The sequence below is a fragment of the Azospirillum agricola genome (genome assembly GCF_017876095.1).
In the GTDB taxonomy this organism is placed as follows: Bacteria; Pseudomonadota; Alphaproteobacteria; order Azospirillales; family Azospirillaceae; genus Azospirillum; species Azospirillum agricola.
In genome coordinates, this window is record NZ_JAGINM010000033.1 from 1 (window position 1) to 57222 (window position 57222).

Below are 57222 nucleotides of genomic sequence, written 5' to 3' on the forward strand. Positions count from 1 at the left end.
AAACCCAGGGTGGTAGTCTGCCAGATCAGAGGTGGCTGGTTATTGGACGCCGATCACCCCTGAAACTGGCCCAGTGTTGCAAGCCGATGCACACCGGTGCACCGCGTATCTCGTTCCAGCCTGCGTGACGACTGCCTGCGCAACGCCAGAGGCGAGATGCTAAAAGGCAAGCGTTCCACCATTCCGGCCTTCACCAAGGGTTCTGACGGAAGAGCGGCTCCGCTGACCCGCCAATGCACCATGGACTACAAGATTGAACCGATCCGCCAGAAGGTTCGGGAACTGCTGGGCGTGAAGCCTCGGGGGCGCGTCCCCGCTGGCGCCCATGTTGAGCAGTGGATCGGCATCAGCACCGACGAAGCGGCCCGGATGAAGCCCAGCCGGGACGCATGGTGTGAACACCGCTGGCCGCTGATTGAAATGCGGATGTCCAGGTGGGACTGCATCAGTTGGTTCGAGAAGCGCTACCCCGGACGTGTCCTGGCGAAAAGCGCCTGCATCGGCTGCCCGTACCACAGCAACGCTGCATGGCGCGAGATGCGAGACAACGACCCAGCGAGTTGGGCGGATGCCGTCGCGTTCGATGAGGCGATCCGGGCCGGGTTCGCTGGCAACCGCGGCAGCATCTACCTGCACCGCTCTTTGCGCCCGCTTCCCGAGGTGGACCTGCGCACGGCCGAAGACCTCGGCCAGATCAACATGTTCATCAACGAATGCGAAGGGATGTGCGGAGTATGACCACCACCCCGGCGCAGGCCGACACCCCGGAGAGCGTCGCCGCTGACTTGGCCACGCTGGAGGAATTTGCGTCCGAAGGCCTGGTATCCCCTTGGCTGTCAGGCACCCTACGACGGGTCGCGCGGGCCGGTCGGGCGCAGGCGGCGGAGATCGCGCGCCTCCACAAAGCCAAGGAAGACGCGAACCTCGCCGCGACCGGCCTGCGGATCAAGGCGACGCAAGACCGGGCGAAAATCGATGAGTTGCGGGACATGTTGCAGACCACGGAACAGGGCTTCCGAGCTTGTGATGCCCGCGCGACCCAGGCCGAAGCCGCCCTTGCCGCCTCCGAGAAGGACCGGCAGGCCATGCGGGAGGCGCTGGAGAAGAGCGCCGCCGGTTTCGCGGCCCTGACGAGCCTCTTGACCGGCGGACAGCTCTACGAGGGCGGGAAGCGGGTCGGGATGGCGGCATTGGCAGCCCACAGTCGGGCTGGTGAAGCACACGTCCGCGCCGCCCTCTCCACGGGCGCCACGGCGGACAGCGAGGGAGGCGGGCGTGGGTGAGCGCGTCCAGATCGGCCCTTGCCTCCTGATCCATGCCGATTGTCGGTCAGTGATGGACGCTTTTGCCGACGCCGATCTGCTGATGTCCGATCCGCCATACGGTGTGGACAGCAATACCGAGGGTCGTGGACGCGGCGGTCAATCGCTCAAGGGCATCGTGACCAAGGGGCGCGGCTTTCGGAAGATCGACGGCGACAAGGAGCCGTTCGACCCGTCGCCGTGGCTGAGCTACCCGAAGGTCGTCCTCTGGGGTGGCAACCACTTCTGCAGCCGCCTGCCCGACGCTGCCGGCTGGATCGTCTGGGACAAGCGCTGCGGCGTGGCGCCTGACGACAACGCCGATTGTGAGATGGCCTGGACCAACCTGCCCGGCGTCGCCCGCATCCACCGCCAGCTCTGGAAGGGGCTCATCAGGGCCGGCGAAGAGAACATCGCCCGAAGCGGCGGGAAGCTCCACCCGCACCAGAAGCCGGTAGCCCTGCATGAGTTCGTCATCCGTCGCGCCAAACTGCAGCCGGGGAGCCTGATAGCGGATCCGTTCATGGGATCGGCCTCCATCGGCAAGGCCGCCATCAGGCTCGGCATGCGGTACGTCGGCTGCGAGACCGACCGAGAACACTTCGAGACCGCCGTCCGATCGATCCGCGCGGAGTGGGAGGCGCACGTCGCGTCGCCGAGCCTTTTCGCTGAGCCCACAGCCAAGGCCAAAGCCCCCGACCTTTTCGGAGACAGCCATGCAGCAGCCTGAGACGCACCCAACGCCCGAGGAGCGGGCGGCCCGCATCATCCGCTCGTTCATCCTGCTGACGGCAGCCAGAAAGGCGCAGCAGCTTTGCCAAGACGCCATCGCCGCCGCGATCCGCTCCGCCTCCGACGCGGCCAGGGCGGACGAGCGGGAGGCGTGCGCCAAGGTGGCGGATGACGCCTACGACCAAGCGACGACGGCCATCAAGAACGCTCCGCTGGCCCGCATTCCAGCGCTTGCGGTCAAGTTCTGCCAGGGGCGCCAGCAGGAGGCCAAGGACATCGCCGACGCCATCAGGGCGCGCAGCACGGAGACCGGCCATGGCTGACCCCGCGCGCGTGCAGCCGGCAAGGGCGTGGCCGGTCGGGCACTTCATCCGCAGCGAACTTGAGGCGCGCGGATGGTCCGTCCAGGAGTTCGTCATCCGCATGCACCCAATCCAGTCGGTTCGTCAGCGCTCCATCGACATGCTCGCCGTGGACTTCCTACTGACGGTGGATGATCCCGGCCTGCGCATGGGCGAGATGGCCGCTCCGATGGCAAAGGCGCTCGGCGTGTCGGTCGAGTTCCTGACCAATCTGGAAGATGCCTACGTGGCGTGGGCCATGCGGCAGGGAGGATCACATGGGTGAGCCCGCGCGCGGCTACTACCCGGCAGCCTGCACCGCCTGCGGCTGGACCGGATCATCCGAAGACGCTGGCGGCCTACCGGCACCGTGGGAGGACGATCAACTGCACTGCCCGAAATGCGGGATGCCGGCCGAAGAGGTTGGCGCTCCGGCGGCGGCGGCGAAGGGGGAGGGGTGAATGGGCTTGATGCTGCTCGAACTTGATGAGCGAATCGCCACCTTGACGCAGGCTATCCAGAGCAAACTGCGCGAGTTGGATGGTCTCCACGCCGACCTGCGCGAAGCCCGCGCCATCCGCGACGTCATGCTGGACAAACTGGAGGCCGAGGTCATGGGGCACACCAAGCCACGGCTGGCCGCCGCCCTGGCGGAAGGGTGGGGGCGCAGGAGAGGGAAGGGGAGGGCGAATGGCTGAAGACCTCCTGACCATCCCCGAGGCCGCCAGGGCGATCCACCCAACCGCCGTCAAGCCCGCCACCGTCCGCGCCGCGATCGAACGCGGTGACTTGCCCGCAAAGCGATTCGGCCGCACGCTCATGGTCACCCGAACCGACCTGGAGCTGTACATGACAAAGGGTGATCCATGGCAAAAGCCAACACCGGGCCGAAGCTCGTTCTCTTCGGCCCCGACAACCGATATGGCGCAACCCCGAAGCGGGGATTCGCCGAATACCTCTACTACATCCGCTGGTACGAAGCCGGCTCTAAGCGCGAGCGCTCAACGGGTACTGGCAATGTGCGAGACGCCCAGCAAGCCCTCGCGGCCTTCATCGGCGAGCGCAACCGACCAGCCGCCGCCGAAGAGTCGCAGCGCTGCGGTCCTGCCGCTCCGCACGAACTCACCGTGACGGACATGCTCGGGTTCTACCTGCAACACCACGCCCCGCATGCGGCGGCGCCGGAGAGGATTCGGTATGCGATCCGCAACCTCATTCCGTGGTGGGATGGCGTGATGGTGGACGGCGTCACGGCTGGGGCTTGCCGGCGCTACGCGCTGGAAAGCGGCCGGGCGCCGGCAACGATTCGACGCGAGCTGGGCACTCTGGCCGCAGCGATGACGTGGTGCGTCACCGAGGGTCGGCTGACCCAGGGAGGCATCGTCGTTCTGCCCCCGGTCCCAAAGGACGAGCAGCCGTTCCTCAACCGCGCCCAGGCCGCAAAGCTGCTGCTGACGGCATGGCGTCGCCGGCAGCGGTGGAAGGACGGGGAGGGGAGGTTGAGTTACAACCTGCATCTGCCGCTGTTCATCTTGATCGGGCTGTACCAGGGCGCGCGCAAGGAGGCGATCCTCGGCCTGCAATGGCAACCCAACACCGAGGGCGGGTATGTGGACCTCGATCGCGGGTTCATCGACTTCAACCCGATCGGCCGGGCGCAGACCAAGAAGCGCCGGGCGCGCGTCCCGATTGCGGCGCGGCTGCTGCCGTGGCTCAAGGTCGCCCGGAAGGCCACCCGGCAATTCGTGATCGAATGCGACGGGCAGCCGATTCGGGATGTGAAGATCAGCTTCCGGAACGCCGCCATCGCCGCCGGCATGCAGGAGGTCCATCCGCACACCCTGCGTCACACCTGCGTGACGTGGCTTCTACAAGATGGGCTCGACGTCTGGCAGGTTGGCGGATTCGTCGGCATGTCGCCCCAGACCGTTCAGCAGGTCTACGGGCACCACGCTCCCGAGTTCATGGCCGAGGCGGCAACATCCCGGAGAGGAAAGGGTGATGCGGGGATGAAGGCGGGGATGAAAACGATAAGGGCCTAGCTGCGGCAACAGCTAAGCCCTTGAATATCATAAGCAAGCGATGGCGGACCCGACGAGATTCGAACTCATGACCTCTGCCTTCGGAGGGCAGCGCTCTATCCAGCTGAGCTACGGGTCCGTTGCTTGCGGAGGCGGACCTTAGCGCAAGCCAACCAGTAACGCAACAGCCCTTCTTACCGATTTTGCAAGCCGCCCCAACTCCTCGGCGATCGCTGTGACCGGAACCTGTGCATCCCACAATCCTGGATCCGTCGACGCTCCGCAAAACTGATCTGTGGATAGCCCTGGCCCATGACCGCTCATCAAGCCTTAACAGCCTGTTCTAAAACAAGAGTTGCACTTCAGGATAGAATCCACCCCCGCTCACAATTAAAGGCACATAAGATATATTATGGAAAATAAAGACTTATACCCGTCTTTGCGCCAGCCCAGCGCGCGTGCGGCCAGCAGGATCGCCAGGGCCCCACCGAGGTCAGCAGCGACAGGCGCAGGGCGAACAGAGTCTCAGCGGAGGACAGGGCCGCCGCCAGTTCCCCCAGCGCAGACGCAGGACCAGCGCGCCCAGCACGCCGGCAACCGTCACGGCGACGATCGCCAGTGGCAGCACGGCCAACCGCTCGAACCGGGACAGACCGGAACAGGACGGGCCGGAACAGGACGGGCCGGATGGCGGCCCGCCGCCGGCCGATCCACACACCCGCGCTAAGAACGATTCGCATTGCGCGGAAATTGCCGCTATATCGGTCGGCCGGGACCTCGGCGCCCATCCGCCCCCGGTCCCGCTTCTTGCCTCATCAGTCTGTTCCCGCCCCATTCCCCGCAACCGTCCGACCGTCCCGTGACCGACGCCCCTTCCCCTGCCGCCTTCAGCCCCGGCCCCTGTCCGTGACAAGCTGGGCGCACAAGATCGCCGGGCTGTTCACCAGCCACCGCACGCATGTGGAGCGGGTCATCGCGCGCCGCACCGGCGATCCCCAGGTGGCGGGCGATCTGGCGCAGGACGCCTTCCTCCGTCTGGCCCGGATGCCCGACGGCGAGGCGGTCGAGAACCCGGCCGGGCTGCTGTTCACGGTCGCCGACCGCATCGCGCTGGATCATTGCCGGGTCCTGCGGCGGCGGCGGCGGCGCGACGGCGGCGCGCCCGGCGAAGACATCCCCTCCCCCGCCCCCGGCGCCGACGCGGTCGTCGAACGCAACGAAACCATGGCCCGCCTGCGCGGCGCCGTCGACGGGCTGTCGCCCAAGACCCGCGCCGTCTTCCTGCTCTACCACGCGGAGGGGCTGTCCTACCGGGCGATCGCCGAGCGGCTGGAGATCTCGCCGCGCACCGTGGAGTATCACCTGCGCCAAGCGCTGGAGCAGTGCCGGAGCCACATGAAGGGGCGCCCTCCCCGGCCCCGGTAGCCCCCGGCCCGGAAGACCGGCTTTCCGGAGGTGGAATTATCTCAGGGATTTTCCTGTCCCGATCGTCTTGATAAGGAAAGAAACCGGAAGGGGCGCGGACACGCGCTTGCGCGGAACAGGCGATGAGCGACACGGACAGACAGCGGCAGGATCGGGACCAGGATCAGGACGAGGACGCGCTGTTCGCCGAGGCGAACGCATGGTTCTTCCGTCTCCAGGCCGACGACCTCACGGCGGCGGAGCGCACCGCCTTCACCGCATGGCTGGAGCGCGGCCCGGCGCAGGCCCGCGCCTGGGCCGAGGTGCGCGACCTGCTGGACGCGCTGAAGGTCCCTGCGAGCGCCGCCCATCGCGCCGCGCACGGCATCCCGGCGCCCGCCGGGGCGCGACCGCCCTTCGGGTTCCGACCCTTCCGGACCCGCCGTTTCGCCCCGGCGGCGCTGGCGCTGCTGCTCGCCGTCGGCGGCTGGGGCCTGTGGCGCGGACCGGAGACCTACCAGAATCTCGTCGCCGACCACGCCACGGCGGTCGGCGAGCATCGCGCGGTCCGGCTCCCCGACGGCTCCACCGCCGACCTGAACACCGACAGCGCCATCGCGCTGGACTTCCAGGGCGGCGAGCGGCGGGTGCGGCTGCTGCGCGGCGAGGCGTGGTTCCAGGTCACGCGCGACCCGGAACACCCCTTCGTCGTCGATGCCGGAACCGGCGCCGCCCGCGTGCTCGGCACCCAGTTCAGCGTCCGCCGCGACGGCGGGCGCGTCACCGTCACCGTCGGCGAGGGGCTGGTCGAGGTCGCGGCGCTGGGCGGCGACGGCGGCTTCAGCTGGGAGGACACCGTCCGCGTCCACCCCGGCCAGAGCGTCGAAACCGGGGCCGGCGGGCTGTCGGCGCCGGTCGTCGCCGACCCCGGCGTCGCCTTCGCGTGGCGCAACGGGCAGGTGGTGTTCCGGCAGCAGCCGCTCGCCTCGGTCATCGACGCCCTGAACCGGCAATGGCCCGGCCGGGTCGTGCTGCTGAACGACGAGGCCGCCGACCGCGTCGTGTCGGGCGTCTTCTCCCTCGACCGCCCGGCGGCGGTGTTCGACGCGCTGGAGCGTGGCATCGGCGTCCGCGCCACCCGCATCACCCCCTACCTGACCCTGCTTCGCTGAGGCTTCCGCCCCCCTTCCAACCGCTCATCCAGAAAGAATCGGCCCACCGCAAAAAACTTCCCGGGGTTTTCGCCGCGACCGTCGTCTTGTTGGAAAAAGGGCAAATGAGACGCAGTCGCGATCGGCCGCGTCGGCCCTGTGTTCCTTTCGGCAGAGGCGAGCGATGGCGGCAGTTGGCGCGGGTGCGGGTGTGCGTGTTTCGAAGACGGGCCGGCGGGCTCCCTGGCTGGGCCGGCTGCTGGCCAGTTCGGTGCTGATCGCGCCGGGCCTCCTGGTCCAGGGCGTTCCGGCCGCCATGGCGCAGGCACAGGCCCAGACGGGAACCGTCGCCTTCGCCATCGCCCCGCAATCGGTGGACGGCGCGCTCGCCGCCTTCTCGGCCGCGACCCGCATCCAGGTCCTCACCCCCGGCGAGGTGACGCGCGGCGTCTCCTCCCCCGGCGTCAGCGGCCGGCTCTCGGCGCGCGACGGGCTGAACCGGCTGCTGTCGGGCACCGGGCTCGTCGCCCGCTTCCTGAACGACGAGACGGTGACGGTCGAGCGCGTCGCGGCGCAGGGCGCCGTCCAGCTCGATCCCGTCCAGGTCGCCGGGGCGGCCACCGCCACCGGCCCCAGCGTGCTGCCCCAGGCCTACGCCGGCGGGCAGGTGGCGCGCGGCGGGCGGCTCGGCGCGCTCGGCAACCGCGACGTGATGGACGTGCCCTTCAGCGTCACCGCCTACACCGCCGAGACCGTCCGCAACCAGCAGGCCGAGACCGTCGCCGAGGTGCTCGCCAACGACCCGGCGGTACGCGCCAGCCTCGGCTACGGCAATTTCTCCGAAGCCTTCGTCATCCGCGGCTTCCCGCTCTACGGCGAGGACATCGCCGTCGACGGGCTCTACGGCATCGCCCCGCGCCAGGTCTCCGCCGCCGACATGTACGAACGGGTGGAGCTGCTGAAGGGCGCCAACGCGTTCCTGAACGGCGCCGCCCCCAGCGGGACCGGCATCGGCGGCGGCATCAACCTGGTGCCCAAGCGGGCCGACGACGAGCCGCTGACCCGGCTGACCGCCAACTACGCGATGGACAGCCGCTTCGGCGGCGCGGTGGATGTCGGCCGCCGCTTCGGTGACGGCGGGATGTTCGGCGCGCGCGCCAATCTGGTGGCCCGCGACGGCGAGACCGCCGTGGACGGCGAGAAGCGCTCGCTGCTGCTCGGCACGCTGGCGCTGGACTATCGCGGCGAACGGGCGCGGGTGACGCTCGACCTCGCCTCGCAGCGCCAGCGGGTCGAAAACGGCCGCCCGGTGGTCCATCTCAACAGCAGCGCCGTGCCCGCGGCGCCCTCGGCCTCGCGGAACTACGCGCAGCCCTGGACCTATTCGGACATGCGCGACACCTTCGGCCAGCTCCGCGCCGAATACGACATCCTGCCCAACGTCACCGTCCATGGCGCGCTCGGCCTGCGCCACACGCGGGAGGACGGCGACTACGCCTCGCCCACCGTCACCAGCGCGAACGGCAACGGCACGTCGAACCGCCTGACCGTGCCGCGCCAGGATTTCGCGTCGAGCGGCCAGATCGGCCTGCGCGCCGAGCAGAGCACCGGCCCGGTTCTGCACCGCCTCGACGTCGGCGCCTCTCTGATGCGCACCGCCAACCACAACGGCTTCGAGTTCGGCGCCAGCGCCCCGACGAACCTGTACACCCCGATCATCGTCGCCCGGCCGCGCACGACCTCGGCCGCCGGCATGACCGGCGAGCCGCCGAAGGTCAGCGAGACCGACCTGAAGAGCTTCTACGCCTCGGACACGCTGTCGATCCTCGACGACCGGGTGTCGCTGACCGTCGGCCTGCGCCAGCAGAACCTGCACGTCAAGGGCTACAACCGCGCCAGCGGCCTGCGGACCACCAACTACGACGAATCCGCCCTGACCCCGGTGGTCGGGCTGGTGGTGAAGCCGCTGAAGGAGCTGTCGCTCTACGCCAACCGCATCGAGGGGCTGGCCCAGGGCCCGACCGCGCCGACCACCTCCGTCAATTCGGGCGAGATCTTCGAGCCCTACAAGTCGGTGCAGTACGAGGTCGGCGGCAAGCTCGACTTCGGCCGCTTCAGCGCCTCGCTGGCCCTGTTCCAGACCTCGCAGCCGAGCGGCGTCACCGACCCGGTCACCCGCATCTACGGCGTGTCCGGCAAGCAGAAGAACCGCGGCGTCGAGCTGATGCTGTACGGCGAGCCGGTGGACGGCCTGCGCCTGATCGGCGGCGCCACATTCATCGATCCGGAACTGACCAACACCGGGAACGCCGCGACCGAGGGCAACGACGCGGTCGGCGCGCCGCGCCAACAGTTCAACGCCAACGTCGAATGGGACCTGCCCTTCCTGCCGGCCTCGCTGCCGAAGGTGACGCTGACCGGCCGGATGATCCACACCGGGGCGCAGTATGTGAACGTCGCCAACACCTTGAAGATCCCGAGCTGGACCCGCTTCGACCTGGGCGCGCGGATGACCACGGACATCCAGAACCGGCCGGTGACCTTCCGCGCGGCGGTGGAGAACGTCGCCGACAAGGCCTATTGGGCGTCCGCCAACGGCGGCTACCTGACCCAGGGCAACCCGCTGACCGCCAAGCTGTCGATGTCGGTCGATTTCTGACCGGCGGCACCCGGCGCCAGCCTCCAGCCAGCATGAAGGGCCTGCCATGACCAACCGGACCATCAAGGCGTGGTACCTCGTCCACAAATGGACGAGCCTGATCTGCACGCTCTTCATGCTGCTGCTGTGCCTGACCGGACTGCCGCTGATCTTCCATGACGAGATCGACCAGCTCACCGAGGACAATTCGCTTCCGCCGGTGCCGCCCGGCACGGGGCTGAGGACGCTGGACGACGCGGTGGCGGCGGCGCTGGCCGCCTATCCCGGCGAGCGCGGCCTGTTCCTCAGCTTCGACGAGGACCGGCCGGTGGTGAACGTCACCACCGGGCCGTCCGCCGGCGCGTCGCGCAAGGAGATGCACATCTCCGCCATCGACCTGCGCACGACGCGCATCGTCGGCGAGCTGAACGACGAAAGCGGCTTCATGCACATCATGCTGCGCCTGCACGTCGACCTGTTCGCCGGGCTGCCGGGCGAGCTGTTCCTGGGTTTCATGGGCTTCCTGCTGTTCGTCGCCACCCTGTCGGGGGTGGTGGTCTACGCCCCCTTCATGCGCAAGCTGCGCTTCGGCACGGTGCGGACGACGCGCAGCGCCCGGCTGAAATGGCTCGACCTGCACAATCTGCTGGGGATCGTCACCCTGATGTGGGTGTCGGTCGTCGGGCTGACCGGCGTCATCAACACGCTGTCGGTGCCGCTGGTCGCCTATTGGCGGTCCGACCAGCTCGCCGCGATGGTCGCGCCCTACAAGGACAAGCCGGTGCCCGAGCGCTTCGTCTCGCTCGACGCGGCGGTGCGCACGGCGATGGAGGCGGCGCCCGGCACCCGGCCGCAGTTCGTCGCCTTTCCCGGCGTGCGCTTCTCCAGCAACCACCATTACGCGGTGTGGCTGAAGGGGGCGACCCCGGCGACCAACCGCATCCTCACCCCCGCCCTGGTCGACGCCGAGACCGGAGCCCTCACCGCCATGCGCTCCATGCCCTGGTACATGCTGGCGCTGCGGCTGTCGCAGCCGCTGCATTTCGGCGATTACGGCGGGCTGCCGCTGAAGATCCTGTGGGCGGCGCTGGACGTCGCGGCCATCGTGATCCTGGGCAGCGGGCTCTATCTGTGGGTCGTTCGGCGGCGGACCTCCGTCGAGGCGCGGCTGCGCGAGGTCGGCGGCGACCGCGTTCCGGCGCCGGGAGCGGCCGAATGAAGCGCGCCGCTCCCCCGCCCGCCCCGCTGCCCCCGCGCGCCATCTTCGGGGTTCCCCTCCTCATCGCGCTCGCCACCATCGTCGGTCTGGTCGCGGCGCTGCTCGACGACGGGCTGTACGACGCCGTGTCCTGGGCCGCCCTGCTGGTGCCGCTGCTGGTGATCGGCTGGGCGCTGCGCTGCCGGCGGAGTTGAGGGCCGCCGCGCCTCACGCTTCGGTGCGGGCCGAAGCACCCGGCGGGCGCGCCGACCGGCGGTTGGCGATAATATTTGAATTTCTCGGCCCTTATCGTATCCTTCGGCGCCCCCGGATGTCGGCGCTCGGCGGCGAGCCCGCGTTTCCGAACCATTGTCCACCCGGCCGGTGTCCACCCGGCCGGTGGATGGATGGATGGGGTCGGGGCCTTGCCGTTCGGAACGTGAAACGCCGCGCCAGTCTTAACCGCCAAACAAAATCGAGCGCATGGGAATGAGTGGGACACTTGCTGACAAGTACGACTTCAAGGTTGCCGAGGCGGACTGCCAGGAATCCTGGAAGCGCCTGAACACGTACGCCTGGGACGCCACCGCGCCCAAGAGCGAGTCGTACATCATCGACACCCCGCCGCCCACCGTGTCCGGCTATCTGCACATGGGGCACATCTACAGCTACACGCAGACCGACCTCACCGCCCGCTACATGCGGATGGCCGGCCGCAACGTGTTCTACCCCATCGGCTTCGACGACAACGGCCTGCCGACCGAGCGTCTGGTCGAGGCGACCCGCAAGATCCGCGCCACCGACATGTCGCGCGAGGAATTCGTCGCCATCTGCCACGAGGTGGTGCAGCAGTCCGAGGAGGACTTCCGCAAGCTGTTCCGCTCCATCGGCCTCAGCGTCGACTGGGCGCAGGAATACCAGACCATCAGCCCGACCAGCATGAAGCTGTCGCAGATGTCGGCGCTGGACCTGTTCAAGAAGGGCCACCTGTACCGCACTTGGCAGCCGACCCTGTGGGACCCCGTGGACCGCACCGCCCTGGCCCAGGCCGAGGTGGTCGACAAGGAGGTCGCCAGCTCGATGTGGGAGCTGGCCTTCGGGCTGGAGGGCGGCGGCGAGGTGGTGATCGCCACCACCCGTCCGGAGCTGCTCGGCGCCTGCTGCGCCCTGTTCATCCATCCCGACCACCCGAAGGCGGCCGGGCTGCTGGGCCGCAACGCGATCTCGCCGCTGTTCCAGGTTCCGGTGCCGATCCTCGCCGACGAGCGCGCCGACCCGGAAAAGGGCACCGGCATCGTCATGTGCTGCACCTTCGGCGACACCACCGACATCGAGTGGTGGCGCGAGCACAAGCTGCCGACCCGCGTCATCCTCGACAAGAACGGCCGCCTCACCGGGCTGGAGCGCATCGGCGCCAGCGCCGACTGGCCGTCGCTGGACCAGGATTCCGCCCAGGCGGCGGCCGCCGAGCTGACCGGCCTCAAGGTCAACGCGGCCCGCGCCAAGACCATCGAGCTGCTGACCGCCCGCGATCTGGTGCGCGGCAGCACGGCGGTCAACCGCATGGTGCCGTCGGCCGAGCGCTCCGGCGCGCCGCTGGAAATCCTGGTGACGCCGCAGTGGTTCGTGCGCGTGCTGGACAAGAAGGACGACCTGCTCAAGATCGGCAGCGAGATCGCCTGGTACCCGCCCTACATGCAGGTGCGCTACGACCGCTGGGTCGAGAACCTGAAGTGGGACTGGTGCATCTCGCGCCAGCGCTACTTCGGCGTGCCCTTCCCCTTCTGGTACTCCAAGCGGCCGGGCGAGGAGGGCAAGGTGCTGTTCGCCGACGTGGCGGACCTGCCGGTCAATCCGCTGACCGACCTGCCGCGCGGCTACACCGCCGACGAGGTCGAGCCCGATCCCGACGTGATGGACACCTGGGCCACCAGCTCGGTGTCGCCCCAGCTCAACAGCCGCGCGGTGGCCCCCGGCTTCGAGGTCGACAGCGAGCGGCACGACAAGCTGTTCCCGGCGACCATGCGCCCGCAGGCCCATGAGATCATCCGCACCTGGGCCTTCTACACCATCGTCAAATCGTACCTGCACGAGGGCAAGGCGCCCTGGAAGGACATCACCATCAGCGGCTGGTGCCTCGCCCAGGACCGCTCGAAGATGTCCAAGTCCAAGGGCAACGTCGTCACCCCCGACAGCCTGCTGGAGCGCTACGGCGCCGACGTGGTGCGCTACTGGACGGCGACCTCGCGCCTCGGCCTCGACACCGCCCTGTCGGAGGACGTGCTGAAGGTCGGCAAGCGGCTGACCACCAAGCTGTGGAACGCCACCCGCTTCGTCTCGATGCAGCTGAAGGACTTCGACGGCGCCCCGTCCACCCCCAAGGAGGACGTGGCCAAGGGCATCATCGTCTGCCCGGTCGACCAATGGATCCTGACCAAGCTGTCCGAAGTCGTCCGGGGGGCGGGCGAGCTGTTCGAGAAGTACGAATACGCCGATGCCCTGCATCTGATCGAGCGCTTCTTCTGGAACGACTTCTGCGACAACTACCTGGAACTGTCGAAGGGCCGCGCCTATTCCGACGTGGGCAACGAGGCCGAGCACCGCTCGGCCCAGTACACGCTGTGGCATTGCCTGGAGACGATGCTGCGGCTGTTCGCGCCGACCCTGCCCTACATGACCGAGACGCTCTACCAGGGCCTGTTCCCCGGCCGGTCGCCGTCGATCCACAACCGGGGCAACTGGCCGAAGGCGGACGACCAGTTCGCCTCGGCGTCGGCCGAACTGGCCGGCGAGGCCTGCGTCGGCATCCTGGCCGCCGTCCGCAAGGCCAAGAGCGACCGTCAGGTGTCGCTGAAGACTCCGCTGGCCTGGCTGCGCGTCGCTCCCGGCGCCACCCCGCCGGACGGCGCGCGGGAGCTGGTCGCCTCGATCACCGGCGATCTGGCCGCCACCGTCGGCGCCAGCCTGGTGGAATGGGCGGATTCCCTGGAGGGCGAGACGGTGCCCACCCAGGATTCGGCCTTCGCGCTTCAGCTCGAATTCGCCGCTCCCGCCCAGGAGTAGGCGTTCGGCAGGCGTTTCGCTACCGGGGCCGTCCAGCATGGACGGCCCCACGCCCACCCGTCATCCCAGCGTGAAGACCTCGCGCACGGCCGGCCGCACGGAACCGCCGCCGTCCGCGCCGGAAAGCATCCCGCGATCCATTGCGGCCTCCCCATTTTCGCGGATCGTCGAGACCGGAACGGGAGGCCGGGGCGCAAGACGGCTGGGTGCTAGACCATCGAATCCAGCTCGCGGCGGCGCGCGTCCGACAGGCCGAGGCGGGAGGCCAGATAGGCGAGATACTGGCGATCGACCTCGCTGCCGCCGCGCACCGCCAGTTCGGAGGCGAGATAGATCTGCTCGGCCGTCTCCGGATCGCGGGCCTCGCGGACGATGTCGTCCATCGGCCGCGGCGCGCGCAGTTCGGCCTCGACGATCCGGCGGTCCTCCGGTTCGGCCTGGGCCGCGTCGAGGCTGTCGAGGATGCGCCGCTGCTCGTCGGGCGAGATGCGGCCGTCGGCGTTCGCCGCCGCGATCATGGCGCGGATCAGCAGAAGCGCCTTGGCGTCGCCGAGGTCGGGCTCGGGCTCGGGCGTGCCGCCGCGCAGCACCCCGGCCAGACGGTCGCCCAAGCCACCGGCAAGACCACCCACGGACGATCCGCCCGAAGCACCACCCGAGGCACCACCAAGCGCGCCGCCCAGGATGCCGCCCAGGCCGAAGCGGTCGAGGATGCCTCCCAGCGGCCCGCCGACCGTCGAACCGGAAGGCGTCCCGAAGGCTCCCGGTGCCGGGCCGGGCGCCGGGCCGGGCGCCGACGGGTAGGAACCGGGGGCTCCAGGCTGCTTCTGGCCGTCCTGATAGGCCCGGTAGGCGAGATAGGCCAGCGAGGCGAGCCCCGCCTTCTGGAACAGCCCCATGCCGCCGGCGGCGGCCGGAAGACCGTGGCCGTAATGGCCCTTCTTGAACGCCTTCCTGCCCTTCTTGCCGAGAAGCAGGGGCATCGCGGCGGCAAAGGCCGGTCCCCGGCCGGTGCGGCCGGCCATCCCGTTGGCCAGGATGACGCCGAGGACTTTGCTCAGGTTGCTCATCGCTCTCTCTCCCGCTGGGTCTGGCCTGCTGGTCCTGGAGCGGTCGCCCTCCCGCTACAGGACCGGGAGCAGAAGAGATGGGGACGTTTCGGGCGGTTGAAACCCGGCTTCCCCCTCAAGAGTCCTGGAGCGGATCGGCAGCGGGCTCGATCCGGTAGGCACAGCGCCGCTCGCCGGCCAGGATGTGCTCCATGCGCCGCACGCGGGCGCCCTGCCCGATCACCGTCTGGAAGACCGACAGCTCGGCGCGGCAGAAATCCTGGCAGGCGGCGGCGGCGGCGCAGATCGGGCAGTGGTTCTCGACGAGGAACAGCGCGCCATCCGCCTCCTCCCCCCATTCCGCCATGTAGCCTTCGCGGTCGCGGATCGCGGCCAGCCCCGCGACGCGGTCGCCCAGCCCAGCCAGCCCGGCCAGTTCGGCCTCGTAGGCGGCCGTGGCGTCGGCCTCCCGCGCCGCGATCAGCGCATCGAGCGCCGGCGGCCCGAACTTCGCCTGGACGGCCTGGAGCAGTTGCACGGCCAGCTCCGCGTGGGCGTTCGGAAAGCGGTCATGCCCGGCCTCCGTCAGTTGCCAGAGCTGGGCGGGCCGCCCGACCCCGCGCGGCTGGGTCCGCGCCTCCGCCAACCCCTCCGCCGCGAGCTTGCCAAGCTGCTGGCGCGCGTTTTCCGGCGTCGTCCCGAGCGCGCGGCCGAGGTCGGCCGTGGTCTGCGGGCCACGGGTCTTCAGGAGGGTCAGCAGCCGGTCGGCCACCGGACGCGGCGACCAGCCCCCATTTTCCAAGTCAGAACTTGACATATTCTCCCGCAGCCAATAAACCAAGAATGCACTTGGAAATCTAGCCATTCGGCCCGCCCGAGTCCATGGGGCATGGTTCGCGGACCGCTCATGGGTCGGTCCATGGCCGGACGGCTTCACGGTAAGGAGGAAACGATGACCGCTGCGTTCGTTCTGCCCGACCTGCCCTACGCCCCGGACGCGCTCGGGCCGGCGATGTCGCTGGAAACCATGACGCTGCATCACGGCAAGCACCACGCCGCCTACGTCGCCAAGCTCAACGAGCTGGTGCCCGGTTCGGCCTTCGCCGGGCTGCCGCTCGACGCGCTCGTCCAGAAATCCTTCGCCGACAAGGCGTCGCCGGCCATCTTCAACAACGCCGGCCAGCATTGGAACCACATCCATTTCTGGAGCTGGATGAAGCCGAACGGCGGCGGATCGGTGCCCGGTGCGCTGGAGACGCGCCTGATCGACAGCTTCGGCTCGGTCGCCGCCTTCAAGGACGGCTTCGTGAAGGAGGGGGTCGCCCAGTTCGGCTCCGGCTGGGTCTGGCTCACCGAGGAGGCGGACGGGCGGCTGGCCCTGATGCGCACGCCGAACGGCGAGAATCCGCTGGCGCACGGCCGGCACGCGCTGCTCGGCTGCGACGTCTGGGAGCACGCCTATTACGTCGACTACCGCAACCGGCGCCCCGACTATCTCGCCGCCTTCCTGGACCAGCTCGTCGACTGGGAGGCGGTGGCCTCGCGCCTGGAAGGGAAACCGGCCGCCTGAAACCGGCGCCCCGTCCGGCCGGGAACCCCGAAGCCGGACGGTGTGTCGCACCCTGCGGCCATGGAAAGCCCGGCCGGGCTGTGCCACCCTCGCGCCGCCGCTCCACCGCCAGCCACGGCGGGGCGGCGGCGCGGATCGGCGGCTTCCGCTCGCCGAGGAAAGCGCGCGGGGATTCTGCGAAGGGGTGCGCCATGGACTATGATGTGATCGTCGTCGGCGGCGGTCCGACGGGTTTGGCCTTCGCGCGGTCGCTCGCCGGCAGCGGCCTGCGGCTGGCGGTCGTCGAGCGGCAGGCGCTGGACGCGCTGGCCGATCCCGCGCCCGACGGGCGGGAGATCGCGCTGACCCATCGCTCGGTCGGCATCCTCGGCGACCTCGGCGCCTGGGCGCGGCTCGACCCCGCCGACATCGCGCCGCTGCGCGAGGCGCGGGTGCTCAACGGATCGTCGCGCTTCGCCCTGACCTTCGGCGGGACGGGGAGCGGCGGGGACAGGCTGGGGCAGCTCGTCTCCAACCACCGCATCCGCCGCGCGCTGTTCCAGGCGGCCGAGGGGCAGAACGGCCTGACGCTGCTCGCCGGCCAGACCGTGACGGACGTCCGCACCGACCGGGACCGTGCCGTGGTCCGCCTGTCGGACGGGCGGAGCCTGACGGCGCGGCTGCTCGTCGCGTCGGATTCGCGCCTCTCGGAGGTCCGCGACCGGCTCGGAATCGGGGCGTCGATCAACCGGCTCGGCCAGTCGATGATGGTCTGCCGCGTCGCCCATGACGGCGAGCATGGCGGCGTCGCGACCGAATGGTTCGAGCATGGGCACACCATCGCCATGCTGCCGCTCAACGGCCGGATGTCCTCGGCGGTGCTGACGCTGCCGTCCGCCGCCATGCGGCAGATCGCCGGCCTCGATCCCGAGGCGCTCGGCGCCGAGATCACCCGGCGCTATCGCGGCCGGCTGGGAGCGATGCGCCCGGTAGAGGAGCCGCGCGTCTATCCGCTCGTCACCACTTACGCCAACCATTTCGCCGCCACCCGCGCGGCCCTGATCGGCGACACCGCGGTGGGGATGCATCCCGTCACCGCGCACGGCTTCAATTTCGGCCTCCAGGGGCAGGCGACGCTCGCCCGCCTCGTCCGCGAGGCGGCGGCGAAGGGACGGGACATCGCGGCGCCCCTGCTGCTCCGCCGCTACGAGATGACCCACCGGCTGGCGACGCGGCCGCTCTACACCGCCACCGCCCTCCTCGTCGGTCTCTACACCAACGACCGCCCGCCCATGGCCCTCGCCCGCCACGCGGCCCTGCGCGCCGCCGCGCACCTGCCGCTGGTGCGCAGCACGGTGACCCGGATGCTGATGCAGCACTGACGGCGAGGCTTCGCCCTCCGCGTCACTCCGGAACGAGGGCGGCGGCCTCGCGGTCGCGCGCGTCGGCGCTTTGGGAAAGCCCCGCCCTCACGGCCGCCCGGTCCTCGGCGCCGCGGTTCTGGCTCATCTTCCACTTGGCCTCGATCCGGGCGATCGGCATCCGCACCCCGACGATCCCGCGCAGTTGCGCGGCGATGAAGTCGGGCGGCGCGTCGCCGACCGCCCAGGGCTGCGGCCGCGCGCCCTCGTGGCGGTCGGTCAGCCGCGTGACGACGGCGAGCAGCCGGTCGGCGTCCTCGAAGAACTCGACCGGGCCGTGGGCGTGGACCGTCACGTAGTTCCAGGTCGGAACCACCTTGCCGTCCCGGCTCTTGCCCGCGTACCAGGACGGCGTGACGTAGGCGTCCGGCCCCATGAAGATCGCCAGCCCGTCACCGGCCGGCGGCTCCCTCCATTGCGGATTGGCCTTCGCCAGATGCCCGTAGAGCGTGCCCCACTCCCCCTCGCCCGCGTCGAGGAACAGGGGCAGCGGCGTGCACATCAATCCCCCGGCCGTGGCCGTGACCAGATTGGCGAGCCGGGCGGCGCGCATCGTCTCGTGGATGGCGGACCGGTCGGTCTCGCGAAACGCCGGGGGCGTGTGCATTCGGGCCTCCTTGACGGGTTGGAGTATCCCTGAAAACCGGCCCGCCCGAAACAGCCGGATCGGCACGCCGCGAGAGAAGGATGCGCCGGCAATCGCAGCCCGGCCGCTCCCGATCGGCAAACGGTGCGGATCAAGCTGGGCCGGTTACATCAAGCTGTCACGCAAACGCTCTACCATCGGTGCCCGACACGGGGGGTTGGCCGCCCCTCCGCCATCCCGACATGGCCGGCATCCGTCGCGGACGGCGCCGTGCCCGAACCGCTGGAAAGCCAGAATGTCCGATCTGTCCAATCCCTCCCGCCGGAAGGCCCTGCAACTGCTGGCCGGCGTTCCGATGCTGCCGCTCGCCGCCTCCCCGCTGCTGGCCGGGTTCGGCAGCGCCGCCGCCGTCGCCGCCACCCCGGCGGCGGGCGCGCGCTTCGCCTCCGCCTCCTTCACCGGCATGGCCGCCCCGACGCTGAGCAACCCCGCCGCCATGGCGACCACCACCGTGGGTTCCAGCCTCTCCGTGAGCTTGAGCGACGGCAGCACGCAGACCTTCAAGCTGGCCTACGAACCCTTCTTCATCACCGGCGACATGGTGTCCGACGGCAAGGGCGGCACCATCCTGGCCGGCGGCTACGTCGACATCGACGGCAAGCCGATCATCGACCGGTCGGTGCCCGGCAAGGAGCGTCAGGTCTTCTCCGATTCGCCGGACGGCACCTCCCTGCTGGCGCTGCCCGACGCGACGGTTCCCGGCATCAAGGGCAAGGCGGTCTTCGCCGTCGTGCAGTTCGAATACACCACCAGCAACCAGGCCGGCGCCGACACCTACGGCACCCTGCCCTCGCCGATCGCCGTGCTGACGCTCGACCAGGACCAGACCACCGGCAAGCTGACGCTGGTCCAGTACCACAACGTCGACACCTCGAAGGTCCATGGGCTGTGGATCACCTGCGGCGCCAGCCTGTCGCCGTGGAACACCCACCTGTCCAGCGAGGAGTACGAGCCGGACGCCGCCTTCATCGAGTCGAACAAGCAGTTCAAGGCCTACAGCGCCAACCTCTACGGCGACGAGACCAAGGCCAACCCCTACCATTACGGCCACCTGCCCGAGGTGACGGTCAACCCGGACGGCACCGGCTCGGTGAAGAAGCACTTCTGCATGGGCCGCATCTCGCACGAGCTGATCCAGGTGATGCCGGACAACCGCACGGCGCTGATGGGCGACGACGCGACGAACAGCGGCCTGTTCCTGTTCGTCGCCGACCGTGAGAAGGACCTGTCGTCGGGCACGCTCTACGTCGCCAGGATCGGCGAGGGCTTCTCGATCGACCCGGCCGCCGCCGGCGCCGCGCTGTCCTGGATCAAGCTCGGCCACGCCACCAGCGCCGAGATCGAGGAGATGGCGGGCAAGCTGAAGCCCGCCGACATCATGACCGTGCTGAAGGAGGATCCCAAGGACGACTCCTTCACCAAGATCTTCTCCAACGGCGCGGCCAACTGGGTGAAGCTGAAGCCCGGCATGGAGAAGGCGGCCGCCTTCCTGGAAACCCACCGCTACGCCTACCTGATGGGCGGCAGCATGGGCTTCACGAAGATGGAAGGCACCACCGTCAACATCAAGGACAAGGTCGCCTACTCCGCCCTCCAGAACATCGTCGATTCGATGGTCAAGGGCGGCAAGGGCTGGAACGCCGCCAGCGGCATCGCGCTGGAGAAGCCGCTGGTCGCCGGCGGCATCATGGCCCACGATCTGGCCGGCGGCCAGAAGGACCAGACCGGCGCGGCCATCGACAGCGAGTGGGTGCCGGTGCGCACCAAGGCCCTGCTGGTGGGCGAGGACATCCCGGCCGACGCGCTGGGCAACCTGGCCAACCCGGACATGATCGGCAACCCGGACAACCTGAAATTCTCGGAAAAGCTGCGCACGCTGTTCATCGGCGAGGACAGCGGCAGCCACGTCAACAACTTCCTGTGGGCCTACAACGTCGACACCAAGGCGCTGTCGCGCCTGATGTCGATCCCGGCCGGCGGCGAGTCGACCGGCCTGCACGCGGTCGACGAGCTGAACGGCTGGACCTACATCATGAGCAACTTCCAGCACGCCGGCGATTGGGGCAAGACGCTGCACAGCAAGGTGCAGGCGACGCTCGATCCGCTGGTCCGGGCGAACTACAAGGACCGCTTCGGCGCCGCCGTCGGCTACCTGACCGCCGAGACCACCAGCGTGCAGCTGTCGAAGGCCTGACCCTTGGCGACTCCCCTCTCCCCTGGGAGAGGGGAGTCGCCTTGCCTCCATCAGCGCCCTACCGCCGGATCGCCACGCCCACCGCGCGGCCGACCGCCGACGGGATGACCGAGCCATGGGTTTCCCCGGCGAAGGACACGAACTCCACGGCCGGGCCGCGCGGCGCCAGGGCGGCCAGCCGCCCGGCCAGCTCGCGGGCGTTCTCGACCATGCGGGCCGCCCGGCGCCGCTCCTCGACGGCCGGATCGGCGGCCGGATCGGCGGCCGGGCCGGAGGGCGAAACCAGCTCCTGCTCGCCGACCGTCACCAGCAGGCTGCGCGTCGCGGCGTCGGCCGGCAGGGCGGCGATGAAGCGGCGCTCCGACTCCAGCACGGCCCGGCCGTGCCACCAGATCGACGGGCTGGCGGCGACGTAGCGCTGGAAGCCGCCGGAGCGCGTGAACAGCGCGTGCAGCACGCACAACCCGCCATAGGAATGGCCGAACAGCGTCTGGCGGGCGCGGTCGATGCGGAAGCGCCGCTCGATCTCCGGCTTCAGCTCGTTCTCGATGAAGGCAAGGAAGGCGTCGGCGCCCCCGGTCCCCTCCGGCGCCCCGGCGGCCGGCGGCGTGTAGTCCCGCGCCCGCCGCGCCAGATCGAACGGCTTGTCGGTCGGGTAGCCGATGGCGACCACCACGGCGGGGGTCGGCGCCATCGCGGCACCGCGCGCCCCGGTCACCCGCATCGCCTCCACGGCGGTGCCGAAGACGCTGTTGCCGTCGAGCAGATACAACACCGGGAAGCCCTCGGGCGGCGCTTCCACCTCCGGCCAGGCCACGAAGACGCGGTAGGGCCGCGCCGGATCGCCGCCGGCCAGCCGGTCCCACTGGGCCGTGCGGGACAGCGTCACCGCCGGCTCCGTCGCCGGCTCCATTCCCGTTTCCGGGGCGGCGCGGGCCGGAATCCCCGCCAGGGACAGGCCCGCCGCCGTGGCCGCCATCATCCGGCGCCGCGTCGGCGCGGGATCACTCGTCATTTTCAACGCACTCCTGCCAGCACCATCAGCGCTTGCCCAAAATAGCAAGCGGCGGGGCCGGAGCAACGCGCGACCGTCGTGTCCGGCGATCTTCTCAGATTTTTCCCGGATCGGCCGCCGCCGCGTCTCCGGCGCGGGCGAGGATGCGGCGTGCCTTGCGGGCCATCGCCTCGTCGATCATCCGGCCATCGACCACCCCGACGCCCTTGGCGCTCTCGACCAGGATTCGACGGGCCTGGGCGACGGCCTCCGCGGTCGGGGTCAGCGCGGCGTTGATCGCCGCGACCTGACCCGGATGGATCGCCGCCTTGGCGCCGAAGCCGAGCGCCAGCGCGGCCTGCGTCTCGCGCGCCAGCCCCTCGGCGTCGTTCAGGGCGAAGAAGGGGGAATCCACCGCCTCGATCCCCGCCAGCGCGGCGGCGTTGACCAGCCGGGAGCGCGCCGCCAACAGCGGCTCCCAGGCCGTGGCACAGCCGAGGTCGGCCGACAGATCGGCGGCGCCGAAGAACAGCGCGGTCAGGCGCGGCGAGGCCTGGGCGATGGCCTCCACCGCCGCGACGCCACGCGCGGATTCGATCAGCGCGACCAGCGGCAGCGGACAGCCGGCACCGCTCAGCAGCGCGTCGATCCAGCGGACCGTCTCGGCGGATTCGGTCTTCGGCAGGATCAGAAGGTCCGGCCGGGCCGGTGAACGCGCCAGCGCCAGCAGATCCTCCAGCCCGTCCAGCGTCACCGGGGCGTTGACGCGCAGCGCCCGCTGGATCGGCCGGGCCGGGGCCGTCGCCAGCGCCTCCAGGGCCAGCCGGCGCGCCGCCGCCTTGTCGGCCGGGGCGACGGCGTCCTCCAGGTCGATGATCAGCACGTCGGCCCCGGATTCCGCCGCGCGGGCGAAACGCTCCGGCCGGGTGGCCGGGGTGAACAGCCAGCTGCGGCGCGGCACCGGGGCCGTGACGACCGCGCTCATGGCGCCACCAGGATTTCGGCGGTCATGGCGACCTGACCGTCGGGATCGAGCGCCCAGGCCTCCACCATCTCCTCCCCGTCGCCGGCCCGGCGGGCGGCGTGCAGGGTGAAGGGCCTGGTGTCGAACAGCGGCCGGCGGGCGCGGAAGCGGAAGCCGGCCGGACGCCGCCCCCCGGCGTTGCGCAGGAACAGATCCATCAGCAGGGTCGCGGTCAGCGGCCCGTGCACGATCAGCCCCGGATAGCCCTCGACCTCGCGGCAGTAGGGGCGGTCGTAATGGATGCGGTGTCCGTTGAAGGTCAGCGCCGAATAGCGGAACAGCAGCACCGGGTCGGGGGTGACGGTGCGGCTCCAGTCGGGCGCCGGCATCGCCTCGGCGGCGGCGGGCGGCGGGACCGCCTCGCCCGGCTTGGCGGCCTCGCGGTAGACGATGTCGTGGCGCTCGCGCACCGCGACGCCGGCCTCGGTGGCGATCTCGTGCAGAACCTTGACGAACACCATGTCGCCGGAGCGGCCGGCCTTGTGCTCCACCGATTCGATGGTCGAAGTGCGGCGCAGGCTCGCCCCCACCGGGATCGGGGCGAGGAAGCGCAGGTCGCCGCCGGCCCACATGCGGCGCGGCAGCGGCACCGGCGGCAGGAAACCGCCCTTGTGCGGGTGCCCGTCCTCAGCGATGGCGTGCTGCGGCGCGCGCGGCAGGAAATACAGCCAGTGTCCGAGCGGCGGCACCTCCCCCGCCGGCCAGGGCGGGGTGTCATGGTCCAGCGTCGCCGCCAGACCGGCCAGCGGGGCCGCCGTGGCGCTGTCGGCCTGCTGCTCGACACCGCCGACCCAGTCCTTCAGATGGTCGAGGCTCATCGTCCGCCCTCACGCAGAATCTTGCCGGGATTCATGATGTTGTGCGGATCGAAGGCGCGCTTCAAGGCCGCCATCATGTCCAGCTCGACCGGCGACTTGTAGCGCGGCATCTCGTCGATGCGCAGGCGGCCGATGCCGTGCTCGGCCGAGATCGAGCCGCCGAGATCGACGACGATGTCGTGGACGATGGCATTGACCGCCCCCAGCCGCGCCCGCCATTCCGCCGGATCGCCGTCCTCGGCCTGGATCGGGTTGTAGTGGATGTTGCCGTCGCCGAGATGCCCGAAGGAGAAGGGACGGATGCCGGGAAACTCGCGCTCCAGCGCCGCGTCGGTGCGGGCGAGGAAGCGCGCCACCTTGGAGATCGGCACCGAGACGTCGTGCTTGTAGGAGACGCCCTCGCGCTTCTGCCCCTCGGGGATGCCCTCGCGGATGCGCCACAGGCCGTCGGCCTGCGCCTTGGAGGCGGCGACGACGCCGTCCAGCACCTCGCCGGCCTCCAGCGCGGCCTCCAGGATGCCCTCCAGCATGCCGGCCAGCCGGTCTCCCGAATCCTGGTCGGCGAGTTCGACCAGCACGTACCAGGGGTAGCGGTCGCCCAAGGGATCCGGCACGTCCGGCACATGGCGGCGGGCGACGTCGATGCACAGGCGCTGGATCAGCTCGAAGGTGACGATGCGGTCGCCGACCATGCCCTTGGCGCGCGACAGCAGATCGACCGCGTCGCTCGGCGCCGACACCGCGACCAGCGCCGTGGCGGTGGCGCGCGGCAGCGGCGACAGCTTCAGCACCGCCGCCGTGACGATGCCCAGCGTGCCCTCCGACCCGATGAAGATCTGCTTCATGTCGTAGCCGGCGTTGTCCTTGCGCAACCCGCGCAGCCCGTCCCAGATCCGCCCGTCGGGCAGCACCACCTCCAGCCCGGCGACGAGGTTGCGCATGTTGCCGTAGCGCACCACCTGCACGCCGCCGGCGTTGGTCGCGATGTTGCCGCCGATCTGGCAGCTCCCCTCGGCCGCGAGGCTCATCGGGAACAGCCGGCCGACGTCGCGCGCGGCGGTCTGGATGTTGGCGAGGATGCAGCCGGCCTCGACCGTCATCGTGTCGTTGTCGATGTCGATCTCGCGGATGCGGTTCAGCCGGTTGGTCGAGATGACGATCTCCGACCCGTCGGCGTGCGGCTGGCTGGCCCCGGTCAGGCCGGTGTTGCCGCCCTGCGGCACGATCGGCGTGCGGGTCCCGGCGCAGATCCGCACCACCGCCGCCAGCGCCTCGGTGCTGTCGGGCAGCACGACCAGCGGCGAGCGGCCGACCCAGCCGTCGCGCCAGGATTCCATGAAGGGCTGCATGGCGGCGGGGTCGGTGATGATGCCGCGCGCGCCGACGACGGCGCGGATCGGGTCGAGCACGCGCGCCGCGAAGGCGGCCGGGTCGGCGGCGAGACTGTCCTTGGGCATGAGGCCCGTCCTCCCTGGTCTTGCGGCGTTCGTCACAGCGCGCGGTAGGCCGTCTTGATGATGGTGTAGAACTCGATGGCGGAGCGCCCCTGCTCGCGCGGGCCGTAGCTCGACATCTTCCGGCCGCCGAACGGCACATGGTAGTCGACCCCGGCGGTCGGCAGGTTCAGCATGGTCATGCCCGACTGCACGTTGGCCTGGAAATGCCGCGCGTGCTTCATCGAGTTGGTGATGATGCCCGACGACAGGCCGTAGTCGGTGTCGTTGGCGACGGCCAGCGCCTCCTCGTAGTCCTTCACCCGGATCACGCTGGCGACCGGGCCGAAGACCTCCTCGCGGTTGATGGTCATGGCGTTGCTGGTGCTGGTGAACAGGGTCGGCGCCAGGAACCAGCCGCGCGTCGGTCGGTCGAGCCGGGCGCCGCCGGCCGCGACCTCCGCCCCCTCGCGCAGGCCGCTCTCGATGTAGCCGAGATTCTTGGTGAGCTGGAACTCGTCGATCACCGGGCCGATCTGGGTGTCGGGCAGCAGCGAATGGCCGACGCGCAGCGCCGCCATCCGCTCGGTCATCGCCGCGACGAAGGCGTCGTGGATCCCATCCTCGACCACCAGCCGGCCGGTCGCGGTGCAGCGCTGGCCGGCATGGAAATAGGCGCTGTTGACCGCGATGTCGGCGGCGCGCTCCGGGTCGGCGTCGGCCAGCACGACCAGCGGATTCTGGCCGCCGAGTTCGAGCTGGACGCGGACCATCCGCTCGGCGCAGCGCACGGCGATGCGGCGCCCGGTGCCGACCGAGCCGGTGAAGGACACCGCGTCCACCGCGTCGACCACGGCGGCGCCGACCTGCGGCCCGGCGCCGACCACCATGTTGAACAGGGCGGTGGGCATGCCGTGCTCGGCCAGCGCCTGGGCGACGATGCGGGTGACGGCGACGGAAATGCCGGGGGTCTTCTCCGACGGCTTCCAGACGATGGCGTTGCCGAAGGCCAGCGCCGGGGCGATCTTCCACATCGGCGTGGCGACTGGGAAGTTCCAGGGCGTCACCAGCCCGATGACGCCGACCGGCTCGCGGGTGACGTCGACCTCGACGCCCGGCCGCACCGAGCCCAGCGTCTCGCCGGGCGCCCGCAGCGCCTCGGCGGCGAAAAAGCGGGCGAGGTGGCCGGCGCGGGTGATCTCGCCCAGCGCGTCGGGGATGGTCTTGCCGCCCTCGGTCGCCGCGATGCGGGCCAGCTCGTCCTTCCGGTCGAACAGCGCGCGCGAGATGCTGTCGAGCACCAGCGAGCGCTGCTCGACCGTCGCCGCGCGCCAGACCGGCTGGGCGGCGCGGGCGGCGGCCACGGCGTCGCGCACGTCGTCGGCGGTCGCCAGCGTGTAGGAGCCGGCCAGCTCGTCGAGGTCGGACGGGTTGCGGATGTCGAGCCGGTCGGCGCCGCGGCGCCAGGAGCCGGCGACGAAATGGGTGTCGAGGGACATGTCGGTGCTCACTCCGGAAAATCGGTTCTTTTGGCTGGCGGGAGGTGGGGATAGGGGGCAACCACGACCCCTACCCCCGCGCCACCCGCTCCTTGAGCGCGGTCAGCGCCCACAGCGTCTCTATGGTCGGCACGGGCACGCCGCGCCGTTGGGCGAGGTCGATGACGGCGGTGACGATCGGGTCGATCTCCATCGTCCGCCCGGCCTCGTAATCCTGAAGCATGGAGGGTTTATGGCCGGGAACCCCGCTGCCCCGCCGCAGCCGCTCGTCGATGTCGTCCTCCAGCGCCACGCCCCAGGCGCGGGCGACCTCCAGGCATTCGCGCATCAGCCGGCCCTGGACCACGGCCATGCCGGGGGCCTCCTCCATGGCGCCCATGGTGGCGCCGGTCAGCACGCTGGTCGGCCCGACCGCCATGTTCAGCATCAGCTTGCGCCACAGCGGCACCCGGATGTCGGTCGGCAGGCTGACCGTCACCCCGGCTTCCGCGAAGGCGGCGGCCAACGCCTCCAGCGCCGCCGCGTGATCGCCGGGGCGCGGGGCGCCGAAGGCCAGAACCGGCACCGCCGTGTGGGCGACGACACCCGGCTCGACGATGCGGGCGGGCAGCACCTCGATGACGCAGGCGGCAACCCGCCGCGGCCCGATGGCCGACCACGCCGCCCCGCCAGGATCGACCACCTCCAGCGGCCCGGCCGGGACGTCGGTACCGGCACCGAACAGGTACCACCAGGGGATGCCGTTCTGCGCCGCCACCACCAGCGTGTCCGGCCCGCACAGCGCCGGCAGCGAGGGGGCGAGCGCCGACAGCCCGTGCCCCTTCACGGTGACGATCACCACGTCCTGCACCCCGAGAGCGGCGGCATCGTCGCTCGCCAGCGGCCGGCAGAAGCGCTCGCCCTGCGGCGACTGCACGGTCAGCCCGCGCTCGCGGATCGCCGCCAGATGGGCGCCGCGCGCCAGCAGCGACAGGTCGTGCCGCCCGGTCGCGGCGAGATGCCCGGCCAGCGCGCCACCCACGGCGCCGGCCCCCACGATGGCGATGCGCATGCCCATATTCCCTCTCCCCGTCACTTGAAGTCCAGCGGCAGGGGCGCGTCGTCGAGATCGCTGCCCAGTCCCTTGAACTGCTCCTCGACCTGCGTCTGGTCCAGCTTCACCGCCGCCGCCTTGTAGTGCATCACCATCTGCGGGAAGGCGATGACCAGCGCGACCATGATCAGCTGGATGACGACGAACGGCACGGCGCCCCAGTAGATCTGGCTGGTCAGCACCGGCTCCGTCCGCTTCTTCGTCACCCGGTCGATGTAGGGCAGCTTGGGCGCCACCGACCGCAGGAAGAACAGCGAGAAGCCGAAGGGCGGGTGCATGAAGCTGGTCTGCATGTTCACCGCCAGGATGACGCCGAACCACACCAGATCGATGCCCAGCCGGTCGGCCGCCGGGGCCAGCAGCGGGATGACGATGAAGGCCAGCTCGAAGAAGTCGAGGAAGAAGGCCAGCAGGAAGATCATCACGCTGACCGCGACCAGGAAGCCGGTCTGGCCGCCGGGCAGCGACACCATCAGTTCCTCGACCCAGACATGGCCGTTGACGCCGTAGAAGGTCAACGAGAAGACCCGCGCGCCGATCAGGATGAACAGCACGAAGGAGGCGAGCTTCGCCGTCGAGTGGGTCGCCTGCCGCACGAGATCGAGCGTCAGCCGCTTCTTCATGGCGGCGAGCGCCATCGCGCCGACCGCCCCCATGGCGCCGCCCTCGGTCGGGGTGGCGAGGCCGATGAAGATGGTGCCGAGCACCAGGAAGATCAGCGCCAGCGGCGGCACCATGACGAAGGTGACCTGCTCGGCCATGCGCGAGATCAGGCGCAGGCCGGTGGCGCGCTCGATCAGCGCGGCGATCAGGGCGTAGAGCGCGCCGGCCGCCACCGCGTCGCCCAGCAGGGCCGCCGTGGTCCAGCCGTTCACGCTCAGCCACACCGCCCCGCCGGCCAGCGCCGCCGCGACGACCAGCATGGCGGCCAGCCGGCGGGCGCCGAGGAAACGGTTGAACACCGCCGACAGGAAGGCGACCGTCACCGCGACCGACAGCATCAGCACGACGAAGTCGGCGCCGGCCTTCACCTCGGTGCGGCCCATCACCCAATAGGCGACGGCGCCGGAGAAGACGGCGAGCACGCCGAGGTTCCAGATGCCGCGCGCGCCGCTCGGCTCGCGGTAGGCGATGGCCTCCAGCGGCAGGCCGGGGGCGGCCTTGGGCCAGATCATCGAGACGAGGAAGACGTAGCCGGCGTAGAGGCTGGACAGCAGCAGGCCGGGCAGGAAGGCGCCCTCGTACATGTCGCCGACCGAGCGGCCGAGCTGGTCGGCCATGACGATCAGCACCAGCGAGGGCGGGATGATCTGGGCCAGCGTGCCCGAGGCGGCGATGATGCCGGACGCCAGCCGGCGGTCGTAGCCGTAGCGCAGCATGATCGGCAGCGAGATCAGCCCCATCGAGATGACCGAGGCCGCCACCACGCCGGTGGTCGCCGCCAGCAGCGCGCCGACGAAGATGACCGCGTAGGCGAGGCCGCCACGGATGGTGCCGAAGAGCTGGCCGATGGTCTCCAGCAGATCCTCGGCCATGCCGGAGCGCTCCAGCACCAGCCCCATGAAGGTGAAGAAGGGAACGGCCAGCAGCACGTCGTTGTTCATGGTGCCGTAGACGCGTTCCGGAAGGGCCTGGAACAGGTCGGGGCGGAACAGGCCCAGCTCGATGCCGATCAGGCCGAAGATCAGGCCGTTGGCGGCCAGCGCGAAGGCGACCGGGTAGCCCAGCAGCAGCAGGACCACCAGGGTCGCGAACATGATCGGCGCCATGTTGTGGCCGACCCAGCCGCGCCAGCCCTCATGCTCGGCCAGGGCGCCGGCGCCCGGCACCGGCAGGACGTAGAGCGCCACCGCCACGGCGATCAGCAGAAGCGCCGAGACGACCGACAGCCGGACCGTCTTCGGCGACAGGGAGGGGGAGGTCGAGGTCATGGCGGCGCTCAGTTCTTATGAGGTGCGGCGTGGGCGGCGTCTTGCGGCCCCACGTTCGGGGCGACGGCAAGCAGGCGTTCGGCCTCCGCCTCGGCGGCGGCCTGATGACCGCCGGCCCGCGCGTTGGGATCCTCCAGCCGGCCGCTCATGATGGCGACCCGCTTGACCAGCTCCGACAACCCCTGGATGAACAGCACGGTGAAGCCCAGCGGAATCAGCAGCTTGGCCGGCCATTGCGGCAGGCCGCCGGCGTTCATCGACTGCTCCTCGATGGCGTAGGAGGCGAAGAAGAAGGGCCAGGAGGTGACCATCATCACCAGACTGAAGGGCAGCAGGAAGGCCAGATGCCCCAGCACGTCGATGCCGTCGCGCGCCCGCTTGGACAGGGCCGCGTTGACGATGTCGATGCGGATGTGCTCGTCGTCCTTCAGGGTCCAGGGCGAGCAGAGCAGGAACACCGCCGCGAACAGCACCCATTGCAGCTCCAGCCAGGAGTTGGAGCTGGTGTCGAACAGCTTGCGGACGACGGCGTTGACGGCCGACACCAGGATCGCCAGCAGGATCAGCCAGGAGATCCCCTTGCCGATGCGGGCGTTGACCGCGTCGACGACGCGGCTGACGGAAATCAGGAACGACAAGGGGCGAGCCCTCCCAACAGAGACCCGGTCGCTGGGAAAGCGGGTCCGGCGCGCCAAGGCGCCGGCCCCGCGTCCACCCGGCGACGTCCGTTCAGCGGCGCGACAGACGCAGCACGGCGTTGTCGTAGGCGTAGTCCGACGCCTGTAGCCACAGGTTGGAATCGTTCTGGAACTTGCGATAGCTCTCGTAGAACTTCTTGAAGCCGGCGTTCTTGTCCGACAGCTCGTCGTACAGATCGAGCGCCGCCTTGTGGCTGGCCTGCATGACGTCCTGCGGGAAGGCGCGCAGCTTGGCGCCCTTCTCCACCACCCGCTTCAGCGCCGCCGGATTGAGCACGTCGTAGCGCGCCACGCTGTCGACGTTGGCCAGCGCCGCCGCCGAGGTCAGCGCCGCCTGGTAATGCTTGGGCAGCCCCTCCCAGCGCTTGGTGTTGATGAAGAAATGCTGGAGCGAGGTGCCGTCCCACCAGCCGGGATAGTAGTAATTCGGCGCGATCTTGTAGAGGCCGAGCTTCTCGTCGTCGTAGGGGCCGTTGAACTCGGCCGCGTCGATGGTGCCGCGTTCCAGCGCCGGATAGATGTCGCCGCCGCTGACCTGCTGGGCGATGACGCCGAGCTTGGAGAGGATCTGGCCGCCCAGCCCGGAGATGCGGAACTTCAGGCCCTTCATGTCCTCGATGGACTTGATCTCCTTGCGGAACCAGCCGCCCATCTGCGAACCGGTGTTGCCGCCGGCCAGCGCCTTCAGGTTGTAGCCGGCGTAGAACTCCTCCAGCAGCTTGCCGCCCTCGCCGTGGTAGAACCAGGCGTTCTGCTGGCGGGTGTTGAGGCCGAAGGGCAGGCAGCAGCCGAACGCGAAGGCCGGGTCCTTGCCGACATAGTAGTAGGACGCGGTGTGGCACATCTCCACCGTGTCGTTGCTGGCGGCGTCGAGCGCCTGGAGCGCCGGGACGACCTCCCCGGCGGCGAAGACCTGGATCTGGAACTTGCCGTCGGTGGCCTCGGCGACGTTCTTCGCCATGACCTCGGCGCTGCCGTACAGCACCTCGATGTTCTTCGGGAAGCTCGACACGCAGCGCCAGCGGATGGTCGGCTCCGACTGCGCGATGGCCGGGGCGGCCAGGGTCGAGGCGCCGGCGGCGACGGCGGCACCCTTGAAGAATTGACGACGCTTCATGGTTGTATCCTCCCGGAAATCTTGTTGTGCGGAGGCGGCACCGGGCTTTCTACCCGTCCAGCCCCGAGATCGAAAAGATATGGCGCGCCGGACCCGAGACCGGGTGACGCTCTGTTCCTGACCGTTCCCTGACGGGTGCCACGCCTCCATTCCGCAGAGCGGGATTCCGGTTCCGTATCTCTGCGGATGTCCGGGGTTTTGTCTGGGTTTCCGCCCGGAGGCGATGCCGTGACCCTGACAGTGAAGCAGCGCGCTGCCCAGCGGAATGGCTTTCGGGCGCATACCAGCCATAAGCGCCACAAGCGATCAGGAGCACGGATTGTTTTTGAAAACCCCTTACGGCCGGCGGCCCGCACGAACCGTTTGCTATGCCCACAATGAATATCTGTTACAGGCACGCCACGCGATCCGCCGCGCCGACCCCGACGCTACTCTGACACCGCCTGGGCACACCTCCTGCCCTGCCGAATCCCTTTCCTCACACGCGACGGACGTTCATTCGCATGACCGGTGTGCGCCATGTCTAGGCTGTCTTCCCCGCTCAACGCCGCCGGGGCCGCCTATCTCGAAGCGCTGCACGAGCGCTTCCGCGACGACCCCGCCTCCGTCGACGTCAGTTGGCGCGCCGTCTTCCAGGTGCTGGAGGAGCTGGGCGCCGCCCCGTCCGGCGGCGATCCCGCCGCGCCGGCGCGCGAGGAGATCCGGCAGCGCGGCCACCTCTCCGCCGATCTCGACCCGCTCGGCCGGGCACCCCGTTCCGACGCCCCGGCGGGCGGGGATGCGGAGACCGCCCGGCTGCGCCGCCTCTACCAGGGCACGCTGACGCTGGAGACCGCCCACATCGACGACCCGGCCCTGCGCGGCTGGCTGCGCGACGCCTACGAGCGGCCGGACGCGGCCCCGCCTCCTGCGGCCCGGCAGCGCGCCCTCGCCCTGCTGACGGCGGCCGAGGAGTTCGAGCGGCTGCTCGGCGTGCGCTACCCGACCAAGAAGCGCTTCGGGGCGGAGGGGATGGAGACGCTGATCCCCCTGCTCGACCGCGTGCTGGCCGCCGCCGCCGCCGCCGGGGTGGACGAGGTGCAGGTCGGCACCATGCACCGCGGCCGGCTCAGCCTGATGGCCAACGCGCTCGGCAAGCCGCTGGTCGAGCTGTTCGCCGGCATCAAGGGGATGCACCCCTTCCAGTCCGACCCGCCGGTGCCGGCCGACGTGCCCTACCACATGGGGGTGGAGAGCCAGCTCGCCTTCGGCGACCGCTCGCTGGCGCTGATCCTGTCGCCCAACCCGTCGCATCTGGAGGCGATCAACCCGGTCACGCTGGGCCGCGCGCGGGCGCGCCAGGATCTGGCGGGCGACCCCAGGCGGGTGCTCTGCGTGCTGCTGCACACCGACGCCAGCGTGATCGGCCAGGGCAGCGTCGCCGAGGCGCTGCAACTGTCCGGCGTCGCCGGCTTCAGCGTCGCCGGCACCATCCACGTCATCGTCAACAACCAGATCGGCTTCACCACCGACCCGGACGAGGCGCGCAGCTCGCGCCATTGCACCGGCCCGTGGAAGGCGGTGGACAGCCCGATCCTGCACGTCAACGCCGACGACCCCGACGCCGCCCTGCGCGCCGCCGACCTCGCCGTCGCCTTCCGGCAGGCGCATGGCCGCGACGCGGTGATCGACCTCGTCGGCTACCGCCGCAACGGCCACAACGAGATCGACGAGCCGCGCTTCACCCAGCCGGTGGAGTACCGGGCGATCGACGCCCATCCGCCGGTTCGCGCGCTCTACGCCAAGCGGCTGGCCGAGGCCGGTCTGGTGACGCCGGAGGCGGCCGAGGCGCTGGCGGCGGAGCACAGGGCCCGCTTCCAGGAGGCGCTGGCCGCCGCCGCCGACCACCGGCCGAACCATGACGGCTTCCCCGGCGGGCGCTGGGCGCCCTTCGCGCCCACGGGTGCCGCGCCGGCCGAGCCCGACACCGGGGTCGCCGCCGACCGGCTGCGCGCCCTGCTCGGCGCGCTCGCCCACATCCCCGACGGGCTGGCCATCGACCGCAAGGTCGAGCGCGTCGTCCGCCAGCGCGCCGAGGAGCCGGTGGTCTGGGCGACCGGCGAGGCGCTGGCCTTCGCCACCCTGCTGGCCGAGGGCACGCCGGTGCGGCTGACCGGGCAGGACGTGGTGCGCGGCGCCTTCTCCCACCGGCACTTCGCGCTGACCGACACGGGCACCGGCCGGCGCCACGTCAGCCTGAACCATCTTGGAGTCGAACAGGCCCGCTTCGACGTGGTGAACAGCCCGCTGTCGGAGTACGCCGTGCTCGGCTTCGAATACGGCTACAGCCTGGAGCGGCCCGACGCGCTGGTGGTCTGGGAGGCACAGTTCGGCGACTTCGCCAACGGCGCCCAGATCATGATCGACCAGTTCATCGCCAGCGCCGAGGACAAGTGGCGCCAGCCCTCCGGCCTCGTCCTGCTGCTGCCGCACGGGCTGGAAGGCCAGGGGCCGGAGCATTCCTCCGCCCGGCCGGAGCGCTTCCTGCAACTGGCGGCGCGCGACAATCTGCGGATCGCCCACCCCTCGACCCCGGCCAATTATTTCCACCTGCTGCGCCGGCAGATGCACCGGCGCGACCGCAAGCCGCTGGTGGTGCTCAGCCCGAAGACGCTGCTGCGCCTGCCCGCCGCCGTTTCGGCGCTCGACGCGTTCGCCCCCGGCACCGGCTTCCGCCCGGTCATCGCGACGGCCGGCGAGCAGGCCAGCCGCATCCTGCTGTGCAGCGGCAAGCTGGCCTACGAGCTGGAGCGCGAACGCGAGGCGCTGGGCGCCGAGGATGTCGCCGTCGTCCGGCTGGAAATGCTGTACCCTCTGCCGGAGGCCGAGCTGTCCGCCCTGTTCCGCCGCTGGCCGGAAGCGTCCTGCGTCTGGGTGCAGGAGGAGCCGCGCAACCTCGGCGCCTGGAGCTGGCTCGACCGCCGGCTGGAGGCGTTGCGCGCGGCGGCCGGAGCGGCCGACCCGACCGTCGCCTGCGTGGCGCGGCCGGAGGCGGCCTCCCCCGCCGGCAGCTTCCACGGCGACCATGACGCCGACCAGCGCCGGCTGGTCGAGCGGGCCTTCGCCAGGGTGACGGCGGCCGCCGCGAAGGTGGCGGCGGCGGAGTGAGGACCGGCCCCAGTCCAGCGATGACGAGGCCAGCGATGACGAGGCCGGCGATGACGACCCAACGAGGAAACGAAGGCAAAGCCATGAGCACGAGCGTGACCGACACCCCGTCCCTGCTGCTTCCCGACCTGCTGGCCGCGACCGCCTCGGCGCTCGACGCGGTGGCCCGGCTGCGCGAGGCGGCCGAGCGGGGGGTCGCCGCCCTGGTGGCGCCCGACGGCGCGCCCGACGCGGCGCTGCTCGACCGCCACCAGATGGCGGCGCACGGCTTCGCCTGGGTCGCCACCTACGCCGAGGCGCTGCGCCAGATGCGGGGCTGGGCCGAACGGCTCGACCGCGCCGACCGGCTCGGCGAACTGGAGTCCGCCATCCTCCAGGCCGCCTTCGGCGAGTATCTGGCCCAGCTCGACGGCGGCCTCGCCATGAGCCAGGGCGAGATCGTCCGCCCGGCCGATTTCGGCCTGACCGACGAGGACCGCGCCGCCTTCCGCAGCGACGCCGTGCGCCGGCTGATCGCGGCCGGCAACGCGTCGGCCCTGCGGCTCAGCATCGCCGAGGGGCTGGCCGACGCGCTGCACGGCGGCGGCTTCGGCGAGCTGGCGCTGGAGGACGAGGCGCTGGGCATGGTGCGCGACCAGTTCCGCCGCTTCGTCGCCGACGCGGTCGAGCCGCACGCCCACGAGTGGCACCTGAAGGACGAACTGATCCCGCTGGACGTCGTCGGCCGGATGGCGGAGATGGGCGTCTTCGGCCTGACCATCCCGGAGGAGGATGGCGGGCTCGGCATGGGCAAGCTCGCCATGTGCGTGGTGACGGAGGAGCTGTCGCGCGGCTACATCGGCGTCGGCTCACTCGGCACCCGCGCGGAGATCGCCGCCGAGCTGATCCGGCTGGGCGGCACCCCGGCGCAGAAGCAGCGGTGGCTGCCGCGCATCGCGTCCGGCGAGATCCTGCCGACCGCCGTCTTCACCGAGCCCAACACCGGCTCCGACCTCGGCTCGCTGCGCACCCGCGCGGTGCTGGACGGCGAGGTCTACCGCGTCACCGGCAACAAGACCTGGATCACCCACGGCAGCCGGTCCGACCTGATGACGCTGATGGTCCGCACCGACCCCAACGCCCCCGGATATCGCGGCCTGTCCATGCTGCTGGCCGAGAAGCCGCGCGGCACCGACGAGAATCCCTTCCCGGCCGAGGGCATGACCGGCGGCGAAATCCCGGTGCTGGGCTATCGCGGGATGAAGGAGTACGAGATCGGCTTCGACGGTTTCGCCGTTCCCGCCGCCAACCTGCTGGGCGGGGTCGAGGGCCAGGGCTTCAAGCAGCTGATGGCGACCTTCGAATCCGCCCGCGTGCAGACCGCCGCCCGCGCCGTCGGCGTCGCCCAGAACGCCCTGGAGCTTGCCCTCCGCTACGCCCAGGAGCGCGTCCAGTTCGGCAAGCCGCTGACCGCCTTCCCGCGCGTCGCCGGCAAGCTGGCCTGGATGGCGGTGGAAACGATGATCGCCCGCCAGCTCACCTACTTCGCCGCGCGCGAGAAGGACAGCGACCGCCGCTGCGACATCGAGGCCGGCATGGCCAAGCTGCTCGCCGCCCGCGTCGCCTGGTCGAACGCCGACAACGCCGTGCAGATCCATGGCGGCAACGGCTATGCGGTGGAATACCCGGTCAGCCGCGTGCTGTGCGACGCCCGCATCCTGAACATCTTCGAGGGCGCCGCCGAAATCCAGGCGCAGGTCGTGGCGCGCGGTCTTCTGTCCCGGCGGAACTGATCCCGGGGGGCAACGGACCTCCCGGCGCGGCCGGCCCGCCGGGACATCGCTTGTCACATATCCGCGTATTCGCTATCCGGAAGGGAAAGGCGATGGCGAGGGCGGATTCCCATGGAACTTCTGGAACTGCGGTATTTCGTGCAGGTTGCCGACCTCGGCAGCTTCTCCAAGGCGTCGGTCAAGCTGGGCATCACCCAGCCGGCGCTGAGCCGTCAGGTCCAGAAGCTGGAGCATGAGCTGCGCACCAGCCTGTTCTACCGCCATGGGCGCGGCGTCTCGCTGACCCAGCCGGGGCGCAAGCTCTACGATGTCGTCCGCCATCTGCTGGGCGCGCTCGCCGAGATCAAGGAGGAGATCCAGGACCAGTCCGAACGCCTGACCGGCAGCGTGACCCTGGGCCTCCCCCCGTCGATCTGCGCCACGCTCGGCGCCCCACTCGCCCGGCGCTTCCACGAGAGCTATCCCGACGCGACGCTGCGCATCCACGAGGTGTTCAGCGGCACCCTGCTGGAATGGGTGGAGGGCGGCCGGCTCGACCTCGCCGTGCTCTACGACGCCCGGCGCGGGCGCAGCATGCTGTCCTCGCCGCTGCTGGTCGAGAATCTGATGCTGATCCAGTCCGCGAAGGATGCGGGCGAGGCGGCCACCGACGACGGGCCGGTGCCGGTCGCCATGCTGGGCGACCTGCGGCTGGTTCTGCCGGGGCTTGAGAACGGGCTGCGCCGGGTCGTCGACGCCGCCGTCCGCCGCGCCGAGATCGACCTCCAGGTCGACATGGAGATCAACTCCGTCACCGCCATCAAGCAGCTGGTCGAAGAAGGGATCGGATCGACCATCCTGCCCTTCGGCGCCGTCCACCGCGAGGTGCGGCAGGGCCGGCTGATCGCCCGCGAGATCGGCTCCAAGGACATGCACGCCATGCTCGTCACCGCGACGCCGCTGCACCAGCCGGTGTCCAAGGCGACGCGCGCGCTGCTGCGCCTGATTCACGCCGAGGTGGCGAAATGCGTGGCGAACGGCGTGCTGAAGGGCAAGGTCGTCGCCCATGGCGGTGCGCCGGAACCCGCCTCCTGACGCCGGTGCGGGGGATTCCGGCGCGGGGATTTGCTGATAGCAGCTATGACGGATGGTCCATAGCACGAGCGAATGCGGGCCGATAGCCTCCCCCCATCACAGATAATCCTTTGGGGAGGAACGAGAATGACCAAGCGCCTGGACGGCAAGGTCGCCCTGATCACCGGCGCCGCGCAGGGGCTCGGGCTCGCGATGGCCGAGACCTTCGTGCGCGAGGGCGCCCGCGTCGCCGTCGTCGACATCAACGGCGACGCCGCCCGCTCGGTCGCCGAAAGCCTGGGCGGGAACGCCGTCGGCATCGCCGCCAACGTGACCCGCGCCGCCGACGTCGAGATGACCGTCGCGGCGACGGTGGAGAAGTTCGGCCGGCTCGACATCCTGGTGAACAACGCCGGCTCGACCCACGCCAACGGCCCCTTCGAGGATGTGACCGAGGAGGAGTTCGACCGGGTCTTCGCGCTGAACGTCAAGTCGATCTACCTCTATTCCAAGGCGGTCGTCGCGCAGATGCGGGCCCAGCAGTCGGGCGTGATCCTCAACCTCGGCTCCACCGCCGGCCTGCGGCCGCGTCCGGGCCTGGTCTGGTACAACGCCACCAAGGGGGCGGTGCACAACATCACCAAGTCGCTGGCGCTGGAGCTGGCGCCCGACCGCATCCGCGTCTGCGCGCTGGCCCCGGTCGCCACCGAGACACCGCTGCTCGCCACCTTCATGGGCGGCGACACGCCGGAGAAGCGCGCCCGGATGCTCGGCATCGTGCCGCTCGGCCGCCTCGGCAAGCCGAGCGACGTCGCCAACGCGGCGCTCTACCTCGCCTCCGACGAGGCGGAGTTCCTGACCGGCGTGGTGCTGGAGATCGACGGCGGGCGGTGCGTGTGAGCGGCGTCGGAGTCATCCCATAAACACGGACAAGGCCCTCTTCCCCGAGGAAGAGGCGCCTTGTCGGCGCCCATGGCCCCCAACCAGCCCCCTCACGGACCGCCCCCATGCCCCAGATTCTGTCCGACCTGCGCGTCGTCGAGATCTCCGCCTTCGTCGCGGCGCCGCTCGGCGGCATGACGCTGGCCCAGCTCGGGGCCGACGTGATCCGCATCGATCCCATCGGCGGCAACATCGATTACCGCCGCTGGCCGGTCTCCCCCGCCGGAACCAGCCTCTACTGGACCGCCCTGAACAAGGCCAAGCGGTCGGTGACGCTGGCGCTCGACAAGCCGGAGGGGCGCGAGATCGCCCAGGCGATCATCACGGCGCCGGGCGAGGACGCCGGCATCCTGCTGACCAACCTGCCGGCCAGCGGCTGGATGAGCCACGCGGCGCTGTCCACCGCGCGCGAGGATCTGATCATGCTGCGGCTGACCGGCAACCCGGACGGCTCGGCGGCGATCGACTACACGATCAACTGCGCCGGCGGCTTCCCGATGGCGACCGGGCGCGGCGGCGAGCCGGTCAACCATGTGCTGCCGGCCTGGGACGTCGCCGCCGGTCTCTACCTGACCACCGGCCTGCTCGCCGCCGAACGCCACCGCCGCCGCACCGGGCAAGGGCAGGAGGTGACGGTGGCGCTGGCCGACGTGATGCTGGCGACCATCGGCAACCTCGGCTACCTCGCCGACGTGCGGGTGAACAGCGCCGTCCGTCCGCCGATCGGCAACGACCTGTACGGCGCCTTCGGCCGCGACTTCCCGACCTCGGACGGCCGCCGGGCGATGATCGTCGCCATCTCCAACCGCCAGTGGCGGGCGATCGGCAAGGCGACCGGGTTGGCCGACAGGCTGGCGATGATCGGCCCGCTGATGGGCGTGGACATGGAGGACGAGGGCGGACGCTTCCTGGCGCGCGACGCCATCTCCGCCGTGCTCGCCCCCTGGTTCGCCGCCCGGACCCTGGCGGAGGTCGAGGCCGCCTTCGCCGGATCGGGCGTGCTGTGGGGACCCTACCGCGACTTCGGCCAGCTCGTCGCCGAGGATCCGCGCTGCTCCACCGCCAACCCGCTGTTCCGCGAGATCGAACAGCCGGAGGTCGGACGGCTGATGGTGCCCGGATCGCCGCTGAGCTTCCCGGCACTGGGCGAGCGAACCGACCACCGCCCGGCGCCCCGGCTGGGCCAGGACACCGACGCGGTGCTGGGCGACCTGCTCGGGCTGTCCGCCGCCGAGATCGGGCGCCTGCACGATTCCGGCGTGGTGGCCTGAAGCGTCACCGGCCGCGCCGCAGGCCGGGGACGAGCGGCATGGGATAGGACTCCTCCCCCGCCAGCGCCTCGGCCGCCGTGCGGACCGGCGAGACGCAGGTGTCGCCGCCGAAGGCGGTCATCCAGTCCGCCGCCGTCCGGGTGAGCAGCCGTTCGGCCACCGCCCGGCGGGTCGCGGCGGGGTCGCGGGAATCGTCGCGCAGCGCCTCCGGCAGCCCGATGATCCGGCAGACATTGTCCCAGAATTTCGGCTCCAGCGCCGCCACCGCCAGCCGGCGCCCGTCGGCCGTCGGGTAGACCGCGTAGCGGGCGGAACCGCCGGTCAGCCCGCCCATGCCGGCCGGGGTGAGCGCGCCGAAGGCGTCCAGCGTCGGCCGGTGCGGGAAGGCGAAGGCCCGCACCATCGTCGCCATGGCGATGTCGAGGTGACGGCCGCGCCCGGTCCTCTGCCGGTCCCACAGCGCCAGCAGGATGTTGACGAGCGCCGGCAGGGTCCCGCCGCCGATGTCGGCGGCCAGGACCGGCGGCGGTTCCGCCACGGCGTCGGCCGGCGTTCCCGGCGGCGGCTCGGCCAGCAGCCCGGCGGCCGCCACATAGTTGAGATCGTGCCCGGCGTCGCCGGCCGCCGGCCCCTCCTGCCCGTAGCCGGTGATCGAGCAATAGACGAGGCGCGGATTCCAGCCCGACACGGTGGCGAAGTCGAAGCCGAGCCGGGCCATCACCCCCGGCCGGAACTGCTCGATCAGCACGTCGGCGCCCTCCAGCGCGCGGCGCAGCTCGGCCCGCCCCTCCCCGCTCTTGAGGTCGAGCCGCACCACCCGCTTGCCCCGGTTGAGCAGGGCGTGCGCCGCCCCGCCCCAGACCGGGCCGGCCGGCAGGCCGAAGACGCCGTCGCCGCCGGGCGGCTCGATCTTCAGCACCTCGGCCCCGGCCTCCGCCAGGGTCTCGGCGGCGAGCGGGCCGGGCAGCAGGCTGCTGAGATCCACCACCCGGATGCCGGCCAGCGGGCCGGCGCCCGGCTGGCCCGCAAGGGCGGGGTCGGCGAGGGAATCGTCGGTCATGGCGGCTCCTAGAGGCCGGAGGCCAGCGCCGCGCGCGCCTCGCGATACTCGCGGATCAGCCGCTCGCAGAGTTGCGCGGCGGGCAGGATGTCGTTGATCGACCCGACCCCCTGCCCGGCCGACCAGACGTCCTTCCAGACCTTGGCCTCGCTGCCCATGTCGAGCTTGGCGTGGCCTTTCAGATTGTCGGGGTCGAGGCCGGCGCGCACGATGCTGGGCGTCAGGAAATTGGCGTTCACCCCGCTGATCGCCGCCGTGTAGAGGATGTCCTTGGCGGTCGATTCCAGGATCATCCGCTTGTGCTCCTCGTTCACCATGGCCTCCTCGGTGGCGAGGAAGCGGGTGCCGAGATAGGCGAGGTCGGCGCCGAGCGCCCGCGCCGCCGCGATGTGGGCGCCGGTCGAGATGGCGCCGGCCAGCACGATGGTGCCGTCGAAGACCGCGCGGATTTCCGGCACCAGCGCGAAGGGGCTCAGCGTCCCGGCATGGCCGCCGGCGCCCGCGCACACCGCGATGATGCCATCGACCCCGGCCTCCGCCGCCTTCTCGGCGTGGCGGCGGCCGATGACGTCGTGGAAGACGACGCCGCCGTAGGAATGCACCGCGTCCACCACCTCGCGCACCGCGCCCAGGGAGGTGATGACCAGCGGCACCTTGTGCTTGACGGTCATCGCCAGATCGTCGTTCAGACGCGCGTTGGACTTGTGGACGATCAGGTTCACGCCGAAGGGGGCCGCCGAGTCCTGCGCACCCAACCGTTCCCGGATCTCGAACAGCCAGTCCTCGTAGCCGGCGGTGCTGCGCTGGTTCAGCGTCGGGAAGGTCCCGATCAGGCCCGACCGGCAGGTCTCGACGACGAGGTCGGGGCCGGAGGACAGGAACATCGGCGAGACGATCGCGGGCAGCTTCAGTCCCGTCGACAGTTGGGCAGGCACCGGCATGGACGCTCCTTCGGACAGGGTTGGCCCGTGTCAGCGTCACGGGCGTCGTCGTTGGCGTCCACAATTGTCGAGGGAGCGAACCGATGCAAGCCGCTTTCGCGGGCGCGCGGCCCGTCACCGTGGGACCTGCCGGAGAAGCCAGAAAAATGCCGGCGCGCGCGAGGCGGCCGGCGGACCGGATGTCATGTCTGAAACAGCGCCGTGGCCCCGGTCACCCGGCGTCGGCCGGCCCCTCGTCGCCGTCCAGCGCGTCCTGGTCCGGCGGCGGGGAGCCTGCGACCGCCACGGCGCCTGGAAGCGCGCCGGGAGTCACCACGGCGAAGCTCGATCCGTCGCTCTTGGGCCGGGCCAGCGCCAGCGGCGACCCGACCACCAGGAAGTGGATGGTCTCGGCGATGTTGGTCGCGTGGTCGCCGATGCGCTCCAGGTTCTTCGCCATGAACAGCAGGTGGGTGCAGGGCGTGATGTTGCGCGGATCCTCCATCATGTAGGTCAGGACCTCGCGGAACAGGCTGGTGTAGAGGTCGTCCAGTTCCTCGTCGCGCTCCCACGCCGCGACGGCCTTGTCGACGTCGCGCTCGATGTAGGCGTCGAGCACCTCCTTCATGATGGTCTCGACCAGCCGGCCCATGCGCGGGATCCCCACGGCGGGCCGCACCACCGGCACCTGCGCCAGCGCCAGCGACCGCTTGGCGATGTTGGCGGCGTAGTCGCCGATGCGCTCCAGGTCGGCGGCGATCTTCAGCGACGAAACGATCTCGCGCAGGTCCTGCGCCATCGGCTGGCGCAGGGCCAGCAGCCGCACCGCCTCGGCGTCGATGTCGCGCTCGTAGGCGTCGAGCCGGGCGTCGGCCTGCATCACCTGCGAGGCCAGCCCGACGTCGCGGCGGGCGACCGCCTTGACCGCGGCCTCGACCTGGGCCTCGGCGACGCCGCCCATCTGGGTGACGAGGTTGCCCAGCCGCTGAAGCTCCTGCGCGAAGGAGCGGACGATGTGTTCAGAGCCCATGATCCGCCGCGATGCCTTCAATCCGTTCGCACGCAACCGGGCACGCGGCCCTCCCGGCCCCGCACGCGATGGCGCAGAATAGCCGCCGCCGGTGACGCGCCGGTTGCAGCAATATTTCAATATCGTGACACGGCAAGGGCCGATGCTGGCCGTGACAAGCTTTTTATTACACGCAAGGGGTTTGAAGTGGGCGGGTAACTTCGCTAAAGGGATAGGAAGGATTTTATCGTTCGACCGGAACGCTCCGCGCCGAACACCGAACCGGGAGGCCGACCACCATGTCCGTCGCGTTCCAGACGCCCGCCCAGGCGCTTGCCGCCCTGCTGCTGCTCGGGGCATCGCCCGCCCTCGCCAACGCGCCCGCCGCCCAGGCCGGCGCCCAGCCGGCGGCGCTGGTCGAGGACGTGTCCGACGGCGTGGCCGGGGTCCAGCCGATGGACTATCTCAGCGCCGGCCAGACCGTGACGCTGGCCGCCGGCCAGACCCTGACGCTGAGCTACCTCGATTCCTGCGTCAACGAGACGATCACCGGCGGCGGCGTCACCGTCGGCGCCCGCGAATCGACGGTGTCGGGCGGCAAGATCGACCGCCACACCCTGCCCTGCGACGGCGGCAAGCTGCTGCTGTCCGCCAACGAGGCCGGCAAGGCCGGGGTGACCGTGTTCCGCAGCGCCCCCATTAACCTGCCGGGCGCCGCGCCGCCCAAGCCCAAGCCCGACCTGACCCTCTACAAGACCCGGCCGGTTCTGCTCCTGGCCGCCCCCGGCCCGGTCACCTTCGAGCGGCTGGACCAGACGGGGAGCACCCCCGTCACGGTCGACGTGCCCGGCACCACGCTGGACACCGCCAAGAGCGACACGGCGCTGGTCCCCGGCGGCCTCTACAAGGTCGCGGCCGGATCCAAGTCCTACGTCGTGAAGATCGACCCCCAGGCCAAGGACGAGGCGGGGCCGGCGCTCGGCCGTCTGATCCGCTTCTGATCGCAGCCGGCCGCCGACGATGAGGCTGCGGACGATGAGGCTGCCCCGGCGCCTGCGCCTGATCCTGCTGGGCGCCACCGCTCCGCTCGTCGCCGCCGGGTTGGCCCTGGCGCTGTCGGCGGAGCTTCAGGGGCCGTCGATCGACAGCCTCTACTGGCTGCGCGAGCGGGTGCACGGGGCCAAGCCGGCCCCGGACCCGTCGCCGGTCGTCGTCGTCGGCATCGACGAGGAGACCTACCGCCGCCCGCCCTTCGCCGGCACGCCGCAGGCGCTGTGGGGGCCGAAGCTGGGTCGGGTGGTGGCCGGCATGCTCGATGGCGGGGCGGCGGCGATCGGCCTCGACCTCGTCCACCCAACCTCGGTCGAGACGCTGATCCCCGGCTTCGAGCGCGAGTATCTGCTGACCCTGCGGCGCGGCGGCAAGGAGGGGCGGCTGGTGCTGGCCAAGGTGCAGCACCAGAGCAACCCGCTGCTGCCCTACCGCGGCTACCAGATCGCCGCCGGGGCCGGCAACATCCGCTCGGTCAATCTGGTCGAGGATCCCGACGGCGTGCTGCGCCGCGTCCCGGTGACGCTCAACGTCGCCGGGCCGGACGGCGCGCCCCGCCCGGAGCCCGGCATGGCGGCGGAGGTCGCGTCGCGCGCGTTGGCCAAGCCGCTGGAGCGCGGAGCCGACGGCTGGACGACGCTGAACGGCTACCGCCTGCCCGGCGGACCTGGCAACCGCATGCTGGTCAACCACGCGACGGCGGCGGGGGCCATCCCGACCTACTCGCTGGCCGACCTGTACGCCTGCGCCGAGGCCGGCAACACCGCCTTCTTCGAACGGCATTTCAAGGGCAAGGCGGTGATGGTCGGCACCGTGCTCGACGTCGAGGACCGCAAGCTCTCCTCCAACCGCTGGGTGACCAAGCCGGAGGGGCTGAACCTGCCGGAACGCTGCGCCCTGCCGGTGATGGGCGACCTGTATGTCGACGGCCTGCGCCGCGACTCCATCCCCGGCGTCTACATCCACGCCGCCGCCATCTCCAACATGATCGTCCATGACGGGCTGGCCGAGACCGGACGGACGGCCGGCGCCGCGCTGGTGCTGCTGCTGGCCGCGGCGGCCGCCGCGATCACGCTCGCGACCCGCCCGGGGCTGGCCGCCGCCGGGCTGCTCGGGCTGCTGGCGCTGTGGAGCGGCGTCGCGGTCGAGGCGTTCCAGGCCGGGCTGGTGCTGCCCTGGCTCCAGGCGGCGCTCGCCGCGATGCTGGTGTTCCCGCTGCTGCTGGGCTTCCGCTTCGCCGTGCTCGACCGCGACCAGCGCCAGATCCGCAACGCCTTCAAGCTCTACCTGCCGGGCTCGCTGATCGACGACATGATCGCGTCGGGCCAGTCGCCCAGCCTGGGCGGCGAGGAGCGGAACCTGACCATCCTGTTCTCCGACATCGCCGGCTTCACCAAGATGTCGGAGGGGATGGAGCCGGAAGCCCTGGTGCTGGTGCTGAACCGCTACTTCACGGTGATGACCGACATCGTCGAGGCGCATGGCGGCTTCGTCGACAAATACATCGGCGACGCCGTGCTGGCGGTGTTCGGCGCCCCCTACGCCATCGACAACCACGCCCGCGCGGCGGTCGACGCGGCGCTGGCCATGCGGCGGGCGATGGACGAGGACCCGACGCTGCTGGCGACCGGCAGCGGGCGCGGCGACTGCCGGATCGGCCTGGCGACCGGCCCGGCCCTGATCGGCAACATCGGCTCGCCGCGCCGCTTCAACTACACGGTGATGGGCGACACGGTGAATCTGGCCTCGCGGCTGGAGGGCGCCAACAAATATTACGGCACGCCGATGATGGTCAGCGGCGAGACGGTGGCGCATCACGGCGACCCCGACGCCTTCCGCGCGCTCGACACCGTCCAGGTCGTCGGCCGCAGCGAGCCGGTCGCGGTGTTCGAGCCGCTGTCGCAGGCACGCCGCGCCGACCCCGAGGATTCCGCCGCCCGCGCCGCCTACGCGCGGGCGCTGGCCGACTGGCGCGCCGGCCGCTTCGACGCGGCGGCGGCCGGCTTCACCGCGCTCGCCGCCTTCGACAGCGCCGCCGCCGCCATGCTGCGCAAGGCCGGGAAACACGTCGGCGCCACGCCCGAGCCGGGCTGGACCGGCATCACCGCCCTGACCGAGAAATAGGCTTCGAGAAACAAGCGCCACCATGCACCGTACCAGCACGCCGCATCGCCGGCCCTCGTCGCGCCGGCTCTCCACCCTCCTGCTCTGCGGTGTCCTGGGAAGCATCTTGGGCGGCGGGGCCGCCCTGGCGCAGACCGTGCCGCCGGTGCTGCCGCCCTCGCTCGACCCCAGCCGGCTGGAGCAGCGCTTCGAGCGCCCGCCGACCCCGCAGTCGCAGCCCGAGCTGGAGATGCCGGCGCCCGACAAGGCGCCGCCGCCCAAGGACGCCGAGCGCATCACCCTGACCCTGAACGAGCTTCAAATCTCCGGCAACAGCGTCTACGGCACAGCGGAGCTGGCCGGGCTGTGGCGCGACCGGCTGGGCAAGCCGGTGACGCTGGCCGACCTCTACGGCCTGCGCGACGCCATCACCGCCAAGTACCGCAACGACGGCTACGTGCTGTCCCAGGCCATCGTTCCGGCCCAGCGCATCCGCAACGGAATCGTCCGGCTGGAGGTGGTGGAGGGCTATGTCAGCGAGGTGCTGGTCCAGGGCGAGGCCGCCGACCGGCTCGGCCTGCTGCGGCGGATGGGCGAGAAGATCAAGGCGTCGCGCCCGCTGCGCATGGCCGACATGGAGCGCTACGTCCTGCTCGCCGACGATTTGCCCGGCGTCGCGGTGAAGACGGTGCTGGAGGCGTCGCCCGACACGCCCGGCGCCTCGCAGCTGACCCTGACGCTGGAACGCACGCCGATGGACGGGCTGCTGATGCTCGACAACCGGGGCACCCGCTCGGTCGGGCCGATGCAGCTGACCGGGCTGGTCAACGTCGAGGACCAGCTTGGCCTGTTCGAGCGCACCACCGCCCAGGGCATCGTCACCCAGCAGGCGCGCGAGATGCGCTTCCTCGATCTCGGTCAGGCGGTGCCGGTCGACGCGGAGGGGACGCTTCTGCAATACGGCGTCCGCCGCTCCTGGTCGAAGCCGGGCGACAGCGTCCGTCCGCTGGAGTTGGACAACCTGACCTCCTCGGCCCGCATCGGCCTGTCGCACCCCTTCCTGCGCAGCCGGGCCGAGACGCTGCGCGGCGACGTCGGCCTCACCCTCCACAACAGCCGCACCATGGCGTTGGGCGAGAAGCTTTCGGAAGACCGCCTGCGCGTCCTCACGGCCGGCCTGTCCTACGACGTGTCGGACGGCTGGGACGGCACCAACCTGGTGACGGTCCAGCTCTCCAAGGGTCTGGACATCCTGAACGCCACCCGCTCGGGCAGCGCCGACCTGTCGCGGGCCGGCGGGCGCAGCGACTTCCGCAAGATCAATCTCACCGCCCAGCGCAACCAGAAGCTCGACGAAAGCAACGTCCTCGTCCTGTCCGGCGAGGCGCAGTACAGCCCGGACGAGCTGCTGTCGACGCAGGAATTCGGCGTCGGCGGCAAATATTACGGCCGGGCCTTCGATTCCTCGGAGATCAGCGGCGACAACGGCTTTTCCACCCGCGTCGAGCTTCAGCACATCGCCGAGACGGCAGAGCCCGATCTGGACTACGCCATGCTCTACGGCTTCGCCGACTATGGCGCGGTGTGGAACTACGAGGGCGGGTCGCGGCACGGCCGGCGGTCGCTCGCCTCGGCCGGCGTCGGGCTGCGGTTCGGGGTGTTCAAGCGGATCGACGCCAGCCTGGAGCTGGCGAAGCCCTTCGTCACGGTGCCGCTCAGCACGCTCGACCGCTCGGCGCGGACGTTCTTCACGCTGTCCACGCGGTTCTGACGGCGGCACGGGGGCGGCACGGGCGGCGGAAGGCGCCGCCCGTGCCGTGAAACGGCACCCCTACCCCGCCAGCGCCGCCGCGTGGTGGCGCAGATGGTCCTCGATGAAGGTCGCGATGAAGAAGTAGCTGTGGTCGTAGCCCGGCTGCATCCGCAGCGTCAGCGGATGACCGGCCGCCTCCGCCGCCGCGACCAGCCGTTCCGGCTTCAGCTGCGCCTCCAGGAAACCGTCGCGGTCGCCCTGGTCGATCAGGATCGGCAGGCGCTCCGCCGCCGTCGCGATCAGGGCGCAGGCGTCCCACTCCAGCCAGCGGTCGCGGTCGGGGCCGAGGTAACGCCCGAACGCCTTCTCCCCCCACGGCACCGCCGCCGGGTTGACGATGGGCGAGAAGGCCGACACCGAGCGGTACAGCCCCGGATGCCTCAGCGCGCAGACCAGCGCGCCGTGCCCGCCCATCGAATGGCCGGCGACCGAACGGCGCCCGCTCACCGGGAAGCCGGCCTCGACCAGCGCCGGCAGTTCCCGCGTCACGTAGTCGTGCATGCGGTAGTGCCGGGCCCAGGGCTGCTCCGTCGCATCGACGTAGAAGCCGGCGCCGAGGCCGAAGTCCCACGCCCCGTCCGGGTCGCCGGGCACCCCCTCGCCGCGCGGGCTGGTGTCGGGGGCGACGATGGCCAGCCCCAGTTCCGCCGCGACGCGGAAGGCGCCGGCCTTCTGGGTGAAGTTCTCGTCGGTGCAGGTCAGGCCCGACAGCCAGTAGAGCGTCGGAACCCGCGCGCCCGCCTCCACCTGCGGCGGCAGATAGACCGCGAAGGTCATCGCGCAGTCCAGCGCCGCCGAGGCGTGCCGCACCCGCTTCAGCCAGCCGCCGAAGACGCGGGTCTCCGACAGGATCGTGAAGGCTTCGCTCATCACCCGAATCTCCCCCGGTCGTGGCCTTACTGGTTGTAGTGGATGACCGAGCGGATGCTCTTGCCCTCGTGCATCAGGTCGAACGCCTCGTTGATGCGGTCCAGCCCCATGGTGTGGGTGATGAAGGTGTCCAGCTCGAACTCGCCGGCCAGATAGCGCTCGACGATGCCCGGCAGCTCCGAGCGGCCCTTGACGCCGCCGAAGGCCGAGCCGCGCCAGACGCGACCGGTGACGAGCTGGAAGGGACGGGTCGAAATCTCCTCGCCGGCGCCGGCGACGCCGATGATGACCGACTCGCCCCAGCCCTTGTGGCAGCATTCCAGCGCGGAGCGCATGACGTTCACGTTGCCGATGCACTCGAAGCTGTAATCGACGCCGCCGTCGGTCATCTCGACCAGGACGTCCTGGATCGGGCGGTCGTGGTCCTTGGGGTTCACGATGTCGGTGGCGCCGAGCTGGCGGGCGATCTCGAACTTCGACGGGTTGATGTCGATGCCGATGATGCGCGACGCCTTGGCCATGGTGGCGCCGATGATCGCCGACAGGCCGATGCCGCCCAGGCCGAAGATGGCGACGGTGGCGCCCGGCTCGACCTTCGCGGTGTTCATCACCGCGCCCATGCCGGTGGTGACGCCGCAGCCGAGCAGGCAGACCTTCTCCAGCGGCGCCGCCTTGTTGATCCTGGCCAGCGCGATCTCCGGCAGCACCGTGTATTCGGAGAAGGTCGAGGTGCCCATGTAGTGGGCGATTTGCTTGCCCTTGATCGAGAAGCGGCTGGTGCCGTCCGGCATCAGGCCCTTGCCCTGGGTGGCGCGGATCGCCTGGCACAAGTTGGTCTTGCCCGACAGGCAGAATTTGCACTTGCCGCATTCGGGCGTGTAGAGCGGGATCACATGATCGCCGACCGCGACGGAGGTCACGCCGGGGCCGACCTCCACCACCACGCCGCCGCCCTCATGGCCGAGGATGCAGGGGAAGACGCCCTCGGAATCCTTGCCCGACAGGGTGTAGGCGTCGGTGTGGCAGACGCCGGTGGCGACGATGCGGACCATCACCTCGCCGGCCTTCGGGGCGGCGACCTCGACCTCCTCAATCTCCAGCGGGCGGTTGGCTTCCCAGGCGACGGCGGCGCGCGACAGGACCATGCGGGTGTTCCTTCCCAGACATACGGATTCGGCCGATCGCGGATCGGCGGCGGTTGCCGCCAGTGTAGCCCCGTCCCGGTCGTTGCCAGAACGGCGAATTCGGGAATAGATTTTTGCCGTGTGGGGACAATCGGCGGGGATCGCGGCGGAATGACGGGCGGCTGGGATGGGATCGACGAGTTCGTGGCGGTGGCGGAGACCGGCGGCTTCACCCGCGCGGCGGAGCGGCTGCGGCTGTCCTCCTCCCACGTCAGCCGCAGCGTGGCGCGGCTGGAGGACCGGTTGCAGGCCCGCCTGTTCTACCGCACCACCCGCAAGGTCAGCCTGACCGAGAGCGGCCGCGCCTTCCTCGCCCGCTGCCAGCGGCTGGCGGAGGAGCGCGACGAGGCGTTCCTGGCCGTCGGCGACCTCCAGGGCGACGGGCCGGGGGAGGCCAAGGGGCTGCTGCGCATGACCTGCGCCACCGCCTATGGCGAGCGCTTCGTCGTGCCGCTGGTCAACGAACTGCTGGAACGCCACCCGCGGCTCAGCGTCGAGATCGAGTTGACCAACCGCACCCTGGATCTGGTGCAGGAGGGCTATGATCTGGCGATCCGGCTGGGACGGCTGAACGAATCGAGCCTCGTCGCCACCCGCATCGCCCCGCGCGCGATGCATCTGTGCGCCGCCCCCGCCTATCTGGAGCGGCACGGCATCCCGGACAGCCTCGGGGCGCTGGCCGGACACCAGTGCCTGATCGGCACCTCCGACGGCTGGCTGTTCGACGAGGGAGGCCGCGACTGGCTGTTCCGCCCGCGCGGCCGCTGGCGCTGCAACAGCGGGGTTGCCGTGCTGGACGCGGCCTTGCGCGGCTTCGGCCTGTGCCAGCTGCCGGACTATTACGTGAAGGAACCGGTCGCCGAGGGCCGGCTGGTCCCGCTGCTGGAACGGCACCGACCGCCCAACACCGCCGTCTGGGCGGTCTACCCGCAGAAGCGCCACGTCCCGCCCAAGGTCCACGCGGCGATCCGCCACCTCAGGCAGGGCTTGGCGAAGCGGCCGGAATACCGCTGACCACCTTATTGAGAATGACTTGCATTTGCAGAAAGGTCTGCGTAGGCTGGCGCCCGTTCACCGGATCGATCCCGGACAAATCGGAGCAAGGAGCCCCCCATGCCGACCACGCCGCCCCGCCACAGCCGCCGCGCGTCACCGGACGGCCTCACGCGGCTCCAGGATCTGCGGACGGCGGAAGCGCTGGTCGTCTCGGTTCTGCGCCTGTGGGCCGAACCGCTGCGGGCGCCGGAGGAGACCCACCCGCACTGGCAGGACGGGCTGACGGCGGCGGGGCTGAACAACGACGCGGCGGTGGCCTTCGACACGGTGATGCGGATCACCATCGCGGCGGCGATCCGCCCGCTCGACATCCACCGCCCGCGCTGCCCGATGCTGGGCGGGGACGAGGCGAAGCTGCTCGACATGATCGCGCTGCTCCAGCACGGCTGCCACGGCGAGGCCGGGATGCTGCTGTCCGACTGGCTGGCGCTGGCCGGCGTGCGGATGGCGCTGGCGCCGCTGTGCATCCTGTCGGGCGCGCTCGACAAGGCGGGCCTGCGCCTGCCGATGCCGGTCGAAGCCGGGCCGGCCGAGCGCCGCAAGCCGGTGCCGCAGCACGCCGAGGATTTCACCACCACGCGCGCGACGGCTCGGGTCGATCGCGGGGCGACCCTGGTTCATTGATTCGGGGTGGATCGAGGGGAGACAGGGCCTCCCCCTCCGGGGCTTCTGGGCCCTCAGGGCGCCGAGACATCACGGTTTCCGCGGCGCGTTGCCGCCACCGCCGCCCATCCCGGCCGGTGGCAACGCGCCGTCGAGCGCCTTGGTGTCTCGGCGCCCTGAGGGTCCAGCCCAACCCTTCAAGGGCCGGGATTCAGAAACGCCCGGCTGCCGCCATGCGGTCGGCCAGAGCCGCCACCGCCCGGCTCATCGCCGCGACCAGCGCCGCCGGCTCGCCGTTCGCGGCACGGATTTCCACGCTGTCACGCCGGCGCGGGCCGTTCGCCGCCCCCCACTGTGCGTCCAGCACCACCCGGCCGTCCGCCGTCGCCTCGAATCTCAGCACGCTGACCGACAGCACCGCCGTGCCCGCCGCCGGGGCGCTTCCCGCCACCGGCAGCACGCTGCGTCCCGGCAGGCGGGCGGCGAGGTCGGCGGCCAGGGTCGCCCGCAGCCCGTCGGCCAGCGGTTCGGCCCAGCGGTCGAACTCCAGCGTCTCCACCCGGTTGGAGTCGATCCGGCGGACGATCTGCGGCCGGTCGACCAGCGGCGGCAGTTCCAGCGCCCCCAGCGCCAGCGCCCCACCGGCCGCCGCCCCCACCGGTCCGTCCGGCGGCAGCACCGACAGGGTGTAGAGCCGGCTGTCCGGCGTCTGGCAGCCGGCCAGCAGCAGGACCGCCATCACAAGCCCCCGCCCGACGAACCCACCCCTCATCGCCCATCCCCCGTCTTGCCCCGGATCAGCGCCTCCGGATGGCGTTCCAGATAATCGGCCAGCACGCGGAAGGAGCGCGCGGCGTCGTTCAGCTGCTTCATGACGCCGGCCAGATCGGGGGTCCCCGACGAGGTTCCGCCGATCACCCCGTTGGCGGCGGCCAGCGTGCCCTGGGCCGCCGTCGCCACCCCGCGCAGGCTGGCGACCAGCGCCGGCACCTGCGTGTTCGCGGTGCGCATCAGCGTGTCGGCGCTGCCCAGCGCGCGGGCCAGACCGGCCAGCGAGCGGGCGAGGTCGGGCGAGCCGGCGACCCCGCCGACCGACTGGATGGTGCGGCGCAGATCCTCGACCAGCCCGGCCAGCGGCAGCCCGGCGATGCTGTCCATCACCGCCCCGGCCGAGCGGCTGATCGATTCGAGGTCGCTGGAGGCCAGCGTCGGCAGCTCCGACCCGGTGGGGTCGCCGGACGCCGGGCGCGGGGCGTTCGGCTCGAAATCCAGCGCCACCAGCTTCTGCCCGGTCAACAGATTGCCCGAGGCGAGCCGCGCCCGCAGCCCCTTCTCCACCAGCGCCGCCACGACGCGGCGCGCCGCCGCCTCGTCGGGCGCCGGGCCGTTCGGCGGGGCGTTGACCGGCTGGACGCGGTCGGAATCGAGCTCGATCTCCACCGGCACGCGGATCTCGCCGCGCGCCACGTCGTATTCCAGCCGCAAGCCGACCACCCGGCCGACCGCAAGCCCGCGCAGCAGCACCGGCGCCCCGGCCTGGAGCCCCTGGACCGAGCCGGGGAATTCCAGCCGGTAGCGGATGCGCAGCCGCTCCCGGTCGTCGGCGGCGGCCACCGGATCCTCGTAGAGGGTGAAGCCGGCGCCCTCCCCCGCCCGGCCGCCGGCCTGGTCGTCGGGCGGCGTGTCGAGCACGACGCCGCCCAGCGCCAGCGTGCGCAGCGATTCGGTTTGCAGCTTGAAGCCGTCCGCCCCGGCGGACACCTGGATGCCGGAGGAGCGCCAGAAGCGGGTCTTCTCGCGCACCAGCTCGTCGTAGGGCGCCCGCACGAAGATCGACACCGACACCGCGCGGTCCTGCGGCGACAGGGTGTAGCCCATGACCTCGCCGACCTGCACGCCGTGGAAATAGACCGGCGAGCCCTGCGACAGCGAGCCGAGCTGCTGGGTCTTCAGGCTGAAGCCGCGCCCCGGCACGTCGGAGCGGACCACCGGCGGCTCCTCCAGCGCCTCGAACGCGCGGCGGTCGCCGCCGCCGCCCGGCTCCATCTCGACGTAGGTGCCGGACACCACCGTGCTCAGCCCCGACACGCCGCCGAGACCGAGGCGCGGCCGCACCGCCCAGAAGCGCGTGGTCTCCTTCAGATGGTCGGCGGCGGCGCGGTCCATGCGGGCGGTCGCGATCACCTTGGACAGGTCGTCGGACAGGCGGACCCGCTCGATGGTGCCGAGATCGACGTTCTTGTGCTTGATCCGGGTGCGCCCGGCCTCCAGCCCGTCGCCGGTCTGGAAGGTGATGACGATCTGCGGCCCGCGCTCCGCCAGCCAGCGCCAGCCGAGCCAGCCGGCGATCAGCGCGGCGACGATGGGCAGCGCCCAGATCGGCGACAGCCGGCGGCGGCGCGGCAATTCCACCTCCGGCACGGGGGTCCGTTCGGTCATGGCCCGCCTCCACCGTCCCGCTCGTCCGGCGGCTCCGCCCGGTCCCACATGATCCGGGGGTCGAAGACGTGGCTGGCCAGCATGGTCAGGACGACGACGGCGGCGAAGGCGATGGCGCCGTCGTCGGCGCGGATGGAGGCGACGGCGCCGAACTGCACGAGGGCGGCGAGGATGGCGATCATGAACACGTCGATGTTGGACCAGCGGCCGATGGAATCGATGACCCGGTAGAGCCGGATGCGGGCGTGCAGCCGGGCGGCGGATCCGCGCCGGGTGGCGATCAGGAACCAGCTCAGCCCCGCCAGCTTCAGCACCGGCACGGCCACGCTGGCGACGAAGACCAGCAGGGCCAGCGGCCACAGCCCGACCTCGGCCAGTTCGACGACGCCGTGCAGGATGGTGCTGGGGGCGCCCTGGCCGAAATTGACGACGGTCATCACCGGCAGCAGGTTGGCCGGGACGTAGAGGATGGCCCCGGCCGCCACCAGCGCCGTCGTGCGGCCCAGGCTGTCCGGCTCGCGCGCGTGCAGCGGGCTGGCGCAGCGGGTGCAATGGGCCGGGGCCGCGTGATCGAAGCCGTGGACGCGCTGGCAGACGGTGCAGGCGACCCAGCGCGCGGGCGGCGGCGCCTCGCTCGGCGGCGCGTGGTCGATGGCGTTCCACACGGCGCGGCGGTCGAGCGTCTGGTCCATCGCCGTGCGGATCAGCACATAGCCGCCGAGCGCCAGCCCGCCGGCCATGAACTCGGCGTTGGCGAAGCCGGCCAGCCGCGAATAGGCGACCAGCAGGCCGAGCAGGAAGACGTCCAGCATCGCCCAGGCGCGCAGCCGCTCGGTCCAGGCGAACAGGCGGGCAAGGCTGCGCGGGTTGCCGGGGCGCCGCCCCTCGCGCAGCGCCGACAGCACCAGGGTCACGCCCGCGACCCGCGCCACCGGGACGGCCAGCACCAGGGCGGCGACCAGCAGGGCGAGCGGCCACATGCCCTGGTCGTTCAGCGCCTCGATGCCGGTGGTGACCAGCCCCTCGCGGTCGTTGCCCTGGATGTGGACCGCCATCAGCGGGTTGAGCGCCAGCAGCGCCAGCAGCGCCGCGCCGGCCAGCGCCGCCGGCAGCGCGTGGTGGACGCCCCCGACGCCGCGCCGGTAGAGCACCGCGCCGCAGCGGGTGCATTCGGCGCGGTGGCCGGGGCGCGGCTGGCGGACGCGGTGCAGCCGCCCGCAATCGGGGCAGGCGACGAGGTCGTCGCGCACCGAGCCTACCGCTCCCTCCGGCCGGTTCCCATTTGGCCGGTTCCCGCTCGGCACGTCAGAAATGGCTCGGCACTCCGGAAGAAAACAAACGAAACATCCGCTTCCTAACTGGCTTGAAGCGGCGGCGGCGCAACCCCCCGCGAAAGGGGTAGGAAACCGCGGGCGGCGCGGTGGAACGGCCGATTTCCCGATTGACCGTCTTATTTTGTACATACATTATCGCACCCACGCCGAGCGAGGACGCGGAGAGCGGGGTGCAGGGATTGGCGCGACAGAGCCTGACCGACCGAGGGGGGGCCGAACGGGGTCTAGCCGACCGCGCCGCCGCACCGCAACCGGATTTTCGGCCGGGCCTCGACGGAAAGGGTCCGCTGTTCGGTCAGATCAAGCGCGCCGTCGCCGGCCAGATCCTGCGCGGCCACTGGCAGGCCGGTGAACGCCTCCCCAACGAGGAGCAGCTCTCGTCGCTCTACGGCGTGTCGCGCCAGACCGTCCACAAGGCCATCGCGCTGCTGGCGCGGGAGGGCTTCCTGGTCCGCCGCCGCCGCGCCGGCACCTTCGTCGCCACCGGCCGCCACGACCGTTTCGCCCTGCCCATCGAGGACATCGGCGACGTGGTGGCGCGGGCCGGCAGCCTCTACGAGTTCCGCATCCTCGACCGCCGGAGCCTGCGCAACGGCGAGGCGGTCCGCTGGCCCGACGTGCCCGACGGCACGCCGATCCTGTCGCTCGACTGCCTGCATCTCAGCGACGGCACGCCGATCCAGTTCGAGCGCCGGCTGGTCAACCTCGACGCCGTGCCCGAGGTGGCGGCGGAGCCCTTCGACAGCGTGCCGCCCAGCCGCTGGCTGGTCGACCAGGTGCCCTGGTCGTCGGCCGAGCACACGGTGCGCGCCGTCAACGCCACCGCCGACATGGCGGCGCTGCTGGGGGTGGAGCCGGGGGCGGCCTGCCTGTCGATCCGGCGGCAAACCGTCCACTTGAACCGCGCCATCACCCTGGTGCATTTCCTCTCGGTCGGCGACCGCTTCAGCCTGAGCGGCGCGTCGATCACCGACAGCGCGACCGAGCTTAATTTGTAAACACAAAAGGCCGGCAACCGTGGCGATCAATCGTGACGATCGCGGCCGGCCGCCAACAGGGGGTTCTCAACGAATGGAGTTCACGATGACGAGCGCTGGCAAGAAGACGGGCCGTTTCGGCCGTGCGGTGCGGACGGCCCTGCTGGGCGCCGCGGTTCTCGCCCTCGGCGGAGCGGCCGGAGCGATGGCCGACACGCTGGCCGACATCAAGAAGGCCGGCACCATCAGCGTCGCCACCGAGATGCAGTTCCCGCCCTTCGACTTCCTCGAGAACAACGAGTACAAGGGCGTCGACCGCGACCTGTTCGACGAGGTGGCGAAGGAGCTGGGCGTCAAGGCCAAGTACATCGACCTGCCCTGGACCAGCGTGCTGCCCGGCCTGGAGGCCAAGAAGTTCGATCTGGTCATCGCCCCGGTGACGATCACCAAGGAGCGCATGAAGCGCTACGCCTTCACCGTTCCGATCTCGGAAGCGACGGCGGCGATGATGAAGCGCGCCGACGACAAGACCATCAACAAGCCCGAGGACATCGCCGGCAAGAATGTCGGCGGCGGCAAGGGCACCTCGCAGCTCGCCCAGGTCAAGGAGTTCGGCGCGACGCTGACCCCGGCGCCGACGGTCAAGGAATACGTCGACAGCAACCAGTCCTACGCCGATCTGGCCGCCGGCCGCGTCGACGTGTCGGTGAACTCGCTGCCGAACCTCGCCTACGCCGCCGCCCAGCGCAAGGAGACCTTCGCGGTCGTCCTGCCGCCCTTCGGCAAGCCCTCCTACTTCTCGTGGGTCGGCCGCCCGGCCGATGACGACAAGAGCCTGATCGAGGCGGTCAACGCCGCCCTGGTAACGATCCAGAAGGACGGCCGCCTGGCGACGATCCAGAAGAAGTGGTTCGGCCTCGCCGCCGAGCTGCCGACCACGGTCCCCGAACCGCAGCTCTGACCGGCGCTTCCGCCAACCCCTCGCAGCCCCCTCCCGCAGGAGAGGGCTCCGAGGCCCAGCCATGAAGTTCGGTTCATGAAGTTCAGCGTGATCATCGACGCGCTTCCCCATCTGCTCGGGGCGGCGGTGACGACCGTCTGGATCTCGCTGCTCGGCGTCATGCTGGGGCAGGTGATCGGGATGCTCGTCTGCGTGGCGCGGCAATCGGGCAGCCGGGCGGCCGACATGGCCGGCGGCGTCTATGTCAGCTTCTTCCGCGGCGTGCCGCTGCTGATCCAGCTTTTGCTGATCTACTACATGCTGCCGCTGGTCGGCATCGACGTGCCGCCGCTGGTCGCCGCCA

The 57222-nt window shown here is 70.8% G+C and carries 49 protein-coding genes, 1 tRNA gene and 1 pseudogene (1 of these 51 only partly in view); 30 read left to right on the forward strand and 21 right to left on the reverse strand.

Annotation, left to right across the window (positions count from 1 at the left end):
• Nucleotides 1-156: 156 nt before the first annotated feature.
• The 8 genes and pseudogenes from J2847_RS30710 to J2847_RS30740 all read left to right on the forward strand — a co-directional run bounded on the left by J2847_RS30710 (nt 157) and on the right by J2847_RS30740 (nt 4416).
• A complete protein-coding gene (locus tag J2847_RS30710; protein ID WP_209782530.1) occupies nt 157-738 on the forward strand; it encodes a hypothetical protein in 582 nt (193 codons plus the stop codon).
• A complete protein-coding gene (locus J2847_RS30715) occupies nt 735-1283 on the forward strand; it encodes a hypothetical protein (RefSeq protein ID WP_209782531.1) in 549 nt (182 codons plus the stop codon). The genes J2847_RS30710 and J2847_RS30715 overlap by 4 nt, the downstream gene beginning before the upstream one ends.
• On the forward strand, nt 1276-2031 hold the full coding sequence (locus J2847_RS34865; RefSeq protein ID WP_209782532.1) for a DNA methyltransferase: 756 nt from the start codon (nt 1276-1278) through the stop codon (nt 2029-2031). Before J2847_RS30715 ends, J2847_RS34865 begins: the two co-directional genes overlap by 8 nt.
• A complete protein-coding gene (locus J2847_RS30725; protein WP_209782533.1) occupies nt 2018-2356 on the forward strand; it encodes a hypothetical protein in 339 nt (112 codons plus the stop codon). The genes J2847_RS34865 and J2847_RS30725 overlap by 14 nt, the downstream gene beginning before the upstream one ends.
• A complete protein-coding gene (locus tag J2847_RS30730) occupies nt 2349-2660 on the forward strand; it encodes a hypothetical protein (RefSeq protein ID WP_209782534.1) in 312 nt (103 codons plus the stop codon). Before J2847_RS30725 ends, J2847_RS30730 begins: the two co-directional genes overlap by 8 nt.
• Before the next feature lie 175 nt (nt 2661-2835).
• Nucleotides 2836-3072, forward strand: a complete 237-nt coding sequence (locus tag J2847_RS30735; RefSeq protein WP_209782535.1) for a hypothetical protein — start codon at nt 2836-2838, stop codon at nt 3070-3072.
• Nucleotides 3065-3220, forward strand: a pseudogene (locus J2847_RS35005) (helix-turn-helix domain-containing protein); the annotation flags it as partial. The gene J2847_RS30735 and the pseudogene J2847_RS35005, both read left to right, overlap by 8 nt.
• A 20-nt stretch (nt 3221-3240) precedes the next feature.
• Nucleotides 3241-4416 (forward strand): tyrosine-type recombinase/integrase, encoded by a 1176-nt coding sequence (locus J2847_RS30740; RefSeq protein WP_209782536.1) that lies wholly within the window; start codon nt 3241-3243, stop codon nt 4414-4416.
• 41 nt (nt 4417-4457) lie between these two features.
• Here the strand turns inward: J2847_RS30740 and J2847_RS30745 are convergent.
• Nucleotides 4458-4534: transfer RNA gene (locus J2847_RS30745), tRNA-Arg, on the reverse strand.
• A 767-nt stretch (nt 4535-5301) separates the two neighbouring features.
• On the opposite strand from J2847_RS30745, the gene J2847_RS30750 reads away from it, so the two are divergent.
• From J2847_RS30750 to J2847_RS30775, 6 genes are all read left to right on the forward strand, one after another.
• Nucleotides 5302-5820, forward strand: a complete 519-nt coding sequence (locus tag J2847_RS30750; RefSeq protein WP_223677508.1) for an RNA polymerase sigma factor — start codon at nt 5302-5304, stop codon at nt 5818-5820.
• A gap of 122 nt (nt 5821-5942) precedes the next feature.
• Nucleotides 5943-6971, forward strand: a complete 1029-nt coding sequence (locus tag J2847_RS30755) for a FecR family protein (RefSeq protein WP_209782538.1) — start codon at nt 5943-5945, stop codon at nt 6969-6971.
• 190 nt (nt 6972-7161) lie between these two features.
• Nucleotides 7162-9609, forward strand: a complete 2448-nt coding sequence (locus J2847_RS30760; protein WP_325169521.1) for a TonB-dependent receptor — start codon at nt 7162-7164, stop codon at nt 9607-9609.
• 46 nt (nt 9610-9655) lie between these two features.
• A complete protein-coding gene (locus J2847_RS30765; RefSeq protein WP_209782539.1) occupies nt 9656-10807 on the forward strand; it encodes a PepSY-associated TM helix domain-containing protein in 1152 nt (383 codons plus the stop codon).
• The gene (locus tag J2847_RS30770) at nt 10804-11001 is read left to right on the forward strand and encodes a hypothetical protein (RefSeq protein ID WP_209782540.1); all 198 of its coding nucleotides are present in this window, start codon (nt 10804-10806) and stop codon (nt 10999-11001) included. Before J2847_RS30765 ends, J2847_RS30770 begins: the two co-directional genes overlap by 4 nt.
• 274 nt (nt 11002-11275) lie before the next feature.
• Nucleotides 11276-13849 carry a valine--tRNA ligase gene (locus J2847_RS30775; protein WP_209782541.1) on the forward strand — a complete coding sequence of 858 codons (2574 nt, stop codon included), beginning with the start codon at nt 11276-11278 and terminating at the stop codon, nt 13847-13849.
• Nucleotides 13850-14058: 209 nt separating this feature from the next.
• Here the strand turns inward: J2847_RS30775 and J2847_RS30780 are convergent, their stop codons facing one another.
• Nucleotides 14059-14919 (reverse strand): tellurite resistance TerB family protein, encoded by an 861-nt coding sequence (locus tag J2847_RS30780; RefSeq protein ID WP_209782542.1) that lies wholly within the window; start codon nt 14917-14919, stop codon nt 14059-14061.
• A gap of 115 nt (nt 14920-15034) precedes the next feature.
• Nucleotides 15035-15715 carry a helix-turn-helix transcriptional regulator gene (locus J2847_RS30785; protein WP_211114890.1) on the reverse strand — a complete coding sequence of 227 codons (681 nt, stop codon included), beginning with the start codon at nt 15713-15715 and terminating at the stop codon, nt 15035-15037.
• 135 nt (nt 15716-15850) lie between these two features.
• Here J2847_RS30785 and J2847_RS30790 point away from each other — a divergent pair, with 135 nt between their 5' ends.
• Nucleotides 15851-16468: a superoxide dismutase gene (locus tag J2847_RS30790; protein ID WP_209782543.1), complete on the forward strand. Its 618-nt coding sequence runs from the start codon at nt 15851-15853 to the stop codon at nt 16466-16468.
• A 191-nt stretch (nt 16469-16659) separates the two neighbouring features.
• Nucleotides 16660-17829, forward strand: coding sequence for a 5-demethoxyubiquinol-8 5-hydroxylase UbiM (gene ubiM, locus J2847_RS30795; RefSeq protein WP_209782544.1), 1170 nt, complete (start codon nt 16660-16662; stop codon nt 17827-17829).
• A 22-nt stretch (nt 17830-17851) separates the two neighbouring features.
• Here ubiM and J2847_RS30800 read toward each other — a convergent pair whose 3' ends face one another.
• The gene (locus tag J2847_RS30800; protein WP_209782545.1) at nt 17852-18475 is read right to left on the reverse strand and encodes an FMN-binding negative transcriptional regulator; all 624 of its coding nucleotides are present in this window, start codon (nt 18473-18475) and stop codon (nt 17852-17854) included.
• Between the two features lie 274 nt (nt 18476-18749).
• Between J2847_RS30800 and J2847_RS30805 the strand changes: the two genes are divergently transcribed.
• Entirely contained in the window at nt 18750-20708 is a 1959-nt protein-coding gene (locus J2847_RS30805) for a PhoX family protein (RefSeq protein WP_209782546.1), read from the forward strand.
• Between the two features lie 58 nt (nt 20709-20766).
• On the opposite strand, the gene J2847_RS30810 is transcribed toward J2847_RS30805, so the two are convergent.
• The 9 genes from J2847_RS30810 to J2847_RS30850 form a co-directional block, all read right to left on the reverse strand.
• On the reverse strand, nt 20767-21723 hold the full coding sequence (locus J2847_RS30810; protein ID WP_209782547.1) for an alpha/beta hydrolase: 957 nt from the start codon (nt 21721-21723) through the stop codon (nt 20767-20769).
• Between the two features lie 94 nt (nt 21724-21817).
• Nucleotides 21818-22687 (reverse strand): itaconate degradation C-C-lyase RipC, encoded by an 870-nt coding sequence (gene ripC, locus J2847_RS30815; RefSeq protein WP_209782548.1) that lies wholly within the window; start codon nt 22685-22687, stop codon nt 21818-21820.
• Nucleotides 22684-23544, reverse strand: a complete 861-nt coding sequence (locus J2847_RS30820; protein WP_209782549.1) for an HTD2 family dehydratase — start codon at nt 23542-23544, stop codon at nt 22684-22686. Before J2847_RS30820 ends, ripC begins: the two co-directional genes overlap by 4 nt.
• Complete coding sequence (locus J2847_RS30825; protein WP_209782550.1) at nt 23541-25001, reverse strand: FAD-binding oxidoreductase; 1461 nt, start codon at nt 24999-25001, stop codon at nt 23541-23543. Before J2847_RS30825 ends, J2847_RS30820 begins: the two co-directional genes overlap by 4 nt.
• A gap of 32 nt (nt 25002-25033) precedes the next feature.
• Nucleotides 25034-26476, reverse strand: a complete 1443-nt coding sequence (locus J2847_RS30830; RefSeq protein ID WP_209782551.1) for an aldehyde dehydrogenase family protein — start codon at nt 26474-26476, stop codon at nt 25034-25036.
• A gap of 70 nt (nt 26477-26546) precedes the next feature.
• Nucleotides 26547-27527 (reverse strand): ketopantoate reductase family protein, encoded by a 981-nt coding sequence (locus J2847_RS30835; protein ID WP_209782552.1) that lies wholly within the window; start codon nt 27525-27527, stop codon nt 26547-26549.
• A gap of 20 nt (nt 27528-27547) precedes the next feature.
• Complete coding sequence (locus tag J2847_RS30840) at nt 27548-29338, reverse strand: TRAP transporter large permease (RefSeq protein ID WP_411800660.1); 1791 nt, start codon at nt 29336-29338, stop codon at nt 27548-27550.
• A 170-nt stretch (nt 29339-29508) separates the two neighbouring features.
• Nucleotides 29509-30138 (reverse strand): TRAP transporter small permease subunit, encoded by a 630-nt coding sequence (locus J2847_RS30845; protein ID WP_209782554.1) that lies wholly within the window; start codon nt 30136-30138, stop codon nt 29509-29511.
• 91 nt (nt 30139-30229) lie between these two features.
• Nucleotides 30230-31315 carry a TRAP transporter substrate-binding protein gene (locus tag J2847_RS30850; protein ID WP_209782555.1) on the reverse strand — a complete coding sequence of 362 codons (1086 nt, stop codon included), beginning with the start codon at nt 31313-31315 and terminating at the stop codon, nt 30230-30232.
• Between the two features lie 519 nt (nt 31316-31834).
• On the opposite strand from J2847_RS30850, the gene J2847_RS30855 reads away from it, so the two are divergent.
• The 5 genes from J2847_RS30855 to J2847_RS30875 all read left to right on the forward strand — a co-directional run bounded on the left by J2847_RS30855 (nt 31835) and on the right by J2847_RS30875 (nt 39500).
• Nucleotides 31835-34462, forward strand: a complete 2628-nt coding sequence (locus J2847_RS30855; RefSeq protein ID WP_209782556.1) for a 2-oxoglutarate dehydrogenase E1 component — start codon at nt 31835-31837, stop codon at nt 34460-34462.
• An 83-nt stretch (nt 34463-34545) separates the two neighbouring features.
• A complete protein-coding gene (locus J2847_RS30860) occupies nt 34546-36234 on the forward strand; it encodes an acyl-CoA dehydrogenase family protein (protein ID WP_209782557.1) in 1689 nt (562 codons plus the stop codon).
• A gap of 111 nt (nt 36235-36345) precedes the next feature.
• On the forward strand, nt 36346-37308 hold the full coding sequence (locus J2847_RS30865) for a LysR family transcriptional regulator (RefSeq protein ID WP_209782558.1): 963 nt from the start codon (nt 36346-36348) through the stop codon (nt 37306-37308).
• Between the two features lie 126 nt (nt 37309-37434).
• Entirely contained in the window at nt 37435-38187 is a 753-nt protein-coding gene (locus J2847_RS30870) for a glucose 1-dehydrogenase (protein WP_209782559.1), read from the forward strand.
• A 107-nt stretch (nt 38188-38294) separates the two neighbouring features.
• Nucleotides 38295-39500 (forward strand): CoA transferase, encoded by a 1206-nt coding sequence (locus J2847_RS30875; protein WP_209782560.1) that lies wholly within the window; start codon nt 38295-38297, stop codon nt 39498-39500.
• Nucleotides 39501-39504: 4 nt separating this feature from the next.
• On the opposite strand, the gene J2847_RS30880 is transcribed toward J2847_RS30875, so the two are convergent.
• The 3 genes from J2847_RS30880 to phoU all read right to left on the reverse strand — a co-directional run bounded on the left by J2847_RS30880 (nt 39505) and on the right by phoU (nt 42510).
• On the reverse strand, nt 39505-40560 hold the full coding sequence (locus J2847_RS30880) for a CaiB/BaiF CoA transferase family protein (RefSeq protein WP_209782561.1): 1056 nt from the start codon (nt 40558-40560) through the stop codon (nt 39505-39507).
• Between the two features lie 8 nt (nt 40561-40568).
• Nucleotides 40569-41501: an NAD(P)H-dependent flavin oxidoreductase gene (locus tag J2847_RS30885; protein WP_209782562.1), complete on the reverse strand. Its 933-nt coding sequence runs from the start codon at nt 41499-41501 to the stop codon at nt 40569-40571.
• Nucleotides 41502-41712: 211 nt separating this feature from the next.
• Nucleotides 41713-42510, reverse strand: a complete 798-nt coding sequence (gene phoU, locus J2847_RS30890) for a phosphate signaling complex protein PhoU (RefSeq protein WP_233474896.1) — start codon at nt 42508-42510, stop codon at nt 41713-41715.
• Between the two features lie 278 nt (nt 42511-42788).
• Here phoU and J2847_RS30895 point away from each other — a divergent pair, with 278 nt between their 5' ends.
• The 3 genes from J2847_RS30895 to J2847_RS30905 are packed head-to-tail and all read left to right on the forward strand — an operon-like array spanning nt 42789 to nt 47413.
• Nucleotides 42789-43490, forward strand: coding sequence for a hypothetical protein (locus J2847_RS30895; RefSeq protein ID WP_209782563.1), 702 nt, complete (start codon nt 42789-42791; stop codon nt 43488-43490).
• A gap of 34 nt (nt 43491-43524) precedes the next feature.
• Nucleotides 43525-45663 (forward strand): adenylate/guanylate cyclase domain-containing protein, encoded by a 2139-nt coding sequence (locus tag J2847_RS30900; protein ID WP_209782564.1) that lies wholly within the window; start codon nt 43525-43527, stop codon nt 45661-45663.
• A 22-nt stretch (nt 45664-45685) separates the two neighbouring features.
• Nucleotides 45686-47413 carry a ShlB/FhaC/HecB family hemolysin secretion/activation protein gene (locus J2847_RS30905; protein ID WP_209782565.1) on the forward strand — a complete coding sequence of 576 codons (1728 nt, stop codon included), beginning with the start codon at nt 45686-45688 and terminating at the stop codon, nt 47411-47413.
• Nucleotides 47414-47473: 60 nt separating this feature from the next.
• Here J2847_RS30905 and fghA read toward each other — a convergent pair whose 3' ends face one another.
• Nucleotides 47474-48325 (reverse strand): S-formylglutathione hydrolase, encoded by an 852-nt coding sequence (fghA, locus tag J2847_RS30910; RefSeq protein ID WP_209782566.1) that lies wholly within the window; start codon nt 48323-48325, stop codon nt 47474-47476.
• Between the two features lie 26 nt (nt 48326-48351).
• Complete coding sequence (locus tag J2847_RS30915; protein ID WP_209782567.1) at nt 48352-49470, reverse strand: S-(hydroxymethyl)glutathione dehydrogenase/class III alcohol dehydrogenase; 1119 nt, start codon at nt 49468-49470, stop codon at nt 48352-48354.
• A gap of 150 nt (nt 49471-49620) precedes the next feature.
• On the opposite strand from J2847_RS30915, the gene J2847_RS30920 reads away from it, so the two are divergent.
• Together J2847_RS30920 and J2847_RS30925 are read left to right on the forward strand one after the other, a co-directional pair.
• Nucleotides 49621-50523 (forward strand): LysR family transcriptional regulator, encoded by a 903-nt coding sequence (locus tag J2847_RS30920; RefSeq protein WP_209782568.1) that lies wholly within the window; start codon nt 49621-49623, stop codon nt 50521-50523.
• Nucleotides 50524-50622: 99 nt separating this feature from the next.
• Nucleotides 50623-51189, forward strand: a complete 567-nt coding sequence (locus J2847_RS30925) for a hypothetical protein (protein ID WP_209782569.1) — start codon at nt 50623-50625, stop codon at nt 51187-51189.
• A gap of 190 nt (nt 51190-51379) precedes the next feature.
• Here the strand turns inward: J2847_RS30925 and J2847_RS30930 are convergent, their stop codons facing one another.
• The 3 genes from J2847_RS30930 to J2847_RS30940 are packed head-to-tail and all read right to left on the reverse strand — an operon-like array spanning nt 51380 to nt 54857.
• Nucleotides 51380-51940 (reverse strand): PqiC family protein, encoded by a 561-nt coding sequence (locus tag J2847_RS30930; protein ID WP_209782570.1) that lies wholly within the window; start codon nt 51938-51940, stop codon nt 51380-51382.
• A complete protein-coding gene (locus tag J2847_RS30935; protein ID WP_209782571.1) occupies nt 51937-53607 on the reverse strand; it encodes a PqiB family protein in 1671 nt (556 codons plus the stop codon). Before J2847_RS30935 ends, J2847_RS30930 begins: the two co-directional genes overlap by 4 nt.
• Nucleotides 53604-54857, reverse strand: a complete 1254-nt coding sequence (locus J2847_RS30940) for a paraquat-inducible protein A (RefSeq protein WP_325169522.1) — start codon at nt 54855-54857, stop codon at nt 53604-53606. Before J2847_RS30940 ends, J2847_RS30935 begins: the two co-directional genes overlap by 4 nt.
• Nucleotides 54858-55111: 254 nt before the next feature.
• Between J2847_RS30940 and J2847_RS30945 the strand changes: the two genes are divergently transcribed.
• The 3 genes from J2847_RS30945 to J2847_RS30955 form a co-directional block, all read left to right on the forward strand.
• A complete protein-coding gene (locus J2847_RS30945) occupies nt 55112-55939 on the forward strand; it encodes a UTRA domain-containing protein (RefSeq protein WP_085552196.1) in 828 nt (275 codons plus the stop codon).
• An 85-nt stretch (nt 55940-56024) separates the two neighbouring features.
• A complete protein-coding gene (locus tag J2847_RS30950; RefSeq protein WP_209782573.1) occupies nt 56025-56879 on the forward strand; it encodes a transporter substrate-binding domain-containing protein in 855 nt (284 codons plus the stop codon).
• A 75-nt stretch (nt 56880-56954) separates the two neighbouring features.
• A protein-coding gene (locus J2847_RS30955) for an amino acid ABC transporter permease (RefSeq protein ID WP_209782574.1) crosses the window boundary here: on the forward strand, nt 56955-57222 show its beginning. 380 nt of this gene lie beyond the right edge of the window; only the first 268 of its 648 coding nucleotides appear in the window; the start codon lies at nt 56955-56957; its stop codon lies beyond the right edge, outside the window.

Bases quoted from the DNA above. Each gene is read 5' to 3' on its own strand.
- J2847_RS30710 (WP_209782530.1), top strand. From the start codon at position 157: ATGCTAAAAGGCAAGCGTTCCACCATTCCGGCCTTCACCAAGGGTTCT.
- J2847_RS30715 (WP_209782531.1), top strand. From the start codon at position 735: ATGACCACCACCCCGGCGCAGGCCGACACCCCGGAGAGCGTCGCCGCT.
- J2847_RS30725 (WP_209782533.1), top strand. From the start codon at position 2,018: ATGCAGCAGCCTGAGACGCACCCAACGCCCGAGGAGCGGGCGGCCCGC.
- J2847_RS30730 (WP_209782534.1), top strand. From the start codon at position 2,349: ATGGCTGACCCCGCGCGCGTGCAGCCGGCAAGGGCGTGGCCGGTCGGG.
- J2847_RS30735 (WP_209782535.1), top strand. From the start codon at position 2,836: ATGGGCTTGATGCTGCTCGAACTTGATGAGCGAATCGCCACCTTGACG.
- J2847_RS30740 (WP_209782536.1), top strand. From the start codon at position 3,241: ATGGCAAAAGCCAACACCGGGCCGAAGCTCGTTCTCTTCGGCCCCGAC.
- J2847_RS30755 (WP_209782538.1), top strand. From the start codon at position 5,943: ATGAGCGACACGGACAGACAGCGGCAGGATCGGGACCAGGATCAGGAC.
- J2847_RS30765 (WP_209782539.1), top strand. From the start codon at position 9,656: ATGACCAACCGGACCATCAAGGCGTGGTACCTCGTCCACAAATGGACG.
- J2847_RS30770 (WP_209782540.1), top strand. From the start codon at position 10,804: ATGAAGCGCGCCGCTCCCCCGCCCGCCCCGCTGCCCCCGCGCGCCATC.
- J2847_RS30775 (WP_209782541.1), top strand. From the start codon at position 11,276: ATGAGTGGGACACTTGCTGACAAGTACGACTTCAAGGTTGCCGAGGCG.
- J2847_RS30780 (WP_209782542.1), bottom strand. From the start codon at position 14,919: ATGAGCAACCTGAGCAAAGTCCTCGGCGTCATCCTGGCCAACGGGATG.
- J2847_RS30785 (WP_211114890.1), bottom strand. From the start codon at position 15,715: ATGTCAAGTTCTGACTTGGAAAATGGGGGCTGGTCGCCGCGTCCGGTG.
- J2847_RS30790 (WP_209782543.1), top strand. From the start codon at position 15,851: ATGACCGCTGCGTTCGTTCTGCCCGACCTGCCCTACGCCCCGGACGCG.
- ubiM (WP_209782544.1), top strand. From the start codon at position 16,660: ATGGACTATGATGTGATCGTCGTCGGCGGCGGTCCGACGGGTTTGGCC.
- J2847_RS30800 (WP_209782545.1), bottom strand. From the start codon at position 18,475: ATGCACACGCCCCCGGCGTTTCGCGAGACCGACCGGTCCGCCATCCAC.
- J2847_RS30805 (WP_209782546.1), top strand. From the start codon at position 18,750: ATGTCCGATCTGTCCAATCCCTCCCGCCGGAAGGCCCTGCAACTGCTG.
- J2847_RS30810 (WP_209782547.1), bottom strand. From the start codon at position 21,723: ATGACGAGTGATCCCGCGCCGACGCGGCGCCGGATGATGGCGGCCACG.
- ripC (WP_209782548.1), bottom strand. From the start codon at position 22,687: ATGAGCGCGGTCGTCACGGCCCCGGTGCCGCGCCGCAGCTGGCTGTTC.
- J2847_RS30820 (WP_209782549.1), bottom strand. From the start codon at position 23,544: ATGAGCCTCGACCATCTGAAGGACTGGGTCGGCGGTGTCGAGCAGCAG.
- J2847_RS30825 (WP_209782550.1), bottom strand. From the start codon at position 25,001: ATGCCCAAGGACAGTCTCGCCGCCGACCCGGCCGCCTTCGCGGCGCGC.
- J2847_RS30830 (WP_209782551.1), bottom strand. From the start codon at position 26,476: ATGTCCCTCGACACCCATTTCGTCGCCGGCTCCTGGCGCCGCGGCGCC.
- J2847_RS30835 (WP_209782552.1), bottom strand. From the start codon at position 27,527: ATGCGCATCGCCATCGTGGGGGCCGGCGCCGTGGGTGGCGCGCTGGCC.
- J2847_RS30840 (WP_411800660.1), bottom strand. From the start codon at position 29,338: ATGGCGCCGATCATGTTCGCGACCCTGGTGGTCCTGCTGCTGCTGGGC.
- J2847_RS30850 (WP_209782555.1), bottom strand. From the start codon at position 31,315: ATGAAGCGTCGTCAATTCTTCAAGGGTGCCGCCGTCGCCGCCGGCGCC.
- J2847_RS30855 (WP_209782556.1), top strand. From the start codon at position 31,835: ATGTCTAGGCTGTCTTCCCCGCTCAACGCCGCCGGGGCCGCCTATCTC.
- J2847_RS30860 (WP_209782557.1), top strand. From the start codon at position 34,546: ATGAGCACGAGCGTGACCGACACCCCGTCCCTGCTGCTTCCCGACCTG.
- J2847_RS30865 (WP_209782558.1), top strand. From the start codon at position 36,346: ATGGAACTTCTGGAACTGCGGTATTTCGTGCAGGTTGCCGACCTCGGC.
- J2847_RS30870 (WP_209782559.1), top strand. From the start codon at position 37,435: ATGACCAAGCGCCTGGACGGCAAGGTCGCCCTGATCACCGGCGCCGCG.
- J2847_RS30875 (WP_209782560.1), top strand. From the start codon at position 38,295: ATGCCCCAGATTCTGTCCGACCTGCGCGTCGTCGAGATCTCCGCCTTC.
- J2847_RS30880 (WP_209782561.1), bottom strand. From the start codon at position 40,560: ATGACCGACGATTCCCTCGCCGACCCCGCCCTTGCGGGCCAGCCGGGC.
- J2847_RS30885 (WP_209782562.1), bottom strand. From the start codon at position 41,501: ATGCCGGTGCCTGCCCAACTGTCGACGGGACTGAAGCTGCCCGCGATC.
- phoU (WP_233474896.1), bottom strand. From the start codon at position 42,510: ATGGGCTCTGAACACATCGTCCGCTCCTTCGCGCAGGAGCTTCAGCGG.
- J2847_RS30895 (WP_209782563.1), top strand. From the start codon at position 42,789: ATGTCCGTCGCGTTCCAGACGCCCGCCCAGGCGCTTGCCGCCCTGCTG.
- J2847_RS30900 (WP_209782564.1), top strand. From the start codon at position 43,525: ATGAGGCTGCCCCGGCGCCTGCGCCTGATCCTGCTGGGCGCCACCGCT.
- J2847_RS30905 (WP_209782565.1), top strand. From the start codon at position 45,686: ATGCACCGTACCAGCACGCCGCATCGCCGGCCCTCGTCGCGCCGGCTC.
- fghA (WP_209782566.1), bottom strand. From the start codon at position 48,325: ATGAGCGAAGCCTTCACGATCCTGTCGGAGACCCGCGTCTTCGGCGGC.
- J2847_RS30915 (WP_209782567.1), bottom strand. From the start codon at position 49,470: ATGGTCCTGTCGCGCGCCGCCGTCGCCTGGGAAGCCAACCGCCCGCTG.
- J2847_RS30920 (WP_209782568.1), top strand. From the start codon at position 49,621: ATGACGGGCGGCTGGGATGGGATCGACGAGTTCGTGGCGGTGGCGGAG.
- J2847_RS30925 (WP_209782569.1), top strand. From the start codon at position 50,623: ATGCCGACCACGCCGCCCCGCCACAGCCGCCGCGCGTCACCGGACGGC.
- J2847_RS30930 (WP_209782570.1), bottom strand. From the start codon at position 51,940: ATGAGGGGTGGGTTCGTCGGGCGGGGGCTTGTGATGGCGGTCCTGCTG.
- J2847_RS30935 (WP_209782571.1), bottom strand. From the start codon at position 53,607: ATGACCGAACGGACCCCCGTGCCGGAGGTGGAATTGCCGCGCCGCCGC.
- J2847_RS30950 (WP_209782573.1), top strand. From the start codon at position 56,025: ATGACGAGCGCTGGCAAGAAGACGGGCCGTTTCGGCCGTGCGGTGCGG.